The sequence below is a fragment of the Streptomyces musisoli genome (assembly GCF_016741855.1).
GTDB lineage: Bacteria > Actinomycetota > Actinomycetes > Streptomycetales > Streptomycetaceae > Streptomyces > Streptomyces musisoli.
The window spans coordinates 115,344-172,753 of sequence record NZ_JAERRH010000001.1 but is presented as its reverse complement, the minus strand read 5'-3'; the positions used below and the strand labels follow the sequence as shown (position 1 = coordinate 172,753).

The following is a 57,410-nucleotide window of genomic DNA, read 5'->3' as shown; positions in this document are numbered from 1 at the left end:
GGTCGAGCATGCGCACGATCAGGGACGGCAGCGTGCTGGACGAGGTGGGGTGGCCGGTGACGGGCCCGGCCGCGTCGGCTGCGGTGGTGCCGTCGACTTGGGTGACCCAGGTGATGTCTTGGTAGACGAGCCCCAGCCACTTGCCGGGGTTGGTCTGGTCGCGGTGCACGGGGGTCCACTGGCGGCCGTCGAACTGGAACAGGCCATCACGGATGAACAGTTCGCGGGGCACCGTTTCGAGGGCGGTACGCCATGCCGGGTCGACCGCGGGAACAGCGGCGGCGAGTTGGCGGCGCAGGGCGCTGGGATCGGTCATGCGGGGGCTCCGTGCTGTAGGTGGTCGGCGATGACGCGGGTGATCGGGGTGGTGATGTGATCGGGGAACCAGGCCCATTGACCGTTGGGGTTGCACTCGTACCACTGCCAGGCCCCGCCATGGTCTAGGCCGAAGTCGAAGGCGCCGAAGACAAGGCCGAAGGCGTCCAGGTAGGCGCGCACGCCCTTGGCTACCTCCGGGGGACGGGCACGGACGTGTAGGTGAGCCGGTCGTAGTGGCGGCGCCAGTCCACGCCGGGTGAGCCGTCGATGCGGACGGCGGTGAGGTGGTCGCCGACGGCGGTGAGGCGGATGTCGGCGGTCTTCGCGACGCGCTGTTGGAAGAGATGCGCGGTGTGGCGTATCTGCCGGTCGATCTGGTCGGGGGTGACGTCTTCGATCCACACCGTCAGGGCGCGGCCGGTGTCGTCGGTGTACTCGGTCTCCCTGAGCGGCTTGTAGATGACCGGGCCGTGCTCGTCGGTGAAGGCGCGAACGCGGCCGGGGTCGTTCGTGATGAGCGTGGGTGGCACGGTGAAGCCGCAGGCGGCGGCCGTGGCCAGTTGCGCCGGCTTGTACTCGGCATCCCGGTTGCGCCAGGGATGGTTCAGGTAGCGGGCGCCGGGGAGGGCGGCGAGGATGCCGCCGAGCCCGTAGCGGGCTTCTTCGACGGCCCATCGGCCGGTCTGCTCGTCCATGGCGCGGTCGGCGGTGTAGGGGGTGGGCCGCCGCCAGTACACCGACCGGACGTTCCACAGGTCGACGGTCCGGGATCCGGTGGCGAGGGCGCCGCCGGGTCCGATGCTGTCGAAGGTGCCGGACAAGGTCACCTCGCGGGGGAAGTCGCCGGGGTCCAGGCGGACCACTGGCACGCGACGCCGGTTCAGTTCGGTGATCACTTCGTCCGCGGTCGCGTCGTCCAAGCGCGTGACGACGAGGACGGGCGGCCCACCCACAGCCATCAGTCAGAGTCCCCGTTCTGGTCGCTGCCCTGGTCCGGGGTGCCGTCCAGGCTGGTCTTCGTGCTCGTCTCCTGCGACGTCTCCGACCGCTTGTGCTTGGCCTCCACCGTCAGCGGTGCGCCGTCGCGGCCGACCCATGCGGGGACCTGCGTGTCCGGGTCCAGGACGGGCCGGGCGGCGGGGAGGACGGCCGCAGTCGGGTAGGGCCGCATGCGTCCGAGTCCCCAGGGGGCGACCTGATCCAGTGGCGCTAAGGGCTGCTGCATGAGTCTCCTTCGTCTCTCAGGTGATCCAACGGTGTCACTCGCCGTCTGGTGATTCCAGATGGCGAACAGGGCCCGGCCGAGGCGGCAGGTGTGAACGAGCGAGCCCCGGCCGAGGGCTCAGAGGCCGCCCGCCCCAGAGGAATTGGGCAGGCGGCCGGACGGTCCCCGACGGGGGCGGGGACCAGGCCCGCGCGGGTGCGGCGGGTGCACTGCGCGGGCCTGGTCCCCGCCCCGGTGGCCGGGTGCGGGGGCGTGGCGGCCGTGCAGGCGACCGGCCCCGGGGCGGGGATCACGGGGTGGCCCGTGGGCCGCAGCGGCAGGCGTGCTGTGCGTCCAGGTGGGCGGCGGTAAGGACGGTTGCCGACGGCTCGGCGTCGGGTGCGGAGTATGCGGCGGTGGCTGGGGCGGTCCGGGTCTCGCTGGTCACGATCGACGCCACCAGGCCGAGACCGACGACGCCAGCGCCCAGCAGGCTCGCCCCGGCGGTCACCCCGTCCGGTTCGGGCATGCGGTGGCGGCCGGTCACGGGCTGTCCGCCTTGATCAGAATCTCAGCCCAGACCTTCTTCCCCCAAGGAAGGAGGTCGGTTCCCCAGCGGTCGGAAAGCAGGTCGACCAGGAGCAGGCCCCGGCCGCCGAAGGCGTCCGGCCCGGGATGGTGCAGCTCGGGCATGCAGTGGCGGGACTTGTCGACCACAGCGACGCGGAGCCGGTCAGGCGCCGGCTGTTCCGCGATCACCCGGACGCTATGGGAGTGGCCGTGCCGGATCGCGTTCGTGACCAGCTCGGACATGAGGAGCGCGCCGGTCTCGGCGGCCCCCTGGTCCGGGCCCCATTCCGTGCACGCCTCGCGGAGTATCTGACGTGCTGTCGGAACGCTGGCGGCCTCGCTCGCGAGGGTGATGCTCTGGCGCGGGTGCTGCCGGCCTGGTCTCACCTGATCGTCGGTCATGGTCATCGTCACGCCTTGGTCGGGGCGGTTGGGGGGAGGCCCCGCCCGCGTGCCTCGGGGGAGAAACCTGCGGGCGGGGCACCGCCGGGGCGCGTTCACGGGTGCACTCCCCGGCGGCTGATAGGTAGTCAACGCCCGCGGAAGGGGACGGGGAGACTCCAGAAGGTGACTCCAACATGGAGTCAGGGCACGGGCGTTGGCCTTAGCATCGGTTCCATTCGCTACTCGGGGGAGTTGTAGATGTACCGTCTGTCACCGGACCCGCGTGAGGTCGTCGCCGGTCTCCTCGGGGATGAACGCCTGATCAGGGCGTGCGCCGAGAGGGACATGGGCGCGGTGTTCCGGATGTTCAATGCGCGCGGTATCAGTACGCGGCGGATCGCTGCGGCCGTCGACATCACGCAGGGGCGTCTGTACGACTACATGAACGGCAAGAGCCGGGTAGAGAAACTGACCCTGTTCGAGCAGATCGCCGACGCCTTCCACATCCCCGGTCATCTTTTGGGGCTGGCCCGCCGGTCGTGGGAGCCCGCGCCGGGAACCGCGGAGCATCAGCGGGCGGACCATCCGCCGCCGGACGGGGATGACCTGGTGGCCATGGACCACTTCCGCAGCGCTGACCGGCAGACCGGCGGCGGCCGGCTGTACGGGGCCGTCGTCCGGCACCTGTCGGACCGGGTGGCTCCCCGGCTGGTCGACCTCGGTAGCGGCCCGCAGGTGTTCGCCGCAGCAGCCGCGCTGACCGAGATGGCCGGATGGATGGCCCACGACTCCGGGCACGACCACCGTGCCGCGCAGCACTTCGCCCGCGCGCTCCCCCTCGCCCGAACCTCCGGTGACATGCCGTTGGCCGCCCACGTCGCCGCGAGCAGCAGCCACCTTGCCCGGGAGACCGGGGACGCGGCCGGGGCCGTGGGATGGGCGCGGACCGGGCTCGACCTGGCGGCGCAGGGCCCCCGGATTCCGGCGCTGACGGCACGGCTGCACACGATGCAGGCGCGGGCCCTGGCGGGCGCAGCCCAGCGCACCCCGGCGGCCCGCGCTCTGGAGGCCGCACACGGCGATCTCGACGCGGCAGCGGCTGCTGATCATCCGTGGCTGAGCCCGTTCGACGCCGCCGCCATGGCCGGTGAGGCGGCACTGATCATGCGCGACCTGGAACAGTACGACCAAGCCCTCACGCACGCCGAACAGGCCGTCGCCCTGCGGGAGGCGGGGCGGGCGCGGTCGCTGGCCCTCAGCCGGATCACCCTGGTCGACATCCACGTGCGCCGGGGCGACCTCGACGCCGCGGTGCACGTCGGACACGACCTGCTCAGCACCAGCCCGACCCTGGGTTCGGTCCGTGTCGTGCTGCAGCTCGACGGGTTGCGCCGGCTGCTGGAGCCGCACCGGGGGTACGCGCTTGTGAGGGAGTACCTGGCGCGGTTCGATGATGCACGCCGCGCCAGAATGCTCCTGCTGGCCGATCTGATCCCGCCGCACCCGGGAGGCACCACCGCATGAGGCGCACTGCACCCGACCCCGCCGACACCGACGCCTGGAACGCCTACCTTGCGGAGGGCAACGCCAGGCAGGCCCGCAAGCGCGTGGCGGCCGATGTGCTGCTGAGGGACCCGGACGGGCGGCTGCTGCTGGTGAACCCCACCTACAAACCCGGCTGGGACCTCCCCGGCGGGATGGCGGAAGCCAACGAGCCGCCGGAGGACGCGGTACGACGGGAGCTGATCGAGGAACTCGGCCTGCACGTCACCCTGCTCGGGCTGCTGGTCGTGGACTGGGTCGCCCCACACGGCCCCTGGGACGACCAGATCGCATTCATCTTCGACGGCGGCACGCTCGACCAGGACCAGGCCGACCGGCTGCGTCCACGCGACGAAGAGCTATCGGAGGCCGCCTTCGTCAAGCCGGCCGACGCCGCCGACCGACTCCGGGACCGGATGCGACGTCGGTTCGAGCAGGCCCTGAAGGCACTGGAAGCGGGACGTCCGCTGTACCTCCGAGACGGCGCCCCCGTCATGTGACCGGCGCGCGGCATCCCCCGCACCCATCGCCCCGGGTGCGGCCGTCGCGCTCTTCATGCGCGGCCCGATGGGTGTAGACCCCTCCCGGGACAGCTGTGGGTTGCTGTAGATGATCCCGACCGAGAAAGATCAGCCGTAGAACGGATGCCCGTGCCGCTGGCGGTTGTGAACCGAGAGGTGAAGGCCCCCGGCCGTCGACGGACAAGCGGAACGGTCCTCGGTGGCAACCCTCCCGAGGGACGAGAGAGGGGCGGCAGCATGGCGTCCCGCGCGCCACAGAACCTCTGGCGGCCCGGCCTTCTCGCCCCTGGCGCGGATCAGGGGCACCCACCGACGTGCAGGTGTGCACGACCGAGAGCGGTCAGGCGGCGGACCGTCGCCAGGACTGCGCTAGGCCATCGGCTAGGGAACGCGCTAGGAGCGGCCGAGGGCGTACGGATCCGGACGGCGCCAGGACGGGGACGGACGTAGACGCACCGTTCCGGGGGAATCCGTCCGGTTCCGGACCGGCGGCGGGTGACTGGGGGTCAAGGGGGCGCGGGTTCGAATCCTGTCGTCCCGACTCGGCGGACAACGCGGGTCGGAGGCCGTGTCGGAGTGATCCGGCACGGCCTTTCGCGCGCGATCCGCTCATCGCGCGGGCCGCGGCCGGCAGTGGGGGCAACGGCCGCTGACCGGAAGCTGTCCCTTTTGTTTCCCGGTGCGTACACTCCACTGCGAAGTGTGATCTTCGCGGGTCGGAGGACGCGGCATGGGTGTACCTGGGACTCCCCGACGTGAAGTGGTCACGGGGGCTCCCCGCGCGCCCCACGGGCCCGCCCGCCCCGCCCGGGTGTACGCGGCGGAGCCCGTCGACTCCCTCGCCCTCCGCTCACTGATGCGCCGTCAGCTCCGGCTCGGCACGACCGTGTTCGCCCTGCTCGTGGGGGTGCTCGGACTGCTCCCCCTCGCCTTCACCGCTCTGCCGGACCCACGGGTCCGGCCGGGCAGTGCCCTGATCGTCTGGGCCGTTCTCGGTGTCGCCGTCTACCCCGCACTGGTCGTCCTCGGCCGGTGGTACGTCGTAGGCGCCGAACGCAATGAACGGGACACCGTGGACCTCGAAAGGCCCTGACGGTGAACGGTGTTCGACCGCCCGGACCCGGCCGCGGACCGGGGGCCGCCGGGTGAACCAGACCTACGGCATCGTGGCCGTGTCGGCGGCGATCGTCGCCACCTTGGTGATCGGCTCGACGGGGCTGCGCATCTCCCGCACCACGTCCGACTTCTACGTCGCCTCCCGTACCGTCCCGCCGTACCTCAACGCCATGGCCGTCAGCGGCGAGTACCTCTCGGCCGCCTCCTTCCTCGGCATCGCCGGACTCGTCGCCGCACAGGGCGTCGAGATGCTCTGGTTCCCCGTCGGCTACGCCGCCGGCTATCTCGTCCTGCTCGTGTTCGTCGCCGCCCCGCTGCGCCGTTCCGGGGCCTACACCCTGCCCGACTTCGCCGAGTCCCGGCTGGAGTCCAAGGCCGCCCGGCGCGTCGCCGGCGTGCTCGTCGTCGGTGTCGGATGGCTCTACCTGCTGCCCCAGCTCCAGGGCGCGGGACTCACCCTCGGACTGGTCACCGGGGCACCGCGCTGGCTCGGCGGCGTACTCGTCGCCGCGGTCGTCACCCTGGCCGTGGCCGCCGGCGGCATGCGCAGCATCACCTTCGTCCAGGCGTTCCAGTACTGCCTGAAGCTCACCGCGCTCCTCGTGCCCGCGGTCTTCCTGGTCATCGCCTGGCACGGCGACCCGCACCCCGCCCGGGCCGTGGACGAGCCGCCGGCCTTCCGCCGGCACACGCAGGTCACCGTCGAGAGCACCGTGCGCGTCAGGCTGGACGCGCCGCTGCGGACCGTGGTGACCGGCGCCGTGGACGGCAGGGCCCACAACGGCGGCCCCCTGGTGCTGCAACCCGGAGTGCACGAGATCCGGGCCGGGACGACGTTCCGGTTCCCGCCCGGGGCCCCGGTGCCCGAACGCGAGAGCGGCGACGGCCGGCGCGGCGGCGCCTCCAGCTGGGCGGCACCGCTGTCCGGAGGCAAGGACGATCACCCGCTGTACACGACGTACGGGCTGATATGCGCCACCTTCCTCGGCACCATGGGGCTGCCCCACGTCCTCGTCCGCTTCTACACCAACCCCGACGGCCGCGCCGCCCGGCGCACCACCGTGATCGTGCTCGCCCTGGTCGGCGGCTTCTACCTGCTGCCGCCCCTCTACGGTCTCCTCGGCCGGCTCTACGCGCCCGACCTGCTGCTCACCGGCAACACGGACGCCGCCGTCCTCGTGCTGCCGGAACGTCTCGTCGGAGGCGTCGGCGGCGACCTCCTCGGCGCGCTGATCGCCGCCGGCGCCTGTGCCGCCTTCCTGTCCACCGCCTCCGGGCTCACCCTCTCCGTGGCGGGCGTGCTCAGCCAGGACGTGCTGCCCTCGCTCGGCGTCCGCCACTTCCGGCCGGCGACGCTGCCGGCGGTCGCCGTGCCCGTCACGGTGAGCCTGGCCGCCGGCAACCTCCCCGTCGCCAACGCGGTGGGGCTCGCCTTCGCGGTGGCCGCCTCGTCCTTCTGCCCGCTGCTCGTGCTCGGCATCTGGTGGCGCGGGCTCACGGCACCCGGCGCGGTCGCGGGACTCCTCGCCGGCGGGGGCAGCGCCCTCACCGCGGTCGCCCTGACCATCGCCGGACCCCTGGCCGACGGCTGGGCGCACACCCTGCTGGCCTGGCCGGCCGTGTGGTCGGTACCGCTCGGTTTCCTGACCATGATCCTGGTGTCCCTGGCCACCCGCGACCGGATACCGGCCGGCACCGAGGCGGTCATGGCCCGCCTCCACCTGCCCGAACGCCCGGCGGGCCGGGGTGCGCCCGCCACGCCGAGGAGTGACGAGCGCATGACGGACCGCCGGCCCGCGGCCCACCGGAGCCGCCCGTGAACGGCCTCGCCCTCGTCGCCGCCGGCGCGCCCCTGCTGTTCGCCGCCGGGCTCGCCACGGGACGCCTGCTGGCCCGTCGGTCCGGCCGGGACGGCACGGAGCCGGGCACCCCCGTGGAACGCGCCACCTTCCGCACGCTGCACACCGCCTCCCTGGCGGCGCCCCCGCTGCGCGCCGGACTGACCGGCGACGCGGCCCGCAAGGCGGTACGACGGCTCCGGCCGCTGTTCGGCACGGCCGCGCTCGGGCTCACCGCCGGGGACCGGCTGCTGGCCTGGGACGGGCCGGGCCGGCACCACGAGGAGCCGGCCCTCGACCGGGTCCGCCAGGTGCTGGCCACCGGCCGCACACAGACGTTCGCCGTAGGCTGCCCGGACCCGGGGTGTCCCGTGCGCTGGGGCACCGCCGCCCCGCTCACCGTCGACCAGCGCGTGCTCGGTGCCCTCGTCGTCCTCGGTGCCGGGGAGCCGGCGCCCGCGGTCCGGGCCGCCGAGGAGGTCGCCCGCTGGGTCTCCGTCCAGCTGGAACTCGCCGATCTCGACCGGACCCGCACGGGACTGGTCGAGGCGGAGATCCGGGCGCTGCGCGCGCAGATCTCCCCCCACTTCGTCTACAACTCCCTCGCGGCGATCGCCTCGTTCGTCCGCACCGACCCCGAGCGGGCCCGGGAGCTCCTGCTGGAGTTCGCCGACTTCGCCCGCTACTCGTTCCGCCGCCACGGCGAGTTCACCACCCTGGCCGAGGAGCTGCGCTCGATCGAGCAGTTCCTGGAGCTGGTGCGCGCGCGGTTCGGACAGCGGCTGGAGGTGACCCTGCGGATCGCCCCCGAGGTGCTGCCCGTGGCAGTTCCCTTCCTGTGCCTTCAGCCCCTGGTGGAGAACGCGGTCAAACACGGTCTCGAGGAGAGCGTCGAGCGCAGCCGGATCACCATCGCCGCACAGGACGAGGGGGCGACGGCCCGCATCGTCATCGAGGACAACGGAGTCGGCATGGAGCCGGAACGGCTCCGCCGGATCCTGAACGGCGAAGGCGGCTCCACGGCGGGTATCGGGCTGCGCAACGTGGACGAGCGGCTGCGGCAGGTCTACGGGGACGACCACGGGCTGGTGATCGAGACCGGCGTCGGAGCCGGGATGAAGATCACCATCCGGGTCCCCAAGTACCGCACCGGAGTGCACAGCGGGCCCCCGCGCACCGCGGCGCGGGGGCCCGACGAGCCATGGCGTCCCGACGACCGGTGACGGCTCGGTCCGCCGGGCTGCTGAGTCCCGCCGGTGACGACTCGGTCACCGGGCGGCTGAGTCCCCCCGTGACGGCCGCGGACGCCGGGTTTATCGCGCCTCGACCGGTGACGGCTGTGTGCGCTGCCGTCGCGCCGCCATCACCGCGTAGACGAGGATCCCGACGAACAGGAACAGCACGCCCTGGTAGACCGCCGCGTAGCCGGCGCCCGCCATCAGCCAGACCGAGAAGGCGGCGGCCACCGCGGTGATCACGCCGTCGCGCACCAGCCGCCCCCGGTCGACCGCCTCGGACCGGCCCGCCACGAGGTGGAAGATCTGCGCGGCGGTGGCCAGCAGGTACGGCACGGTCGCGGTGAACGTGGTGACCAGGACCAGGACCTCGAAGACCCTGCCCGAGCCGGACAGGTAGTTGTACACGGTGAGCAGCGAGGCGAGCACGACCGTCACGCCGACCCCGACCGTGGGCACACCCCGCCGGCGGCGCGTGAAGGCGCTCGGGAAGAGACCGTCACGGGCCGCCGCGTACGGCGTCTGGGCGCTGAGCAGGGTCCAGCCGTTGAGGCAGCCGGTCATCGACACCAGAGCGGCGAGCGCCACCGCCGTACCGCCCCAGCTGCCGCCGAACATCGTGTTCACGGCGTCCGAGAACGGCGCGGTGGAGGTCACCAGGCGGTCGTGCGCGACCGTGCCGAACACGGACAGCGTGCCCAGCAGGTACACCAGCGCGGCGCCCGCGGTGCCGATGACGGTGGCGCGGCCCACGTTGCGCCGGGCGTTCTCGACCTCGCCCGCGCTGACGGCGGCGGACTCCACCCCGAGGTAGGAGAAGAGCAGCAGGGCGGCCGACGCGGACACCGCGCCGACCGCGCCGTGACCACTGGTGTTGAACGGCCCGAGCCGGTCCGGGTCGAAGAAGAACAGGCCGCCGACCGCGACGAGCAGCAGCGGCACGAACTTCAGCACCGTGGAGACCAGCTGGACGGCGCCCACGTAACGGGTGCCGGCGAAGTTGGCGAGCGCGGGCAGCCACTGGAGGGCCAGCGCGGCCAGGCAGGCGGTCCAGCGGTGACCGTTCACCGGGATCAGCACGTCGAGGTAGCCGACCGCGGCGACGGCGAGCGCGGCGTTCGACACCCAGGTGGTGATCCAGTACGACCAGGCCGCCAGGAAGCCCGCGAAGTCGCCGAACGCCTCGCGGGCGTAGACGTAGGGACCGCCGGTACGGGGGTCGCGGGCGGCGAGCCGGCCGAAGACCAGGGCCAGCGCGATGGCGCCGACGGTCAGCACCCCGAACGCGACCAGACTGACGGTGCCGTAGGGGGCGATGGAGGCGGGCAGCAGGAAGATGCCGCCGCCGATGATGTTGCCCATGACCAGCGCGGTGGCGACGGGCAGGCCGAACCGGCGGGCATGCCGGCCGGCGTTGCCGTCCGGGTCCTCGACGGGAGCCGTGGGGGTCTCCGCGGAGATCTCCGCGGGGGCCGGAGCCGGCTGCGGGACGGTCCCGGTGCTGTGCATGGGTGGTGCGCCTCTCATGGAACTGACGTGCCCGGGATCGCCGGGACGGCCCCATGGTCGGGGATGCGTCGATCTGACACAAAATCGCCGCTCGTTGTTTCGTACGGGACGCCCGAGCGTGCAAAAAACGTCGCGGCACGGCCTTCGTACCGCCAGATGTCCGGCGCTGTCCTCCGGGGGGCGCCGGGGCGCGGGAGCCGGTCAGTCCGCCGCCCACAGGCTGCGCACATGCCCCAGATGCCGGGTCATGATCTCGTGCACGGCCTTCTCGTCGCGCTCCAGCAGGGCGTCCAGCAGCTCCAGGTGCTCCTCGGCGGACGCGAGCAGCCGGCCCGCCTCCACCAGCGCGGTGAGCCCGTACAGACGGGAGCGCCCCCGCAGGTCGGCCACGACCTCGACCAGGTGGGTGTTGCCCGCCAGGGCGAGCAGGCCGAGGTGGAAGCGGGTGTCGGCCTCCACGTAGGCGATCAGGTCGCCCGCCGCCGCGGCGGTGACGATCTCCCGGGCCGCCGGGCGCAGCGCCTCCAGCGAGACACGGTCGGCCGTGCGGGCCAGGGCCACCACGGTGGGGATCTCGACGAGCGCCCGGATGTGCGTGTACTCGTCCAGCTGCCGGTCGGAGACGGCGGTGACCCGGAAGCCCTTGTTGGGCACGGTGTCGACCAGCCCCTCCTTGGCGAGGTCGAGCATCGCCTCGCGCACCGGCGTCGCCGAGACGCCGAACCGGGTGGCCAGCGAGGGCGCCGAGTACACCTCGCCCGGCCGCAGCTCGCCGGCGATCAGTGCGGCGCGCAGGGCGTCGGCCACCCGCTCGCGGTAGCTGCTCCGCCGGCCGCCGAGCCGGGGGAGTGCGGGCGTCTCCGCCCCGGGCGTGTTCTGTGCCATGTCACGCATCACCGGGGTGAGTCTAGAGGACGAACCCTTCCGGGAACGGATCGGCCGGGTCCAGCAGATACTGCGCGGTCCCGGTGATCCACGCCCGGCCGGTGAAACTGGGCAGCACGGCCGGCACCCCCGCGACCTCCGTCGTCCCCAGCAGCCGCCCGGTGAAGCGGGTGCCGATGAAGGACTCGTTCACGAACTCGGTGTGCAACGGGAGTTCGCCGCGCGCGTGCAGTTGCGCCATGCGCGCGCTGGTACCCGTGCCGCACGGGGAGCGGTCGAACCAGCCCGGGTGGATGACCATCGCGTGGCGGGAGTGCCGGGCCGTCGCGCCGGGCGCGTGGAGGTGGACGTGGTGGCAGCCGCGGATCGACGGGTCCTCCGGATGCACCGGCTCCTCCTGCTCGTTGATCGCGCGCATCAGTGACAGGCCCGCCGCCAGGATGTCGTCCTTGCGGGCGCGGTCGAAGGGCAGCCCGAAGGCGTCGAGCGGGAGGATCGCGTAGAAGTTGCCGCCGTAGGCGAGGTCGTAGGTGACCGTGCGGCCGTCGGGCAGGGCGAGCTTGCGGTCCAGGGCGACGGCGAACGAGGGGACGTTCCTCAGCGTCACGTTCCGTGCGGCGCCGTTCTCCACCGCCACCTCGGCGACCACCACGCCCGCCGGGGTGTCGAGCCGGATGGCGGTCACCGGCTCCACCACCTCCACCATCCCGGTCTCGACCAGCACCGTCGCCACCCCGATGGTGCCGTGCCCGCACATCGGCAGACAGCCGGAGACCTCGATGTAGACGACACCCCAGTCGCAGTCCGGGCGGGTCGGCGGCTGGAGGATCGCGCCGCTCATGGCGGCGTGGCCGCGCGGCTCGTTCATCAGCAGGCGCTTGATGTGGTCGCGGTGGTCCCGGAAGTGCAGCCGGCGCTCGTTCATCGTCGCGCCGGGGAGGGTGCCGATCCCGCCGGTGACCACGCGGGTCGGCATGCCCTCGGTGTGCGAGTCGACGGCGTGCAGGACGAGCTTGCTGCGCATGGTCCGGCTCCTTACGCGAGACCCGCGGCGACGGCCTTCTCGGTGGCCGCGCGGACCGCGGCCGCCTGCTCGGGCAGCAACGGTACGCGGGGCGGGCGCACCGGGCCGCCGTACCGCCCGACGACGTCCATGGAGAGCTTGATCGCCTGGACGAACTCCACCTTCGAGTCCCAGCGCAGCAGCGGGTGCAGCCGCCGGTACAGGGGGAGCGCGGTGCCGAGGTCGCCGGCGGTCGCGGCCCGGTACAGCTCTGCCGAGGCGCGGGGCAGCGCGTTGGGGTAGCCGGCCACCCAGCCCTTGGCGCCGGCCGCCGCCAGCTCCAGCAGTACGTCGTCGGCCCCGATCAACAGGTCCAGCTCCGGGGCGAGTTCGGCGATGCGGTAGGCGCGGCGGACGTCGCCGGAGAACTCCTTGACGGCCTGCACGAGGCCCTCGCCGTGCAGCCGGGCGAGGAGTTCGGGGACCAGGTCGACCTTGGTGTCGATCGGGTTGTTGTACGCGACGACCGGCAGGCCCGCCTTCGCGACCTCGGTGTAGTGGGCGAGGACGGACCGCTCGTCGGCGCGGTAGGCGTTGGGCGGCAGCAGCATCACCGACGCGCAGCCGGCCTCGGCCGCCTGCTCGGCCCAGCGGCGGGCCTCGGCGGACCCGTACGCGGCGACGCCCGGCATCACCCGCTCACCCCCGACCGCGGCCACGGCGGTCTCCACCACCCGGGCGCGCTCCTCGGGGGTGAGCACCTGGTACTCGCCGAGGGAGCCGTTCGGTACGACGCCGTCGCAGCCGTTCGTGACGAGCCAGGCGCAGTGCTCGGCGTAGCGGTCGTGGTCGACGGAGAGGTCTTCGCGGAGCGGGAGGGCGGTGGCGACGAGGATGCCACGCCAGGGACGGTTCTCGGGGTGCGTCATGGGCGATCCCTCATTCAGTGGGGTGTGACATATTACTGAGTTGAGTGCAGATGGGGAGGGTGGAAGGGGCGGCGGGACTCAGTCCGTTTCCGGCGGCACGGGATCCGCTCCCGGCCGCTTCGTGTCCGGGCCCAGCCGGTCCCCGTCCGTGTCCGGCCGGTCCACTCCGGTTTCCGGCGGGCCGGCGTCCGCCGACGGCAGGCCGGTGTCCGTCACCGGATGACCGGCGTCCGCCATCGCACGGCCGGTGTCCGTCACCGGCAGGCCGGGGTCCGTGTCCGGCAGGCCGGGGTCCGTGTCCGGGAGGCCGGCGTTCGTGTCCGGCAGGCCGGCCAGGACGCCGAGCGGTACCGGGCGGGCGAGCGGTCTGCGGCCGGCGGTGAGCGGGCAGCCGGTCAGGCCCGCGACCGCCGGCGCGCACATCCGGCCCTGGCACCAGCCCATCCCGGCCCGGGAGAGCAGTTTCACGGTGCGCAGGTCGCCGGCGCCGAGCAGCTCCACGGCGCCGCGCACCTCCCCGGCGGTGACCTCCTCGCAGCGGCACACCACCGTGTCGTCCGGGACCCGGTCCGCCCAGCCGGCCGGCGGCGCGTACACCGCGTCGAGGGCGGTGGCGAACTCGCGCAGCCGGGTCCTGGCCCGGGCGGCGGCGGCCCAGCGGCGCGGGTCGGTGGCGGTGCCGTGCAGCCGGGCCGCGGCCGAGCCACCGGCGATGTGCCCCTCGGCGAGTGCGAGCGCCGCGCCGCCGACACCGGTGGCCTCGCCGGCGGCCCAGACCCCCGGCACGTCGGTGCGCTGCTCGGCGTCGACCCGTACGGAGGTGCCGGACAGGGTGCAGCCGAGGGTCTCGGCGAGGTCGGTGTGCGGCAGCATGCCGTGGCCCACGGCGAGGGTGTCGCAGCGGATCCGGCGGGTGCCGCCGGGCCGGAGGGTGCCGTCCCGGTCGAGCGCGGCCACCGTGACCGCGTCCAGCCGGCCGGTGCCGTGCGCCGCCACGACCGCGGACCGGGGCAGGACGCGTACCCCGTGCCGCAGCAACCGGGCCGCGTACCCGGCGCCCTCGGCGAGTTTGCCCGGCTGGGCCGCCAGGGCGGGTGCCCGGCGCAGCAGCGCCGCGGGACCGGCGGACTCGACGAGCGCGGCGACCCGGGCGCCCGCCGCGGCGAGCCCGGTGGCCACCGGCAGCAGCAGCGGACCGGTCCCGGCGACCACGGCCGTCCGTCCGGGCAGCACCAGGCCGCCCTTGAGCATGGCCTGCGCGCCGCCCGCCGTGACGACGCCGGGCAGGGTCCAGCCCGGGAAGGGCAGCACACGCTCGTACCCGCCGGTGGCGAGCAGCACGGCGTCGGCCCGGACGACGGTGCCCTCGTCCTGCGCCGGTCCGCGCAGGGCGTGCACACCGAACGCCCCGGAGGCCGGATCCCGTGCCACGCACCACACATGATGGTCGGTCAGCGCGGTGATCCGGCCGGCCTCGCGGTGCCGTTCGAGGCCGGCCCGCAGCCGTTCCCAGGTGCGCCACTGGTGGTGCAGCGCCCGGGGCCGGCGGGCGCCGAGGGCGGCGGCGGGCTGCCGGTAGAACTGTCCGCCGGCCTGGTCGGCGGCGTCGACGAGGACGACCTGGACGCCCCGTGCGGCCGCCGTCAGGGCCGCGGCGAGGCCGGCCGGGCCCGCCCCGACGACGGCGAGACGCGGTCGCTCAGCCATCGTCCCGGCCCGTCCCCCGCTGGCTGCGGATCACATCGCCGGGGTGCACCGGCACCAGGCAGGCTCGTTGATTGGGGCGGTCGTTGACGGTCACCAGGCAGTCGAAGCACACCCCGATCCCGCAGAACACCCCGCGGGGGCGGCCGGTGTCCCGCGTGCTGCGCCAGGACGTCACGCCCGCCGCCCACAGCGCCGCCGCGACGGTCTGGCCCGGCAGCGCTTCGAGGGGCCGTCCGTCGAAGGTGACGGTGCGGGCCGGGCCCGGCCGGGCCCGGGTCAACTCCAGGGGATTCACCGGGCGTCGCCTCCATCGGTGTCGAACCGCTCCGGCCGGAACGGCACGGGATCCAGCTCCGGCGCCCCGCCGGTGAGGGCCTGCGCGATCAACCGGCCGGTTCCGGGGGCGAGTCCGATGCCGGCACCCTCGTGCCCGCAGGCGTGGAACAGGCCGGGCGCCCGCGGGTCGGGGCCGATCGCCGGCAGGTGGTCGGGGAGATACGGCCGGAAGCCCGCGTACGTGCGCAGCGCGCGGATCCGCTCCAGGAACGGGAACAGTGCGATCGCCCCGGCGGCGAGCGCCCGTACGGCGGGCAGGGACAGCGAGCGGTCGAAGCCCACCCGTTCCCGGGTGGCGCCGATGAGCACCGGTCCCGCGGCCGTGCCCTCCACGACCGGCGAGGTGCGCAGGGCGGCCGAGTCGCTGGCGACGTCGGCCACATAGTCGGCGGCGTACACCTTGTGCCGGATCATCCGCGGCAACGGCTCGGTGACCAGCACGAAGCCGCGCCGGGGGAGCACCGGCAGCCGGACGCCGGCCAGCGCCGCGAGTTCGCCGCCCCAGGTGCCGGCCGCGTTCACCACCGCCGGTGCGTGGATGTCGCCCCGGTCGGTGCGCACGCCGTACACCGTGCCGTCCGCCGTGCGCAGCACGCCGGTCACGGTGTGGCCCAGGTGCGTCCGGGCGCCGGAGGCCCGGAGCAGCCGGGCGGCGGCGAGCGCGGGCATCACCTGGGCGTCCTGCGGGTAGTGCACACCGCCCGCCATGCCGGGCGCCAAGTGCGGTTCCAGTTCCCGCAGCCGGTCCGCCCCGACCGGTACGGCGGTGACACCGGCCGTGCGCTGGCCCGCGGTGAAGTCCCGCAGCGCGGCCAAGGCGCCGGGGGTCGAGGCGACCACGAGGCCGCCCTTGGGTTCGTACTCCATCGCGGTGCCCGGTTCCTCGGCCAGTTCGGCCCACAACCGAGCCGACAGCAGGGCCAGTTCCAGTTCCGGGCCCGGTTCCTTGTCGGAGACGAGCAGGTTGCCCTCGCCCGCACCGGTGGTGCCGCCGGCCACCGGACCCCGGTCCACCACCCTCACGTCGAGACCGGCCCGGGCGGCGTACAGCGCACAGGCCGCGCCCACCATCCCGGCTCCGACGACCACGGCATCGCAGGTCAGTCGCTTCGCCACGCCAGTACTATGTCACATGTTGCTCTCGCTGAGGAGACCCCACGCGGCACCCCGAGAGCCCCGTCGCGCGCCCCCTCGCTCCCCTCGGCCGCCCCCGCCGCCGCGCCCGGAGTCCCAGGCGTGGACGCCCCCTTGACGTCACACGGAGCCGGATCGACACTCCAGGGAGGGAACCCTAGTGAACAGGTAGGGAATCATGACGCGCCACGAGACGGGCACCGGCCGAACGCGCCGGACGCCGTTGCGCGCCCCCCTGCTCACCTCCCGCCGCCACATCGACCTCCAGCGCGTCAGCAGCGCGATCAGCCGCCACCGCTGAACCGGGGCCCTCGCCCCCGCCGGCCGGCCGCGCCCACGCCGCATCACCCTTCGCACGCCCACGACCCGGGGAGACGCATGTCCATCACTCCGCTCGCCGCCGTCCCGTCCGCCCGTCGTCCCGCACCCCTCTTCCGGGGCCGGATCGGCCGGGACGCGCGCAGCGGCCACTACGCCGTGCCGCACCGCTACCGGCTCCACCTGTCGACCGCGTCCCCCGACGGCCTGCGCCTCGCCGTCGGCCACAGCCTGCTGGGCCTCGGCGGCAGTTGTCCGGTCACCCTCCTGCCCCCCGTCCCGGACCGTCCCGGCGGCGGCCACTCGGCGCTGCGTCCGCTGTACGAGGCGAGCGCCCACCACTACACCGGGCCGGCGCTCGCGCCCGTCCTCGGCGACGACTGGTCCGGACGCATCGTCAGCACCCACACCCCCGGCATCCTGCGCGACCTGGACCGGTTGCGGCACGACGGCCGCGCCCGCCTGTATCCCGCCGGCCTGGAGTCCGTGATCGAGGCGGTCGAGCGGATGTGCGCCGAGGGCATCGAGGAGGCCGCCCAGCGCGCCGGCCGTGCCGGTGCCGACCCGGACGAGCGGGCCGGCGCGCTCGATGTGCTGCTGGACACCCTGGGCCGGCTGGAGCGGCGGCTGAGCGAGGAGGAGTACCTCGCCGACGGCCGGCTCACCGCCGCCGACATCGAGCTGTGGGTGTCCCTGGTGCAGCTGGACACCGTCCACCGCTGCCACCTCGACGCCTCCGCCGTCCACCGCATCGCCGGCCACCGCGCGCTGTGGGCCTACGCCCGCCGCCTGGCCGCGCACCCCGCCTTCGGCCGCCATCTCGACCTCGACGGCATCGCCCGCCGCCACCACGGCCGTTGCCAGGGCCTCGAGGCCGCCGGAGCAGCGGTCCAGATCCTGGACTGGGCGAGCCACGCCGCGGGCTCCCCGGACACTTCCCGCCGGTGAGAGCGGGCCACTGATGTCCACCGGGCGGACGGCCGTTGACATTCGAACGGCCGACTGCCTTACTTACGGCTCTAGAACGGTCATGAGCGTCAGCGCCAAGCCCTGGCTCGCTGACCGGCAACCCTCGCGGCGCGGTGGGGTGCCCCAGGTGACGACCGGACCGGACGGCGATTTCGGTAAGCGCGAGGCCCCACGGGGCCGGAACAGTGACAGGTGACGCCATGCACGCAGCTCCCAGGACGGCCTCGGGCCGCCTCCAGGGCCGCGTACCGTCGTCCGCCGGTCCGCTCGTCGCCGACCGCGCCGTCGATCTGCTCCGCGTGAACAGCGCACTGTGTACCGCACCGGGCTCTGCCCGCCGCCAGGGCTGACCTCTCCTTACGGTCCCCGCGTTCCCGCCGCGCACCTTCCACCCGGTGTGCCGTTGTCCGCCCAGCCCCCGGTGTCCGCGCCGGCCCGTGCGCCGCCTCGTGCCGTAGTGCCGACGCGGCCCGCGCCCGCCCGTCCGCGGCCCCGGGGTGTCCGACTCCGCCGGAGCTCCTCATGAGTGAACCCCCAGGCGCCGCCGTCTCCCTCGCCGCGGCGCCCATCCCGACCGACGCACCCTCACAGCAGCCGAACGCACAGCGGGTTCAGCCCTTGCGCCGGCCCGGACGGTGGATCGTCACCGCCGTCGTCCTCGTGGTCGTCGCGCAGATCCTGCACGGACTGGTCACGAACCCCTTCTACCAGTGGGACCGCTTCCGCTACTGGTTCCTGCGCCCGGCCGTCCTCGACGGCCTCCTCGTCACGCTCGAAGTCGCCGCGCTCAGCGCCGTGCTGGGCCTCGCCGGCGGCATCCTGCTCGCCCTCGGCAGGCTCTCCGCAAGCCCGGTCTTGCGCGCGGTCAGCTGGACCTACACCTGGCTGTTCCGCTCCGTCCCGCTGATCGTGGTGCTGATCTTCCTGTACAACTTCAGTGCCCTGTACCAGACGTTGAGCCTCGGCGTACCGTTCGGCCCGGCCTTCGTCACCTTCGACGAGTCGAAGGTGGCCACGGACCTGACCATCGCCGTCGTCGGCCTCAGCCTCAACGAGGCGGCCTACGCGGCGGAGGTGGTCCGCGGCGGCGTCCTCTCCGTCGACCAGGGCCAGCACGAGGCGGCCGCCGCGCTCGGCCTGCCCCGGGGCTACCAGTTCCGCAGGATCGTCTTCCCGCAAGCCCTGAGGTCGATCACGCCGAACTACGTCAACCAGCTGATCGGCCTGGTCAAGAGCACGTCCCTGGTGTTCTACGTGTCGCTGCTCGACCTGTTCGGCACGGTGCAGTCGATGGGCAACACCTATCCCGGCGACGTCGTGCCGCTGCTGCTGGTCGCCACCGTCTGGTACCTGATCCTGACCAGCGCCGTGTCCGTCGTCCAGTTCTACGTCGAGCGGTACTACGCCCGGGGCGCCACCCGGGCCCTGCCGCCGACCCCGCTGCGGAAGGCCCGGACCGGCCTCACCGAGCTGCGGGCCAGGCTGCGCGGGGAGGCCGCCGTATGACCACCGCACACCCCCGCGGGCAGGCCGCGCCCGCCGCGCTCGAAGTGCACAACGTCCACAAGTGGTACGGCGCCCACCGCGTCCTCGACGGCATCGACCTGACCGTCCGCCCCGGCGAGGTCACGGTGATCATCGGCCCCTCCGGCTCCGGCAAGTCGACGCTGCTCAGGGTCGTCAACCACCTGGAGAAGCCCGAGGTCGGCCACGTCAGCGTGGGCGGCGAGCCGATCGGGGTGAAGCGGCACGGAGGGCGGCTGAGGGAACTCGGCGAGCGCGCCATCCTCGCCCAGCGCAGCCGGATCGGCTTCGTCTTCCAGAACTTCAACCTCTTCCCGCACCTGACCGTCCTCGACAACGTCGCCGCCGCCCCCGTCGCCACGGGCAGGCTGACCGGTCCGGCGGCCCGGGACCTCGCCCGTGAGCTGCTCGGACGCGTCGGCCTCGGCGACAAGGCCGCCGCCTACCCACGGCAGTTGTCCGGCGGTCAGCAGCAGCGCGTCGCCATCGCCCGCGCCCTCGCCCTGCGGCCCGGGATCATTCTCTTCGACGAGCCGACCTCGGCGCTCGACCCCGAACTCGTCGGCGAGGTGCTCGCCGTCATCAAGGACCTGGCGAGCAGCGGCACCACCCTCGTCATCGTCACCCACGAGATCGGCTTCGCCCGCGAGGTCGCCGACCGGGTCGTCTTCATCGACGGCGGCCGGATCGTCGAACAGGGCCCGCCCGGTCAGGTGCTGGACAGCCCCCGGCACGAGCGGACCCGGGACTTCCTCGGCAAGGTCCTCTGACCGCACACAAGGCGCCCCGGCCGCACACCGGCAGGGCGCCCCGACCACACGCCGACGAAGTGCCCCGGCCGCTCGCCGGCAAGGAGCCCCGGCCGCCGCACACCGGCGAAGTGCCCCGACCACACCCTCGTCGACCCGTTCCCGGCGCGACACCCGAACGACAAGGACAGCCATGCCCAGCCAGTTCTCCCGACGCAGCCTGATCCGCGGCCTCACCGCGGCGACCGTGGCCCTCTCCCTCGCCGGCGGACTCGCCGGCTGCGGAGGAGACGGCGAAGCCGCCGCCACCACCGGCCCGGCCGGCACGGTGACCGTGGGCCGGCTGTCCGGCGGAGCCGCGAAGGAGACCGAGCTGAAGGTCTCCGAAGTGAAGTCCATCAGAGCCGAACTGCCCGCCTCCGTCCGCAGGAGCGGCAAGCTCGTCATCGGTGTCGGCGCCCTGCCCTCGGGATCCGCGCCGCTGAACTACGTGGGCAGCGACCAGAGGACCCTCACCGGCTCCGAGCCCGACCTCGGCCGCCTGGTGGCCGCCGTCCTCGGCCTGCAGCCCGAGATCAAGAACTCCACCTGGGAGAACCTCTTCGTCGGACTCGACAGCGGCAGGGTGGACGTGGCCTTCTCCAACGTCACCGACACCGAGGAACGCAAGAAGAAGTACGAGTTCGCCTCCTACCGCAAGGACGACCTGGCCTTCGAGGTGCTGAAGAAGAGCACCTGGAACTTCGACGGCGACTACGAGAACCTCGCCAGCCGGACGGTCTCTGTCGGCTCCGGCACCAACCAGGAGAAGATCCTCCTGGAGTGGAAGGCGAAACTGGCCGCGGAGGGCAAGAGGCTCACCGTCAAGTACTTCCCGGACCAGAACGCCGTCAACCTGGCGCTGAGCAGCGGCAGGATCGACGCCTTCTTCGGCCCCAACCCCGGTGTCGCCTACCGTGCCCGGCAGACCGCGAACACGCCCCACCCGACCCGCAGCGCGGGCAGCTTCTCCGGCGCCGGCGCGACGCTCCAGGGCCTGATCGCCGCCACCGCCCGCAAGGACAGCGGACTCGCCAAGCCGCTCGCCGACGCACTCAACCACCTGATCGAGCACGGGCAGTACGCCAAGTGGCTCGCCGCCTACAACCTCTCCGGCGAGGCCGTGGCGAAGTCGGAGATCGACCCGCCAGGGCTGCCGCTGGACAACACCTGACCGGCCCCGTCAAGGAAGGCACCGACGTGTCACCGACTCCTCCCGCACACCTGCACCTGGCCGTCGCCCTGGACGGCACCGGCTGGCATCCCGCGTCCTGGCGCGAGCCGGTCGCCCGCCCCCGGGACCTGCTGACCGCCGGCTACTGGGCCGACCTGATCGCCGAGGCCGAACGCGGCCTGCTCGACTTCGTCACCCTCGAGGACGGCCTCGGCCCGCAGTCCTCCCGCGCCCTGGCACCCGACGAGCGCACCGACCAGGTCCGCGGCCGGCTCGACGCGGTCCTCATCGCCTCCCGCGTCGCCCCGCTCACCCGGCACATAGGCCTGGTCCCGACCGTGGTGACCACGCACACCGAGCCGTTCCACATCTCCAAGGCGATCGCCACCCTCGACTACGTCAGCACCGGACGCGCCGGCGTGCGCGTCCGGGTCTCCGCCCGCCCCGACGAGGCCGCGCACTTCGGCCGCCGCACCATCGGCCGGATCGACTCCTTCGACGGCCCGGCCGCGCGGGAGCTGCTCACCGAGCTGTTCGACGAGGCCGCCGACCACGTGGAAGTCGTACGCCGCCTCTGGGACAGCTGGGAGGACGACGCCGAGATCCGGGACGCGGCGACCGGCCGCTTCATCGACCGGCACAAGCTGCACCACATCGACTTCGAGGGCCGCTTCTTCAGCGTCAAGGGCCCCTCCATCACCCCCCGGCCGCCGCAGGGGCAGCCCCTGGTCACCGCCCTCGCCCACGACACCGTCCCGTACCGCCTGGTGGCCCGCCAGGCCGACATCGGCTACGTGACCCCGCACGACGCGGCGCAGGCCCGCGCGATCGTCGCCGAGATCCGTGCCGAACAGGAGACGGCGGGCCGGTCCGGGGAGCCACTGCACGTCTTCGGGGACCTCGTCGTCCTCCTCGACGACAGCGAGGCCCGGGCCGCGGCCCGCCTCGACCGCCTCGACACGCTCGCGGGCGAGCCGTACACCAGCGACGCCCGCATCTTCACCGGCACCGCCGCCCGACTCGCCGATCTGCTGGAGGAGCTGGCGGCCGGCGGGCTGACCGGCTTCCGGCTGCGGCCCGCGGTCGCCGGCCACGACCTGCCCCGGATCACCCGGGAACTGGTGCCCGAGCTGCCGCGCCGCCACCGCTTCCGGGACGCCTACGAGGCCGGCACCCTGCGCGGCCTCCTCGGCCTCCCTCGCCCCGCCAACCGCTACTCCGCAGCCGCCGTCTGAGCCGGGAGGACCGCACCACCATGAGCAAGCCGCCGAAGCAGATCCATCTGGCCGCGCACTTCCCCGGGGTGAACAACACCACCGTCTGGAGCGACCCGGCCGCCGGCAGCCACATCGAGTTCGACTCCTTCGCGCACTTCGCGCGGACCGCCGAACGCGCCAGGTTCGACTTCCTGTTCCTCGCCGAGGGACTCCGGCTGCGCGAACAGGGCGGCACCCTCTACGACCTGGACGTGGTCGGCCGCCCCGACACCTTCACCGTGCTGGCCGCGCTGGCCGCCGTCACCGACCGGCTCGGCCTGACGGGCACCATCAACTCCACGTTCAACGAGCCGTACGAGGTGGCCCGCCAGTTCGCGAGCCTCGACCACCTCTCCGGCGGCCGGACCGCGTGGAACGTGGTCACCTCCTGGGACGCCTTCACCGGCGAGAACTTCCGGCGCGGCGGCTTCCTGCCGCAGGAGGAACGCTACTCGCGCGCCAAGGAGTTCCTCACCACCGCGCACGAGCTGTTCGACTCCTGGCGCGGCGACGAGATCCTCGCAGACCAGGCCACCGGCACCTTCCTCCGCGACGCCCGGGCCGGCGCCTTCGTCCACCGGGGCCGGCACTTCGACATCCACGGCCGGTTCGACGTCCCGCGCTCCCCGCAGGGCCGCCCCGTCGTCTTCCAGGCGGGCGACTCCGACGAGGGCCGCGAGTTCGCCGCCGCCGACGCCGACGCCGTCTTCAGCCGGTACTCCACCCTGAAGGAGGGCCAGGCCTTCTACACGGACGTCAAGTCCCGCCTCGCCCGGTACGGGCGCCGCCCCGACCAGCTGCTCATCCTGCCCGCCGCGACGTTCGTCCTCGGCGACACCGACCAGGAGGCCGCGGAACTCGCCCACCAGGTCCGCCGGCAGCAGGTCAGCGGCGCCACCGCCATCAAGCACCTCGAATTCGTCTGGAACCGGGACCTGTCGGCGTACGACCCGGAGGGCCCGCTGCCCGAAGTCGACCCGGTGGTCGGCGAGGAGCACATCTCCCGGGGTCGCGCCCAGGTGCGGATGTACCGGGACCCGCTCGCCGTCGCCCGCGAGTGGCGGCAGCTCGCCGAGGCCAACAAGTGGTCCATCCGCGACCTGGTCATCCACACCGGCAACCGGCAGTCCTTCGTCGGCTCCCCGGCCACCGTCGCCCGGACCATCGACGACTTCGTGCAGGCGGACGCCGCCGACGGCTTCATCCTCGTCCCGCACATCACGCCCGGCGGGCTCGACGCCTTCGCCGACCAGGTGGTTCCGCTCCTCCAGGAACGGGGCGTCTTCCGCACCGAGTACGAGGGCACGACCCTGCGCGACCACCTGGGTCTCGCCCACCCCGACGCGGTCACCCCGGCCGGGCGCGCCGCGTCCTGAGGCGTCTCGCGACCACCTGCGCGTGCCTGGCGGACGGCGGCGTGGCCGCGGCCCGCGTGCGCGGACGGCGGCGTGGCCGCGGGCGTCACCTCCCCCGTGGGTGACGCCCGCGGCCGTTCCCCCGGCGCCGGACCGTGGCCCCCTGCCGTCCGTGTGCCGTCACCAGCACATGACCGCCGTCTCTCCCGACCCCCATGTGGAGTACAGGCGGACCCGGACGACATAGCGGCGGCCCTTGACGAGCCGCACCCGGACGGCGGCGTTGTCCGGCGTGCCGCCGTCATCGTGTCCCGCGAGGAAACGCGGCTCCCCGTCCCGCTCCTCGAAGACGACCAGCACGGTGTCCGCGTCGCCGAAGGTGCCCACCGTGTACTCGCGGGTCTCCGGCGGCTCCACGGTGAAGTCCGCCTGTCCGCCCGCCCCGAGACCGAGCGGCGCTGACCGGAACGGCAGCAGCGCGGCCGGACCGGACGGCCCCGTGGGCGGATACCAGCGGAGCACGAACTCCTTGTCGGCCGGGGACGGTGTGCCGGGCGGACGCAGCCCCACGCGGTACTGCTCCGGCTCCAGCACCAGCCCCGGCCCGAACGGCAGCGTCATGACCGACTGCGGGTCCCACACCGAACCGCTTGCCTCGCCGGCGTCCAGCTGGCGCAGCACGTTCGCGAACGTCGTCTCCCGGTTCCAGAAGTTCGGCGGCCCCGCCAGCTCGGCGTAGACCGCCTCGTCGTCCCAGTGCAGCCCGGCGAACGGGCTCTGGTGCTCGTGCACCATGCCGAGCGCGTGCCCGATCTGGTGCAGGACCACCCCCCGCTCCCCGGGCGCGGTCACGTCCCAGCCGAGGTTCATGGTGCGCTCACCCCGGCCGGCCGACAGCGCGTCCCGGCCGATCGCCGACCAGGACCCGGCACCCGTCTGGAACCCGATCCGCAGCTCCGCCTCGTGGCGGTCGCCGACCTCGGCGAAGGTGATGCCGACGCCCAGGTCCTGCCACTCGCCGAAGCACCCGCGCACCACGTCCCGCTGCTCCTCGCCGCCGGCCCACGGCACCCTGCGCAGTTCCCCCGTACCGGGGACCGGGATGACCGAGGCGTCGGAGCGGGTGTCCAGGAAGCAGTAGTGCAGCACCGTGCCGTTGACCCACATCCGCCGCCCGGCGAGCAGCGCGCCCAGCCGCTCGGCGGTCAGCCCGGCAGCCAGGGCCGGGGCCGGCTGCCGCGGAAGCGAGCAGAGGCGTCGGGTCATGCGGCCATCGTGCTCGCCCGCCACGGCCGGACGCCTGAGTCGGGGGCTACTCAAGTCGCCCTGTATCAGAACCGAGTACCCGCGCTCTGGATGATGTGAGGACTTACGAACCGGACGCGAAAACCCTGGAGCTGCCCTGGCCGTTCACCGGCCGGGCGGACGAACTGGAGCTGGTGCGCGACGCGCTGACCGCGGGCCGGCCGGGCATCGTGGTGACCGGCCCGGCGGGCCACGGCAAGACGCGGCTGATCACGGAGGCGGTCCGGGGCACGGACCACGCCCGGGTGACCGGCACGCCCGAGGCCCGGGACCTGCCCCTCGCGGCCTTCGCGCACCTGCTCCCCGACGCCGTCCCGCTGCCCCGCGCGGTCCGCATGCTGTCCGGCGTACGGGTCCTCGTCGTGGATGACGCACAGCTGCTGGACGAGACCTCCGCCGCCCTCGTGCACCAGCTGGCCGTGCACGGGCGTACCCGGCTGATCGTGGCCGCCACGGAAGGCGTGCCCGCCCCCGCCGCCGTGTCCCGGCTGTGGACCGGGGAACTGCTGCCCCGGCTGGCCCTCGACCCGCTGTCCCGCGACGACACCGGCCGGCTGCTCGCCGGCGCCGGCCTGGATGCGCTCACCGTGCGCCGGCTGCACCGGGTGTGCCGGGGCGATCTGCGGCTGCTGCGCGACCTGGTCACCGCGCTCGCCGGGGCCGGCCGGCTGACACCCGTCCCGGGCACCGGCGAACGGGCCTGGCGGGGCGCGCTGCCGATCACCTCGGCCGTCCGCGAGCGGCTCGCCCCCGCCCTGGAGCGGTCCGCCCCCCGCGAACGCGACACCCTCGAACGCCTCGCCTTCGCCGAGCCCCTGCCCGTGCCGCTGGACGAGCTGGAACCGGACGTCCTCGAAACCCTCGAGGCGGACGGCCTCGTCCACGCCGACGACCAGGGCGGAGTCACCCTCGCCCACCCCCTCCACGGCGCCGCGCTGCGCGCCACCACCGGCCGGCTGCGCGCCCGCCGCCTCGCCCGCCCCGCCGGCGCGCACGGTCCCGCGCTCGCCGCCGAACAGCACACCCTGGTCCGGCGGATGGCACAGTTGGACGTCCGGTCGGTGCCGACGCCGGTGGGGGAGTGGCTGGTGGCGGAGGGCGCAACCTTGCCGGCCGGGTACGCCGAGATCCGCGCCCGGTTCGCGCGGCTGCGGGGCGAGCTGCGGGAGGCGGCGGCGTGGGCCCGCGAAGGACTGCGGGACACTCCGGCGGACGCCGGGTGCCGGGCCGAACTCCGGCTGTCCGAAGGCCAGCCGGCCGAGGGGCGGCCGGACCGGGGCCGGCCGGCGGAAGGCGGCGACCCGGACGACGTCCACTCGGTCTACGCGGCCGTACGCCTCGGTGCGCCCGAGCGGGCGGCGGGACGGCTGCCGGCCGGCAGCGTGCTGGCCCGGCACGCGGAGGCGCTGGCCCGCGGGGACGGGACCGCGCTGGACCGGGCCGCGGAGGCGCTGGCCGAGCGGGGATTCCTGCTGTACGCGGCGGAGGCGCGCGCGCAGGCCGTGCGCGCTCACCGGGACCCGCGTGCCGCACGGCTGTCCCGGACCCGGGCCGTGGCCCTGGCCCGCCGCTGCCAAGGGGCCCGCACGCCGGCGCTGACCGGGCTCGTCCTCGGGGAACTCACCGCCCGGCAGCGGCAGATCGTCGCGCTCGCGGCCGCGGGGCTGAGCAATCGGGAGATCGCCGAGAAGCTGACGCTGTCCGTGCGGACCGTCGGGAACCACCTGTACAGCGCCTACACACGGCTCGGCACGGGGGACCGGGGAGCACTGCCCTGGCTGGTGGACGGGCCGGGGCGGGAGACGGCGTAGCCGGGGCGGGCCGGTCGCCGGGTGCGGGTACGCGGGTGCCTGCGGAACGGTTCCCCGCGTCCCTTCGCCCGGGTGCCGCCGGCCGTGCGGGTGCCGTCCTCACGCCGCCCCGAACGCCGCGAAGGCCCAGCCCGTCGCCTGGTGGACCGCGTCGCCGGGCAGGGCCGCACGGGCGTCACGGAGGGCCTCGGCCAGGGAGAGGCCCGCGTCGAGCCCCTTGTGCAGGGCGAGCATCAGCGGCACCACGGCCGCGTCGTTGACCGGTGCGCTGCTCGCCACCACCCCGGCCGTGCCCAGCGGCAGCAACGCCGTGACCAGCCCGAGGAGTTCGTCCGCGCCGACCGAGGCGAGACGGGCGGTGTCGCAGCTCGACAGGATGATCCGGTACGGGCTGCGGGCCAGCCGCTCGAAGTCGTGCACGATCAGCGGACCGTCGGCCATCCGCAGGGCGGAGAACAGGGGGCTGTCCGCGCGGAACGTCCCGTGCGCCGCGAGGTGGGCGAGACCCGCACCGTCGAGTTCCGCCAGCACCCGGGGCACCTGGGCGTCGTCGCCCTCCAGGACCGTCGCCGTGCCGTACCGGTCGGCCAGTTCGGGGACCTCCGCGCCGCCCGTCGCGAGGCCGGGACCGCGCACCAGGACCGGCCGGCCGCCCGGCGGCGGTGCCGTCTCCAGGGCGCGCAGCCAGCTGCCCGCCGACGGCGACACGCTGAGCACCCGCTCCCGCAGGGCGGGCAGCAGCGCCCACGGCACCCGGTGCAGCGCCCCCGGCGGCACGATCACCACCGGGCCCGGCCCGAGATGCGGCACCGCCCCGCCCAGCAGCAGCTCCTGCAGTCGCCGGCCCGCCGCCTCCACCAGCGGCAGCCGGGCCTCGGCCCCCGGGTGGGCGAGCCGGCGCAGCCCGGCCTGCACATGCCCGGCCTCGGCCACCGCCTCCGCGAGCGAACCGCCGGCGAACCGCCGTACCTTGCCCTGCCCGCACAGCAGGACGTGCACCCGGCCGTCCACCACGGCCAGTTCGACCAGCCGCACCTCACCGAGCCGGTCCAGCAGCCGGCCCACGTCGAAGCGGTCCCCGGCGTCCGCGGCGGCCCCGCCCATGTGGCGGGTGCGGGAGCGGATCTCCCGTTCCAGGCGCCGCTGTTCGCGCTCCAGCGCCGGCACCGGGCGGCCGTCCATCCGGGCGGCCTCGGCGCGGGCCGCGATCTCCCGGTAGGCGGTCAGCCCGCTCAGCAGCGCCGGATCGTCGGGCGGCCGGGTCGGCGGTGCGGACAGCACGGTCGCCCGCCACCGCTCGCTCCACCCCAGCAGCCGGCGCGGACCGCCCTGGTCGAGACTCACCTCCTGGGCGAGAGCGGCCAGTTCGGCGCCCTGCGCGCTCGTGTGGGCGCGCAGCTCCGAGGCGCCCAGCGTCATCCGGTGGTCGTCCAGCACGTCCAGGCCGCGCCGGCACGCCTCCAGCACACCGCGCCGGGAACCGGCGGCCCGCGCCCGCAGCGCCTGTGCCGCCCAGCCGGTCACCCGGGCCGGCGCGGGCCCGCAGTGCCGGCTGCGGGCGGCCACCGCCAAGTGCCGTTCCGCGTCCGCCGTCCAGCCCAGCGCCAGCGCGATCCGCCCGGCGAGCAGGGAGGCCTCCGGCGCGGCCGGCGAGCCGAAGGCGGCCAGCCGCTCGGCGACCGCCGCCGCGTCCGCCACCATCCGACCCGAGCGGCGCCCGGCCGCCATCCGCGCCTCGATCAGCTCCAGCCGGGCGTGCGTCTCCCACCACGTCCGGCGCTGCGCCGCGAACAGCCGTACGGCGACGGCGGCGCGGGCGATGGCGGTGTGCGCGTCCCCCGCCGCGCGGGCGGCCCACGAGGCGGCGAGCAGCAGCTCGGCCTTGCGGGTGGACTGCCCGCCGATCCGGTCCAGCAGCGCGATCGCCGCGTCCGCCTCGGCCAGCGCCTCCGGTGCGAGCCCCGCCGCCATCAGCACCTCGCAGCGCCGGATCGACAGGTTGTAGGTGGGGGTGCCCAGCTTGGCGTAGCGCTCCTCGGCCTCGTCCAGCAGCCGCAGCGCGGCCGGTACGTCCCCGGACCGGAACGCGGCGAGGCCCCGGCTCTCCACCGCGTCGGCCTTGTCGTGCTCCTGGCCGGTGGTGTCCCACAGCCGTTCCGCCGCCGTGAAGTCCGCGACCGCCCGGTCCACCGCGCCGAGTGCCAGGTGCACGGTGGCCCGCAGGGTCAGCGCCCGCGCGGTCCAGATGTCGTCGGCCGCCTGACGCAGCACCGGCAGCGCCCGCCGCACGTCCTCCAGCGCCTCCCGGTGACGCCCCAGCACCCACCACACATAGGCCCGCCGGTACAGCACCCGGGCGCGGGTGTGTCCGCTGCCCCGGGCGACCCCTCGTTCGAAGGAGGCGAGCCCCTGCCGTGTGCGCCCCGCGTGCACCAGTGCGACCCCCAGCGTCGCGAGCACATCGGCCTCCCGGTCGGCCGAGTCGGCCCGCGCGGCAAGATCCCGGGCCCGCCGCAGGTGCCGGAGCGCGATGCGCAGGTCGCCGAAGTCCCGCTGCCAGATGCCGAGTACCTGGTGGGCGACGCTGGCGGGCAGCGGGGACGGGCCGGTACGCAGGACGTGTTCCGCGCGTGCCCTGGCCTCGCCCGGATCGGCGAACACCATGGGCAGCAGTTCGAGAACCGGCTCGCTTCCCGCTGTCACGTCTCGCATGGTAGTGGCCTGCTGTATCAGACGGCGGCCCCGCGGCTCTCACTGTCGCACACCGTCTCCAGGGGGAGGACACACATGGCACCACAGCGATTCCATGAGCAGTTCCACCACATCCAGCGGTCCCTGCCGGACGTCCCGCTGACCATGGGGCCGGACGAGACCGCGGGGTTCCTCTACGAGAAGGGTGTCGTCCTCGTCCGGGACGGCGAGGAGGCCCGGTTCGTCGAGGACGCCGTGCGCAGCCACTTCACCGAGACGGCGGGTCTTGTCCCCGACCATGTGCGCCGTGTGGGCCCGCGGGCCGGCCGCACCGGCGTGACCCGGATCCGGGTCGGCGACCCGGCGGAGGGCGAGGACTCGGTGCCGCACGCCCTGCGCGCGGTACGGGAGGCCGAGGGCCGCCAGGGGCGCCGGCTGGTGGGACGCAACCACGTGGTGCACATCGCGGTCAACGCCTGCCCGGGCGACGAGCCGGTGCCCGTCCCGCGCGCCGAACCCGCCAATCCGGCCGCCGCCGACGGAAGTTACGACCCCACGACGGCGGTCGGCGTCCTCGTGGTCGACACCGGCCTGGTGCACGACCACCGTTCCTATCCGCTGCTCGCGCACACCACGGGCGACGCCCAGCTGGCCGAGACCGACGGCGAGGGCGTGCTCCACCAGTACGTCGGCCACGGCACGTTCATCGCCGGGCTGCTCGCGGCCGTCGCGCCCAACACCGACATCACCGTCCGGGGCACCCTCAACGACGCCGGTGCCGTCCTGGAGTCCGAGTTCGGCGCCCTGCTCTTCGAAGCGGTCGACCGGGACGGCTGGCCGGACATCATCAGCCTCTCCGCGGGGAGCCCCAGCGCGGACACCGACGGTCTGATCGGCCTGGACGCGTTCATGCGGGAACTGCGCGAGCGGCGCACCCTGCTGGTGGCCGCCGCCGGCAACAACGGCAGCGACACCCCCTTCTGGCCCGCCGCCTACGCCGGTCTGCCCGAGTACGCCGACAGCGTGCTGTCGGTGGGCGCCCTGCGCGCGGACGGCGAGGGCGCGGCCTGCTTCACCAACCACGGCCCCTGGGTGCGCGTCCACGCCCCGGGCGAGCGCCTCACCAGCGCCCTCACCGGGTTCACCACGCCCGTGCCGTACGTCTACCAGCACTCCACCTACGACGCCTGCCGGTTCGGCGCCGACTACTCCTGCACCTGCCAGTACCCGCGCCACACCGGCGTGTTGAGCGAGGGCCGGGAGAACACCGGCGCCAAGCCGGACCAGGTGATGTTCGACGGGCTCGCGCAGTGGAGCGGCACCTCGTTCGCCACCCCGGTGGCCGCGGGACTCGTCGCGGCCCGGATGACGGCGTACCGGGAGCGCGACCCGCGGGTGGCGGGCGCCGGGCTGCTGGCGGCCACCACGGACCGGGCCGAGGTGCGCGGGGCGCACGTACCGGTGCTCCGCCCGCCCACCTGGCGCCCCACCCCGGCCGTGGTCGCGGCTCTGCCCGCATGAGGTCCGGAACGCTCCACTCCACGGCGTACGATGACGTGCCGTACACGAGGGGTGGAGCCGTGGACCGAACAGAGGTCGGCGCGTTGGTCCAGTCCGCCGTCGACGGGGACGCCGCGGCCTGGAAGGCGCTGGTGGAAGGGATGAGTCCCCTGGTGTGGTCGGTGGTGCGCGCACACCGGCTCTCGGACGCCGACGGGCACGAGGTCTTCCAGACCGTCTGGTTCCGCTTCGCCCAGCACCTGGGCCGGATAAGGGAGCCCGACAAGACCGGTGCGTGGCTGGCGAGCACGGCCCGCCACGAGTGCCTGAAGGTGCTCAGGGGCCTGGCCCGACTGACCCTGACGGACGATCCGCGGGTGCTGGACCGGGCCAGTGAGGACCGGACGCCGGAGGAGACCCTGATCGATTCGGAGGAGGCGGCGGACCGGGCCGAGCGGGTCCGCCGGCTGTGGCAGGAGCTGGACGGACTGGGCGAGCGCTGCCGGCAGTTGCTGCGCGTGCTGATGGCCTCGCCGCCGCCCAGCTACGGGGAGATCTCGGCCGCGCTCGGCATCGCGGTCGGCAGCATCGGCCCGCTGCGCCAGCGCTGTCTGCGCCGGCTGCGGGCCCGGATGAATGCCCGGGGTGCGGTGTGAACGGCGACGACGGGAACCGGAGGACCGGGGAACGGGGCCCGGACGAGGACGCGTTCGCGGACGCGCTGCTGGAGGAGGAGCTGCGCCAGGTCGCCGCCGTTCTGGACCCGGTCCCGGCCGAGCTGGTGCAGACGGCGCTGGAGGCCTTCGCGCTGCACGACCTGGACACCCGGCTCGCCGAGCTGACCTTCGACTCGCTGGTGGACGCGCTGCCCGTCAGAGGGGTCGTGGACGCGCCGCGCATGCTGACCTTCCGCTCCGGCGAGGTGACCGTCGACGTGGAGGTCACCGGGGAGGGGCTGATCGGCCAGGTGCTGCCGCCGCAGTCGGTGCGGATCGAGGTGCTCGGCGGTCCGGCCGCCGTCCGCCCGGTCACCGCCGACACCCTGGGCCGGTTCACCAGTGACACCCCGCCGGCCGGCCCGTTCGCCCTGCGGCTGCGGACCGGCGCGGAGGTGATCGTCACCGAATGGCTGCGAGCCTGAGCGGCCGGCCGGGCCCCGGGCCGGCGGTCCGGACCAGGGCATGCGACACCGGACCAGCGCATGCGACACCGGGCCGCGGGCTGCGAGTGCGTGCCGCGGGCTGCGAGTGCGTGCCGCGGGCTGGGGGTTCGGGCCACGGGCTGTGGCACCGGGCCATGGCCCGCCGGTCCGGGGCACGGGTCGGGGCTCCGGTCACCGGCTCGGGCTCGGGGGCACGGCTCGGTCGCCCGGGGCCGTGGTCGGGACGGCGTCGACGAGCGCGGCCAGCGCGGTGGCGAGCCGTTCCAGTCCGGCTCCGGCGGGCCCGCCGGGCTCGGTCATGTAGGTGTCCCGCCGGATCTCCACCATCAGCGCGCTGACCCGGGCGTCCGTCCCGTAGAAGTCCAGCGGCACGTACGTGCCGGCGAACGGGCTGTCCAGGCCGGTCTCCCCGCACCCGGCGAACGCCTTGCGGGCGGCCTCGGTCAGCTCCGGCGGGGTGTGGAAGGCGTCCGTGCCCAGGCACACCGGCGGGCGCGGCCCGGTCCCGTGCAGCTCGTAGGGCAGCGGCTCGGACGGATACGAGTGCACGTCGATGACGACGGCGCGCCCCGTCGCCGCCAGCCGGCCGGCCACCGCCTCCGTCATGGCCCGGGCATAGGGCCGGAACCAGCGGGCGACCAGCGGCTCCGGGTCGGTGCCGGCGGGCCGCAGCTCACCCCGGTGCGTGGTGCGCGTGTACACCGCGCCCATGCCGACGGCCGCCATCTCCTCCCGCTCGTCCGGGAACCGCTCCGGGTCCACGACCAGCCGGGAGAGCCGGTTCTCGAACCGCCAGGGCGTGATCCCGGCCAGCGCGGCGGCCCGCTCGGCGATCTCGGCGGTGTGCGCGTCCGTGATGTGGTCCAGCTCCCGCTCCAGCGCGGCGTCGTCCAGCACGATGCCGTCGCGTACGTCCGCGGGTATCGCCCGTGCCGAGTGCGGCACGTGCAGCAGCACCGGTGACTCGGCGGCGCCGGGGAGAAGGGCGAACGAAGGGGCGGACTCGGTCACGGGCTGCTCCGGGGATGTGGTCGGTGACGGTGTGCACGATCAAGGTGCCACACGGCACTGACAACGCGGACGCGTGCCCGGCCGAACGGCTACCGCACGGGCAAGACGGGCGGGAGCCGGGGCGAACGGCTACCGCACGGGCAAGACGGGCGGGAGCCGGGGCGAACGGCTACCGCACGGGCAAGGCGGGCGGGAGCCGGGGCGAACGGCTCCGCCCCGGCCGGGCGGAGCCGACCGGGGCGGGAGCCGTCAGGAAGCCGTCGGTCCTCGGGGAGGACCGTCAGGCCGCGGACGTCAGCTCAGGGACGCCAGGACCTCGTTCCAGGTGGCCGACGGGCGCATGACCGCGTCCGCCTTGGCCTTCTCGACCTGGTAGTAGCCGCCGATGTCGGCCGGCTTGCCCTGGACCGCGATCAGCTCGTCCACGATCTTCTGCTCGTTGGCGGAGAGCGTCTCGGCGAGCGGCGCGAACGCCTTCGCGAGGCCGGCGTCGTCGGTCTGCTCGGCCAGCTCCTGCGCCCAGTACAGGGACAGGTAGAAGTGGCTGCCGCGGTTGTCGATGCCGCCGACGCGACGGGTCGGGGACTTGTCCTGGTCGAGGAAGGTCGCCGTGGCACGGTCGAGGGTGTCGGCGAGGACCTTGGCGCGGGTGTTGCCGGTGGCCGCCGCGTACTGCTCGAAGGACGGGACGAGCGCGAAGAACTCACCGAGGGAGTCCCAGCGCAGGTAGTTCTCCTTGACCAGCTGCTGGACGTGCTTCGGCGCGGAGCCGCCGGCGCCCGTCTCGAACAGGCCGCCGCCGGCCATCAGCGGGACGACCGACAGCATCTTGGCGCTGGTGCCCAGCTCCAGGATCGGGAACAGGTCGGTCAGGTAGTCACGCAGCACGTTGCCGGTCACCGAGATGGTGTTCTCGCCGCGGCGGATGCGCTCCACCGACAGCTTGGTGGCCTCGACGGGGGACAGGATCTTGATGTCCAGGCCCTCGGTGTCGTGCTCCGTCAGGTACTGGCGGACCTTGGTGATCAGGTTGGCGTCGTGGGCGCGGCCCTCGTCCAGCCAGAACACGGCCGGGTCGCCGGTGGCGCGGGCGCGGGTGACGGCCAGCTTGACCCAGTCGCGGATCGGGGCGTCCTTGGTCTGGCAGGCGCGGAAGATGTCGCCCTGCGCGACCGGCTGCTCGATCAGGACGTTGCCGGCCTGGTCGACCACGCGGACGGTGCCGGCGGTGGGCAGCTCGAAGGTCTTGTCGTGGGAGCCGTACTCCTCGGCCTTCTGCGCCATCAGGCCGACGTTCGGCACCGAGCCCATGGCGGAGGGGTCGTAGGCGCCGTTGGCCCGGCAGTCGTCGATGACGGCCTGGTACACACCGGCGTAGGAGGAGTCCGGGATGACGGCGAGGGTGTCGGCCTCCTGGCCGTCCGGGCCCCACATGTGGCCGGAGGTGCGGATCATCGCCGGCATCGAGGCGTCGATGATGACGTCCGACGGGACGTGCAGGTTGGTGATGCCCTTGTCGGAGTCGACCATCGCCAGGGCCGGGCCCTCGGCGATCTCCGCGTCGAAGGAGGCCTTGATCTCGGCGCCCTCGGGCAGGTTCTCCAGGCCCTTGAGGATGCCGCCGAGGCCGTCGTTCGGGGTGAGGCCGGCGGCCTTGAGGGTCTGTCCGTACTTCGCGAACGTCTTCGGGAAGAAGGCGCGCACCACGTGGCCGAAGATGATCGGGTCGGAGACCTTCATCATCGTGGCCTTCAGGTGCACGGAGAACAGGACGCCCTCCTGCTTGGCCCGGGCGACCTGCGCGGCGAGGAACTGCTCCAGCTCGGCGACGTGCATGACCGAGGCGTCGACGACCTCGTCCTTGAGGACCTTCACCGAGTCCTTCAGGACCGTGGTGGTGCCGTCCTCGCCGACCAGCTCGATGCGCAGCGCGCCGTCCTCGGCGATGATCACGGACTTCTCGGTGGAGCGGAAGTCGTTCTCGCCCATCGTCGCCACATCGGTCTTGGACTCGGAGGTCCAGGCGCCCATGCGGTGCGGGTGGGTCTTGGCGTAGTTCTTCACCGACGCCGGGGCGCGGCGGTCGGAGTTGCCCTCGCGCAGCACCGGGTTGACGGCGGAGCCCTTGACCTTGTCGTAGCGGGCGCGGATGTCGCGCTCCTCGTCGGTCTTCGGGTCGTCCGGGTAGTCCGGCAGGGCGTAGCCCTTGCCCTGGAGCTCGGCGACGGCGGCCTTCAGCTGCGGGATGGACGCCGAGATGTTCGGCAGCTTGATGATGTTGGCCGCGGGGGTCTTGGCCAGCTCGCCCAGCTCGGTCAGCGCGTCGGGGATGCGCTGGTCCTCGTTCAGGTACTCCGGGAAGACGGCGATGAGTCGTCCGGCCAGCGAGATGTCACGCGTCTCCACGGGCACACCGGCCTGCGAGGCGTACGCCTGGATCACCGGCAGGAACGAATGCGTCGCCAGGGCCGGGGCCTCGTCTGTGTAGGTGTAGATGATGGTCGAGTCAGTCACCGGGTGCTCCGCTCCACGTCTGCAACATTGCTCGACATCAAGATATCTCGTGATCGGGGTCGGCTCGACAGGGGTCCTGGCCGGAAAATGTCCCGGCCGTCATCTCTCGCGCGATCCAGCGGCAGATCACGTCCACCACGTACACGTGTTCGGCACGGGTCAGCTGCCGCCCCTTCGGGATGCCGTGCCAGCGCTCCAGGCAGCGCCGGCAGCAGGTGGCGGTCGCGTGCTGGGCCACGAACACGGGGTGGCCGCGGTACGGCGTCTGCTTGCCGTCCTTGTACGGCTCGGCCGGCGCCAGCCGCTTGGCGATCAGGTCGTACGCGTGCCACCGGACGGTCGCCGGGCCCTTCAGCTCGGCGGTCGCCCGGTCCCGCCCGCGCAGGTGGAACCTCGCCCGGAACGGCTGCCGGGCGATCGCGTCGAGCCGCTGGTCGAGGTGGCGTGCCGACGACGGGAGTGGCGGTTGCGGGCTGGAGGTCATGCTCCTTCCAGCGTAGCGGGCAGGAGCACGGCGGCGGGGCTGCTACTGAAGTACCTGGGACGTGACCGGTCCCCGGCCGGCCTTCCTGAGCCGGTCGAGCACGTCGCGTTCCGCGGGCCACAGGGGAGGCTCGGCCGTCCGCGGGAGGAGGGGTCCTGTCACGGCGGCCATGAGGGCCTTGGGGTGCAGCACCCGCGTCGGGGGAGCCGTGAGGCTGGTGACTTCCCACAGCGCCGCCGCCGCGTCGTAGGACCCGGTCGCGGCTCTGGTCAGCCGGCGTGCGTAACGGGCGGCGACCCGGTCGGCGAACGTCGGCTCGCCGCCGTGGACCCCCGGGTACAGGACGTCCATGCCGACGGCGGTGGCCCACGCCGTGTCGACGTGCCGGGCCGCACCGCGCAGGACGCGGCGGGACAGGCCGGGGCCGGCGAGGCCGCTTCGCCGCAGCTCCCGGGCCAGCACCAGCGCGCCGAGCGCCGCCACCGACATGCCCTGCCCGTAGGCGGGATTGAAGGTCGCCAGCGCGTCGCCGAGCACGATGAACCGCTCGGGCCACCGCGCGGACTTCTCGAAGAACCGGCGGGCGTTGCTGGTGCTGCGGCCGCGCGTGACCACCACGTCGGTGAGGGCCTCCGCCCCCGAGACGAGCTGGCCGACGATCGGGTGCGGCAGGCCGAGGATGTAGTCGAGGAAGCCCTGCGCGTCCTGGGGAGGCTCTCCGCCACGGGTGCCGCCCGCGCTCACCATCCACCGGTTTCCCTCGATCGGCAGCACCATGGCGCTCCGGCCGGGCCGGCCGTTGTAGGGGTTCGCCTGCACCACCGTCAGCGGGAACGACTCGGCGCCCGCTGGCGTGCGGTAGATCCGTGTGGCGTTGGTGAGGCCGGAGTCGATCCTCCTCTCCTCGACCCCCCTGATGCCGATGCCGTCGAGCCATTTCAGGCTGCCCGAACCGCGGCCGCTCGCGTCGACGACGAGGTCCGCCTCCAGCTCCGGGCCCAGACCGGGTCCGGCTCCGCTGATCCGGACACCCCGCACGCGCCCGGCGTCGCCCAGGAGCCCTTCCACGGTCGCCCGGTGGATCGAGACGTGGGGACCGGTGTCCAGCAGGGCCTGCCGGAGGACCCAGTCCAGCAGCGCGCGCGTGCAGGTGATCATGTGGGGCCCGTCCCACCTCCAGCGGGGGAACCACCCACTGTCCGGGGTGAGGGCCAGCATGCCGTTGCCGAGGGAGATCCGGTGCGCACCCGCGTCCAGGAGACGGTCACGCACGCTCACCGGGAAGAGGGCCTCCATGGCCGACAGCCCGCCGGCCATGAGCAGATGGGCGTGCCGGCCCTGGGGGACACCGCGCCGGTTCTCGGGACCCTGCGGAAGCTCGTCCCGGTCGAGAAGAAGGATCTCCAGCGCGGGTTCGGCGCGTGACAGCGCCGCGGCGGTCATGAGTCCGGCCGTGCCGGCTCCGATCACGACAGCTTTCTGCGACAACGGGTTCTCCCTGTAGCGTTCATGAGGCGACGTCACTGCGTTCTCACCTGCTCCGGTGCCGCCTCGCGGAGGCGGTGCACAGCGTTCGCCAGCTCGACCAGATCAATGGTGACGCGGAACTTCTCGGGTGGGTCGGCGGGGCCGTCGCCCCTGCCCGACGCACGGCGCAGACCGTCGATGATCATCGCCTGCTCGGAGGCCATGCGCGCCCTTTCCCGTCGCTCGCCACGGTCCACGGCGGCCGCGTACGCCGTGTGGCCGACCTGCTGGTCGAAGTGGGCGGTCAGTTGCAGCAGGGCGTCGCGGATGTTGGCCTCGAGCAGATAGAGACGGCTGCTCGGCAGCTGGTACCAGGTCGGTCCCGCGACCTGGGGGGCCGTCGCCACGTCCTTCACCGCCGACCACAGGGGCCTCAGCGCGCGGTAGGTGGCCAGGCTCTGCTTCTCCGTGGCGGCGGCGGACGCCAGGCGCGGGAGGACGAATCCGGCGGAGTAGATCAGCGCGCCGAGCGCGGCGGCCGGCGGGGCGACGGTGGTGGACAGGACGTCCAGGTCGTATCCCAGCCAGCGGGCGACGACCGCGGTGACCTTGGCGAGGGTGAACCCCAGGGCGTCGAGCAGCAGGCCGGCGAGGATCAGCCGGAGGCCGATGCGCAGAAGGCCCGTGACCTCGTCGCGTGCCCACTTCAGGCAGACGGCGCTCAGGACGATGGTGCTCGCCAGATGGCCCATCAGGTAGAGAACGATCATCTCCCGCATGTACGGGGTGTTCGCGTAGTACGTGTCCAGATCGGTGAGGCGTTCCGTGTGCGCGTCGGCGAGGCTGAAGAGTACGACGATGGCGATGACGAGCGCGCCGTAGACGGCCACCGTCATCCGGGTCATCCGCCGTATCTGCTCGTGCGGACCGCCCTTCCAGTGGATCAGCAGGATGATCAGGGAGCAGCTCAGGGCGGAGATCGAGGCGTAGGTCAGCGGGGCGCCCACGTTGGGGATGCCGGTGGCGTGGTTGACCGCGGCGAGCGTGACCGGAGCGGACCAGAAGAAGCACACGGCGGCGATGAACGCGGTGGCCCGTGTGGCGATGGACAGCGGGGAGCGGGGAGTCCTGCGCGGTCGGCGGAGCAGTATGGCGGCCAGGGCCAGCAGCAGGGACGCCATATACACGACAAGACTCATCTTTCGGGGACTCCGTTCGTGTCCGCGGGCTGTGGGGGGGATTCGTGCGGTTCCGGATCCGCGGTCACACCGACCGGGCCGCGGCGGGGCTCGGCTCGGCGGCCCGTGTCTCCCGCTCGGACCTCTTCACGGCGTCGGCGATCAGAACCAGGGACACGGCATCGCGCGGGTGGGAGAGGCGCGCGGGGACGCCGGCGGGCTTGGGCGCGGGACGGGTGCTGCGCTGGACGGCCGCGGCGATGGTCGCGGCCCACGCCGCGGAAGCGGCCCTCTGCCAGTCGCCCGTCTTCTCCAGCTCCGCGTCGAACCTCGCGTTGTAGAGCCCCTCGTCGTACAGCGTCTCGATCGCGAGGAGGCCGTTGTGGACGGTGCTCCAGCGCCAGGTGCCCCACAGGAACGGGGAGCGGGGCCGTTCGACACGCAGGGCGCGGTCCGTGAGAACCGGATCCAGCACCGCATCGAGGGGCGCCAGCCGGAAGAAGTCGCGGCAGGCCGACAGATGGTGGCCGGCGATGGGGAGGAGGACGCCCGCCACGGTGAGCAGCGCCCCCAGGCCGGCGCACACGGGCGGCACGGACGTCCCCAGGACCGCCCAGTCCCGGCCGGTCCACCGGGCGCCGACAGCGACCAGCTTGGAGACGCTGTACGCGGCGCTGAGGACCGTACCGGCCCCGATCGTCAGCAGGCTGGCCCGCAGCCAGGGCCGCTTGCGCACCTCGGCCTCGAAGCCCCAGCGCAGCGACCAGACGGCGCTCACCGTCGTGGCCGTCAGATGGGCCAGCAGATAGAGGACGACCATCTCGGAGATCCAGGGCGTCGTCGCGTAGTAGGTGTCGAAGTCGCTGCGCCGTTCGACGCCGGCGTCGCCCAGGACGAACAGGACCGCGACACCGACGAGGACCGTCGCGTACCCGTAGATCCAGTTCCGTGTCGTCCGGCGCATGGAGGGGCCGCCGCGCCAGCAGGCGATCAGGATCAGCAGTGCGGCGCTGTACGCGGTGATCGAGGCGTAGGTCAGGGGGGCGGCCAGATTGGACACGCCGCTGACCCGGTTGATCACTCTCACCGAACTCGGTGCCCCGAAGAGGAAGCACAGCGACGCGAACGCCAGCACCCCGTTGATGGCACGGAGCGAGGGATCGGCCCAGTTCCGGATCAGGTCCGGCAGCTTCATCAGGAGCCCGATCCACAGCAGTCCGCAGCTTATGTAGTTGATCGACCCACTCATCTGCGGTTCCCCCGGTAGTTGAGAGCGTCTGCGATGCGGCGGGCCGTCTCGCCGGTGATGACGTCCCGCTCCATCAGCGCCCGCATCTCCTGCCCCACCCGGATCCCGAAGAGTTCCGCTTCCTTCTCGGGATCCTCGTCGAAGCGCGAACGCGCCGCGGCCGGCCGGTCGCCGTGCACATGCCCCGACTCCAGCGCCTCCCAGGCGCCGCTCGCCAGTTGCTCGGGTGTGAAGCCGTCCTTCTGCCGCATGTGCCACAGTTCGTGGCCGAAGATCTGCGCCTGATGCCAGACCTCCGCGTCCTGCTCGATGATGACGTCGTCGCGGTCCGCTCGTTCCAGCCACATCCCCGTGGCCTTGAACTCGCGCGGGATGTGCACCTTGTGCACCTCGAGCCTGCGCTCGCCGCGCCACTGCCGGGCGGACTCGACCAGCGCCGCGAACAGGGCCTCGGGATCCGTGAGAGCCGCCAGGTCGTCGTCCGCCCCGGCCCCGCTCAGCCTCTCGCGAACCGGGGCGATGAGCGTCTCGGCGAACTGACGCATCTCCTTGTCGCGCCTCCGTAACCGCTGCCATTGGCGGAGCCGGATCAGAGCGGTCATCGCCCACCTCGGCGGTCGCGCGAAGCGGAGGAACCCCAAAGGACGCCCGCCGGGTGGACGGTGCACGGCGCGAGGAGCCGCGGACGGCGTGGCGACGGGCGGGTTCCGGCGGTCACCACGTACGCCCCTGCCGCGCCGGGCGGGCGCCGGCCTGCCGGCCGGGACCGTCGCCGTACTCCCGGCCCTGTCCGCCGCTGCCGGCGACGGGCGGGGCGCTGCGGGTGACGGCCTCCGCCCACTGCGCCATCGCCTGCACGCCGGACGGCGACAGAAGGCCGCGCGCGGCCAGCCGGAGGATCTCGGGGGTACGGAGCCCGGCGAGGGGGTCCGATCTCGACTCGTACGCCTGGAGATGCCGCTGCAGCGCCTCGTCGAGTGCCTCCGGTTCGTCGGCGAAGAAGAACCCGGGCGGCAGGGCGAAGAAGCGCCGGAGCCGGTCAGCCGACTCCAGGCCGGGTATGCCCTTCCTGCGCCACTCGCTCATCGTCTGACGGGTCACGCCCGCGGCCGCGGCGATCTCTTCGAGGGTGTACCGCTTTCCGTCGCCGCGCCGACGGGTCTCCCGGAGGAAGTCGAGCCGCTGCCGCACGCGTTGTGCGACGGACGTCTCCTCGGCCCGCCCGCCCGCCAGCAGGTTCACCACGACCGGCTCGGGGATCCCCGTCTCGTACGACAGGTCCTCGGTGCTGAGCGCCCGGGCCAACTCGGTGTGCCCGGAAGCGCACTGGATGCGCTCCAGGGTTCCGGCCAGTCGTGCGTAGGCGTCGTCTGCTGCCACCGGGCATTCTCCTGGGCGCGTTGCTGATCAGGGGCGGGACCTACGCGAGGGTATCCGCATCACCTCTACCGGTCGACAGTGTCGGGAAAAACTGCCCGTGCGGGCAGGCTCGGCCGACATCGCCTGGTGAGGCGGGCCCCGGGACGGTCGTGGGGCCCGCCTCGGTTCTCTAGTCGGCCAGGGGTGCCCCGCCGACGACGTCCTCCCCGCTCCGCTGCTGCGGAATCACCACCGACCCCGGCTGGAACGCCACGGTACGGGTGGGGGCGGGGATGCGGATGCCCTCCGCGCGGTAGCGGCGGTGCAGGCGCTTGATGAACTCGTGCTTGATCCGGTACTGGTCGCTGAACTCGCCCACGCCGAGGATCACCGTGAACCCGATCCGTGAGTCGCCGAAGGTGTGGAAGCGGATGGCGGCCTCGTGGTCGGGGACCGCGCCGGTGACGTCCGTCATCACCTCCGTGACCACCTCCGAGGTCACCCGCTCGACGTGCTCCAGGTCGGAGTCGTAGCTCACGCCCACCTGCACCAGGACGGTCAGTTCCTGCTCGGGGCGCGTGTAGTTGGTCATGTTGGCCTTGGCGAGCTGGCCGTTGGGGATGACCACGAGGTTGTTGGAGAGCTGGCGGACGGTCGTCTGGCGCCAGTTGATGTCCACGACGTAGCCCTCCTCGCCGCTGCTGAGCCGGATGTAGTCACCGGGCTGGACGGTCTTGGAGGCGAGGATGTGGACGCCCGCGAAGAGGTTGGCGAGCGTGTCCTGAAGGGCCAGCGCCACCGCGAGACCGCCGACGCCCAGGGCTGTGAGCAGGGGCGCTATCGAGATCCCGAGGGTCTGCAGGACGACCAGGAAGCCGATCGCCAGGACCAGGACGCGGGTGATGTTGACGAAGATGGTCGCCGAGCCCGCCACCCCCGAGCGGGACTGGGTGACCGAGCGGACCAGGCCCGCGATCACCCGGGCCGCGGAGAAGGTCACCACGACGATCAGCCAGACCTCCAGCACCTGGTTGACGTGGTGCTGTACGGACCGGGTCAGCGGCAGCACCGCCGCCGCGGCGGACGCGCCGCCCGCGATCGCCGCCCAGGGGACGACCGAGCGCAGCGCGTCCACGATGACGTCGTCGCCGCTCCAGCGGGTCCGCTTGGCGTGCCCCGCGAGCCAGCGCAGCAGGGTGCGCGACATGAAGGCGAGCACCAGGCCCGCCCCCAGGGCGATGCCGGCGAGGACGAGGTCGTCCAGGGTCAGCGAGCGGTTCACCGGTCACCTCCGGAGTGCGCAGCCACTGCGGGAGGCCGGTTGTGAAGTCTCGTCACGTTGTCACCTGCTCGATGTCCGGGATGTGCGACCGCGCCGGCCCGGGAACTCCGGTGACCGGCGCGCTCGTTCATCCTGCCGTATCCGGCACTCCGGTTCGTACCGGGAGCGGTGGCCGCGGACGGCGGCTCAGACGATGCCCTCCGCGAGTTCCGCCTGGTCACGGTCGCTGCCGTACGCGGCGGTGGTGGGCGTTCCGTACGACCGTCGGGCGACGTACCACCAGACGCTGGCGAGGACGAGGACCACGGCGAGGGCGATGGAGGCGTAGTTCATCGTGTCGACCGTGACCGGCGACGCCTGCGGCAGGCAGAACAGTACCGTCACGCACGCCACCCAGCCGACCGCGATCCAGCCGATCGGCCTGCTCCAGCGGCCCAGGTGCCACGGTCCCGGCCGGAAACGGTCGCCCGCGCGCAGCCGGAGGAAGACGGGGATCGCGTAGGCCGGGGTGATGCCGATGACGTTGATGGCGGTCACCGCGTTGTACGCCGTCGCCGAGTAGAGCGACGGCAGGGCGAGGACGCCGGCCACGACGACGGACAGCCAGACGGCGGCGACCGGGGTCTGCGTACGGCCGCTCACCTTGCGCCACAGGTGCGAGCCGGGCAGTGCCCCGTCCCGGCTGAACGCGAACACCATCCGGCTGGCCGCGGCGACCTCGGCGTTGCCGCAGAACAGCTGGGCGATGATGACCACGAGGAGCAGCGCGCTGGCGCCGTTGGTGCCGAGGCCGTCGAGCATGATCTGGGCGGGCGGCACACCGGTGTCCGTGGTGCGCGTGGCGTCGTAGTCCTGGATGGCGAAGGTGAGTCCGGCCAGCAGCACGAACCCCGCGATCCAGGACACCCAGATGGCCCGGACGATGCCGCGCGACGCCGCCACCGAGGCGTGCGAGGTCTCCTCCGACAGGTGCGCGGAGGCGTCGTAGCCGGAGAACGTGTACTGCGCGAGGAGCAGGCCGACCGCGGCCACGTACAGCGGGTTGTCCCAGCCGGTCCCGTTGACGAACTCGGTGAACACGAAGGACGGTGACCGGTGGTGGTCGGGGACGATCGCCAGCACGCCGACGATCAGCGCGACGCCCGCCAGGTGCCACCACACGCTGACCGAGTTGAGCAGGCTCACCAGGCGCACGCCGAACAGGTTCAGCACCGCGTGCAGCAGCAGGATGGCGCAGAAGATCAGCATGGTCTTGCCGGGCGTCGGTTCGAAGCCCCACCGGATGCTGGCGAACGCGCCGGTGAACAGGGCCGCGCCGTAGTCGATGCCGGCGATCGCGCCGAGCAGACCGAGCAGGTTCAGCCAGCCCGTGTACCAGCCCCAGCGGCGGCCGCCGAGCCGGTCGGCCATGTAGTACAGGGCGCCGGAGGTCGGATAGGCGCTGGTGACCTCGGCGAGCGCGAGGCCGACGCACAGCACGAACAGGCCGACGCCGGCCCAGCCCCACAGCATCACGGCGGGGCCGCCGGTGCCCAGACCGAAGCCGTACAGGGTCATGCAGCCGGACAGGATCGAGATCACCGAGAAGCTGATGGCGAAGTTGCCGAAGCCGCCCATGCGGCGGGCCAGCACGGGCCGGTAGCCCAGTTCGCGCAGGCGCTGCTCCTCGTCCTGCTGCGGCAGGCCGGGAGAGGGGGCGGGCGAGGGATCGGGGGTGGGGGACACGCGGAGACCTCCGGGATCGGACAGTTGTCGAGACAGTTGTCGAACGGGGACCTTGCGGGGTGGTGCGGAGGGCGGTACCTGGGGTGCCTGGGCCGTATTGCGTGGTGCCTGGGCCGTACCGGGTGGAGCGGTGGAGCGTTCCGGGTGGAGCGGGCGAGCGGTGGAGCGATCCGGGGCGGAGCGGTCAAGCGTTCGGGGGCGCGGAAGGTGGTTCAGGGACGAACTTCCGGGAGGAGCTTCCGGAGGTATTTCCGGGGGGAGAACATCCGGGGAACACAGGGTCTTTCACGGGTGACGGCGTCAGTTCCCGTCTCCAGGCGGCAGGTTCAGGGGCGTGAGCCGTCCGCGGCGGCCCCGCAACGGTCCCGGGCCTGGACGAAGACCTCCACGGCCCGGTCCCGGTCCCGGGTGCGGTACATCCAGGGCGGGGGCGTGAAATAGGGGCCGATCGCCTCGAACACGCGGGCCGCGTCCGGGAACTGGAGGGAGCCCCACAGCGCGTGGGCCAGGTGGTTGAGGTCCGGCAGCGCGCGTTCGGCGGGCTCGGTCCGCTCGAACCACTCGTGCAGTGCGCGCCGCGCCTCGCGGGCCGCCTCCTCCACGATCCAGTGCAGGTCCAGCGCCGCGTCGTGCCCGCTGTCGCGCCGGTAGCGCTCGACGCGGACGTACAGCGGCAGCAGGTGCAGCGCGGAACCGGGCGGGGCCTGGCCGGCGGCCCACTGTGCGTACCCGGCGGCCTCCGCGAGCCGGCCCGAACCGCCGCGCGCGTACAGGAACTGGAGCATCCGGTGGTGGGCCTCGCGATTGAAGGGGTCGCGCCTGCCGGCCTCGGCCAGCAGCCCCCAGGGACCCGGTGGCAGCATCGGCTCCGGCGGGGCGGCCCGGTGCTCCTCCCAGCGCTGCTCGGGATCGAGCTGGGCCAGCGCCAGCAGGCAGACCCAGGGCACGGGGTCCTTCGGCGCGGCCACCGTGGCCGACTGGGCGGCGTCCCATGCCTCGATCCACAACTCGTGGGTGCGGCGGTGCTGTTCGCGCCGGGCCCGCAGCGCCCGCTCCACCCCGACCCGGGCGTGCATGACCGCCGCGTGCACGCTGTCCGGCTCCTCGGCGAGCCACGCCCGGACCACGTCGGTGCCGGCCGCGGCCGCCGCCAGCACCTGGGTGCGCTGGGTCCACTGCCACCGGTGGGCGGTCTCCGCGAGCAGGGTGCGCATGGCCATCCAGCGGCCGGTGCGCAGGTCCTGGAGTGCGGTGCGCAGGGCGTGGTCGGGGCCGGCGGGATCGTAGGAGGGGCGGACTCCGTCTCTGGCCATCAGCCGCCGGCCCCGGGCCACTGGCGCACGGGCGAGGTGGCGGGGTGACGTTGCAACAGCCCTCCCCTGGGCGGTGGTGGAGCGGTCTTCGTGTGGTCGGCGGTCACTATAGAGGCGGAGGTTCCGGCGTACCATTGTTGCCAAGTCAACTATCCAGCCAGGTGAGTTGACCGCGAGGCGGAACACCTTGACGCCGGGACCGGTACGGCGGCAGGCTGGCGCGGTGATCTTCAGGACCGGAGCGAAGGGCGCGCGATGACGGGGCCGGTGCTCGCCGTCGACCAGGGCACGTCCGGTACCAAGGCGCTGGTGGTCTGCCCGGAACGCGGTGTCCTCGGCAGCGGTTTCGCCGAGGTGCGCCCCCGGTATCTGCCCGGCGGCCTGGCCGAGGTGGATCCGTCCCGGCTGTACGACTCGGTGGTCGAAGCCGGCCGGCGGGCACTCGCCGAGGCCGGTGAGGACGTCGTCGCGCTCGGCCTCGCCAACCAGGGCGAGACCGTCCTCGCCTGGGACCCGGTCACCGGCCGGCCGCTCACCGACGCCCTGGTCTGGCAGGACCGGCGCGCCGAGACCGTCTGCGAGGAACTGGGCGAGCACGCCGAGGAGTTGCGCCGGCTGACCGGTCTGCCCCTCGATCCGTACTTCGCCGCGCCCAAGATGGCCTGGATCCGCCGCCACCTCACCCGCGAGGGCGTCGTCACCACCTCCGACGCCTGGCTGGTCCACCGCCTCACCGGCGCCTACGTCACCGACGCCGCGACCGCCGGCCGCACGCAGCTCCTGGACCTGGACCGCGCCGAGTGGTCCCCGCGCGCCCTGGACCTCTACGGCCTGGCCGGCGAGCGCCTGCCCGAGGTCACCGACGCGGCCCGGCCGGTGGGGACGACCACGGCGTTCGGTCCCGAGATCCCGCTCACCGGGCTGATCGTCGACCAGCAGGCCGCCCTGCTCGCCCAGCGTGTCACCGTCCCCGGCGCCGCCAAGTGCACGTACGGCACCGGCGCGTTCCTGCTCGCGCACACCGGCGACCGCCCCCGGCGCGGCGACTCCGGCCTGGTCAGCTGCGTGGCCTGGCGGCTCGCCGGACACACCAGCTACTGCCTGGACGGCCAGGTCTACACCGCCGCCTCCGCCGTCCGCTGGCTCACCGACCTCGGCGTCATCTCCTCCGCCGCCGACCTCGACCCGGTCGGCGGCGCCGTCCCGGACAGCGGCGGCGTCACCTTCGTCCCGGCCCTCGCCGGACTCGCCGCCCCCTGGTGGCGCGGCGACCTGCGCGGCTCCCTCACCGGACTCGGTCTCGACACCACGCCCGGGCACCTGGTGCGGGCCCTGTGCGAGGGCATCGCAGCCCAGGTCGCCGAACTCGCCGAGGCCGCCGCCGGCGACCTGGGCGCGCCCCTGGACACGCTCCGCGTCGACGGCGGACTCACCCGCTCGGCGCTGCTCATGCAGACCCAGGCGGACCTGCTGCAACGCCCCGTCGAGGTGTCCGCGCTGCCCGACGCCACCGCGCTCGGCGCCGCCGCCCTCGCCCGCCTCGGCGCCGACCCCGCGCTCGGCGTCGAGGACGCCCTGCCCGTCTGGAAGCCCGCCGCGGTGTACGAGCCCCGCATCCCGGCGGGGCCGGCCGCCGAACGCCGGGCCGGCTTCCGTACCGCCGTAGCGGCCCTGCTCGGCCCGTGACGGTCACCGCGGACGGCCCGCTGCCGTCGACGCCGTACGACGTCGCGATCGTCGGCGCGGGGGTCGTCGGCTGCGCCATCGCCCGCGCACTCGCCCACCACCCCCGGCTCCGCGTCGCCCTGGTGGAGGCCCAGGACGACGTCGGCCAGGGCACCTCCAAGGCCAACACCGCCATCCTGCACACCGGTTTCGACGCGGCGCCCGGCACCCTTGAGGCCCGGCTGGTCCGTGAGGGGCACCGGCTGCTCGGTGCCTACGCGGCCGAGTCCGGCATCCCCGTCGAGCGGACCGGCGCCCTGCTCGTCGCCTGGGACGAGGAGCAGCTCGCCGCCCTGCCCCGGCTGGCCGAGAAGGCCGGGCGCAACTCCCGCACCGACACGCGCCTGCTGGGCCCCGGGGAGCTGTACGCCCGGGAACCCCACCTCGGCCCCGGCGCGCTGGGCGCCCTGCACGTCCCCGGCGAGAGCATCATCTGTCCCTGGACGACGACCCTGGCGTACGCCACCCAGGCGGTGCGGGCCGGGACCGACCTGCACCTCGGCACGGACGTACGGGAGGTGGAGCGGACGCCCGACGGCCACCGCCTGACCACCAGCCGCGGCACCCTGCGCACCCGGTACCTGGTCAACGCGGCCGGCCTGCACGCCGACACCCTCGACCGCCGCCTCGGTCACGAGGACTTCACCGTCACCCCGCGCCGGGGCCAGCTCCTCGTCTACGACACGTTCGCCCGCCCGTTGGTCCGGCACATCCTGCTGCCCGTCCCGACGGCCCTCGGCAAGGGCGTCCTCGTCGCCCCCACGGTCCACGGCAACGTCCTGCTCGGTCCCACCGCCGAGGACCTGCCCGACAAGGGGGCCACCGAGTCCACCGCCGACGGCCTCGCCCTGCTCCGGGAGAAGGGCCGCCGTATCCTGCCCGCCCTGCTCGACGAGGAGGTCACCGCCGTCTACGCAGGGCTGCGCGCGGCCACCGGGGACGAGGACTACCGGATCGCCGCGCACCCCGGACAGGCGTACGTCACCGTCGGCGGCATCCGCTCCACCGGCCTGACCGCGTCCCTGGCCATCGCCGCCCACGTCACCGGCCTGCTGGCCGCCACCGGACTCGACCTCGGCCCCGCACGCGCCCCGGAGCCGGTCACCATGCCGGACCTGGGCCGGGCCTCCCCGCGCCCCTGCCAGGAACCCGAACGCGTCGCCGCCGACCCCGAGTACGGCACCCTGGTCTGCCACTGCGAACGCGTCTCCCGCGGCGAGATCCGCGACGCCCTGGCCGCGACGATCCCACCCCGCACCCTGGAGGGCCTGCGCCGCCGCACCCGGGCACGGGCGGGCCGCTGCCAGGGGTTCTACTGCGGGGCGGCGGTGCGGGAGCTGTTCGAGCGGGGGACGGGACGGTCGGCGGCCGGGGCGCGGCATGACGAGCGATGACGTGCGGGGAGTGCCGAGCGGTGACGTGCGGGCGGTGGTGAGCGATGACGTCTGGGCGGTGGCGGGCGATGACGTGCGGGCCGGGGCGAGCCATGACGTGGCGGCGACCATGAACGGAACCCGGACCCGAACCGGGACCATCCCCTCCGTGGGGACCGTGCGCCGCGTCGACGTCCTCGTCGTCGGTGCGGGTCCCGCCGGACTCGCCGCCGCCGCCCGGCTGGCCGCCGCCGGTGCCGGGCGGGTGGAGGTGCTGGAGCGGGAGACACGGCCCGGGGGAGTGCCCCGGCACTGCGCCCACGGCGGCTTCGGCACCTGGGGCCGCCCCCTGACCGGCCCCCGGTACGCCCGGCTGCTGGCGGAGGCGGCCGAGCGGGCCGGCGCCACCGTCCGGACCGGGGTGTCGGCGCTGGACTGGGGTCCCGAGGGACCGGTCCTGCACACCACAGGGCCTCGCGGACCGGAGACGATCGAGGCACGGGCGGTGATCCTGGCCACCGGCGCCCGCGAGCGCCCCCGCGCGGCCCGGCTGGTACCCGGCACCCGGCCCGCCGGCGTCTGGACCACCGGCGAACTCCAGCAGGCCGTCCACCTGTTCGGGCAGCACATCGGCACCCGCGCGGTCGTGGTGGGTGCCGAGGACGTGTCCTACGCGGCCGTAGGCGCCGTCCGCGCGGCCGGCGCTGAGGTCGTCGCCCTGGTCACGGAACATCCGCGTGCGCAGACGAGCCGTAGCCGTGCCTGGTCGGCCCGTGTGCGCGGGGGTGTCCCGCTGCTGACGGAGACGACCGTCGCCGAACTCCTCGGCAGGGGCCGCCTGTCCGGCGTGCGCGTCCGCCACCGTGACGGCCGTACCGCCGAACTGTCCTGCGACACCGTCGTGTTCACCGGCGACTTCGTCCCCGAGCACGAACTCGCCCGCCGGGGCGGCCTCGCACTCGACCCCGGCACCCGCGGCCCGGCCGTCGGCGGCCGCCTGCACACCTCGCGCCCCGGTGTCCTCGCCGCCGGCAACGTCCTGCACGCCGCGGAACGTGCCGGAACGGCCGCCCGCGAGGGCGCGCTCGCGGCCGGGGCCGTGCTGGACTTCCTGGCGGGAACCCCCTGGCCGGACCGCGGGGTCCCGCTCACCGTCGAGGCGCCGCTGCGCTGGATCACCCCGAACCGCCTCGACCCGGCCGCCCGGCCCGCCCGCTACGTCCTGCGCACCACCACCCCGCTGACCCGGCCCGTGCTCCACGTCCACCAGGACGGACGCCTTCTGCACCGCGAACGACCCACCCCCGGCACCGCCCTGCCGCACCGCCCCCTGACCCTGACCACCCGCTGGCACGACCGTGCCGACCCCGACGGCGGCCCGGTACGGATCACCACGGGCTGATCGGGCCCACGAGGACCAGGGCATGAGGGCGGTGCTCCGGACCGACGAGTAGCCGGCGGCGGTCCGGCCCCGTGAGCCGAGGTGAGCCGAGTCGTCGGCCGGAGGGGTCGTGGCTCACATGGCGGTCCGGCCCCGTGAGCCGAGGCGCGCCGAGTCGTCGGCCGGGGGCCGTGGCTCACATGGCGGGCCGGCCCCGTGAGTCGAGGCGAGCCCGGCCGTCGCCGCAGGAGCCGCGGCTCACAGCTCGGTGAACGAGCCGTGCCGGCCGGCGCCCGAGGCGAAGCGGGCCGCGCCCTCCGCGCTCCGGGCCAGTACGCCCATGCCGTGGCCGAGTTCCCCGCGCAGCGCCTCCTCCTCCGTCAGCCCCTCCTGCTCCAGGACCGACGCACGGTCGCTGCGCAGGCAGGGCTGCGGGAAGCGGGCGATCTCCGCCGCGAGCGCCTCGGCCTCGGCACGTGCCCGGCCGGGCGGCACCAGCCGGTTGACGAGACCCGTCTCGTACGCCTCGCGGGCCGGCACCGGCCTGCCGGTCAGGATCATGTCCATGGCCCGGCCGGTGCCGATCAGCCGGGGCAGCCGTACCGTGCCGCCGTCGATCAGGGGCACGCCCCAGCGGCGGCAGAACACCCCGAACACCGCGTCCTCCTCCGCGACCCGCAGATCGCACCACAGGGCGAGTTCCAGACCGCCCGCGACCGCGTGCCCGGCCACCGCCGCGATCACCGGCTTGGACAGCCGCATCCGGGTCGGCCCCATCGGGCCGTAGCCGTCCTCCGCCACCCGGTTGCCGCGCTCCGTGCCGATCGCCTTCAGGTCCGCGCCCGCGCAGAAGGTGCCGCCCTCGCCCCACAGCACCGCCACCCGGGCCTCGTCGTCCGCCTCGAACGCCCGGAAGGCGCCGGCGAGTTCCGCCGCCGTCGGGCCGTCCACCGCGTTGCGGGCCTCCGGCCGGGAGAGGACGACCGTGGTGACGTACTCCTGCCGTTCGATCCGCACCGGCATACGGCAACCTCCTTGGACGGGCCCGGGATCCGGAAGCGGACCACGGGCGCTGGTGACTGCCGGTAGCTTCCCAGCAAGTGCCGTCCGCCGGGAACGTCAGATGACCTTCAGCCGTACCAGCGCCCCCAGCGTCAGGGCCCCCGGCACCAGCGGCACCCACACCGTGATGATCCGGTAGGCCAGCACCACCGCCGTGGCCACCGCAGCCGGGCCGCCCACCGCGACCAGCGCCACGATCAGCGCCGCCTCGACGGAACCGAGCCCGCCCGGCGTCGGCACCAGGGCCACCGCGACCGTCGCGGCGAGGTAGGCGAGCGCCATGTGGGCGGCCGGCACCGGCAGGCGCAGCGCCTGCCCGACGGCGGCGAGCCCGGCCGCCTGGAGGGCCGGGAAGGCCAGCGAGCCGCCCCACAGCGCCAGCACGCGGGCCGGCCGGGTGTGTACCGACCGCGCCTCGCCCAGGGCGTCCCGCACGAACGCGGACACACGCGTGCGCAGCGGCCGGACCAGCATCAGCCCGGCCCCCGCGAGGACCGACAGGCCGGCCGCGCCCAGCACTAGCGGGAGCGCCGAGCCGTCCGGCAGCAGGGCGCCGAGCCGCAGCGTGTCCGGGAAGGCGATGAGCAGCGCGGCCAGCAGACCGAGCCGGCCCACGCACTCCGCGAGCAGGTACAGGGCGAGCGCGGCCGAGGAACGGGCCGGCGGCACCCCGCACACGCTCATGAAGCGCAGGTTCACGGCACCGGCGCCGAGCCCGGTGGGCAGCAGGTGGTTGGCCGAGGCCGCCGCGAACTGGGTGGCCAGCAGTCGCCCCTTGGGCAGCGGCTGGACCACCGCACCCTGCCGGGTGACGGCCGCGGCCACCCAGGTCAGACAGGTGGCGCCGGCCGCGGCGAGCAGCCACGGCCAGGAGGCGGTGCGCAGCTGGGCGAGGCCCTCGGCGAGCATCGAGCGGTGCCGGACGGCGGCCACGGCGACGAGCACGAGCGGTACCAGGCACAGCACCTGGCGGACGGGGACGCGACGGGGGAGTCGTCGGGGGAATCGTCCCCGGGGGAGCGGAGGGAGCGGCGGGATCTCGGGGAGCGGGACGGCAGTCACATCGGCACAGGTTCTCCGTGCCGCCCCAACTGCGGGTGGCGGAACCGGGGACGGCGGCTTACAGGGTGGGGTCATCGGGGCCTTCGGGCTGGGGGATGCCGGTGCGGGTGAAAAAGCGCGGGCCTTGACCTCGACGAAGCTTGAGGTTTTACGTTCTCCAGCATGAGCATGGAGACCACCGCCTGGACGCAGCTGCACAGCGTGATGAACGCGCAGTCCGAGCGTCGCCCCTTCGCCCGCGCCACGCTGCGCCGGATCGCCGCCTTCGCCCGCCCGCACCGCGCCGGAATCGTCCGCTTCGTACTGCTCGGGGTGGTGACCGCACTGCTCGCGGTCGCGACCCCCGTGCTCGCCGGCCGTGTCGTCGACGCGATCGTGGCGGGGCACGACTCCGGCACCGTGGTACGGCTGTCCCTGCTCATCGCGTTCGTGGCGCTCGCGGAGGCGGGGCTCGGCATCGTCGGCCGGCGCCTGTCGGCGACGCTCGGGGAGGGCCTCATCCTCGACCTGCGCACGGCTGTGTTCGATCATGTGCAGCGCATGCCCGTCGCGTTCTTCACACGTACCCGTACGGGCGCGCTGGTCAGCCGTCTCAACAACGACGTGATCGGCGCCCAGCGGGCCTTCGCCAACACCCTCTCCGGAGTCGTCAGCAACCTGGTGACCCTGGTGCTCACGCTCGCGGTGATGCTCACGCTGTCCTGGCAGATCACCCTGCTCGCGCTGGTGCTGCTGCCGGTGTTCGTGCTGCCCGCCCGCCGCATGGGCGGCCGGATGGCCCGCATGCAGCGGGAGGCGGCGGCGCTGAACGCGGCCATGGGCACCCGGATGACCGAGCGGTTCTCCGCCCCCGGCGCCACCCTGGTCAAGCTCTTCGGCCGCCCGGAGGAGGAGTCGGCGGAGTTCGCGGAGCGTGCCGCCCGGGTGCGGGACATCGGGGTGCGCACGGCGACCGCCCAGTCCGTCTTCATCACCTCCCTCACCCTGGTCTCCGCGCTCGCCCTGGCCCTCGTCTACGGCCTCGGCGGCTGGTTCGCGCTGCGCGGCACCCTGGAGCCGGGCGCGGTGGTCGCCCTCGCCCTGCTGCTGACCCGCCTGTACGCCCCGCTGACCTCGCTCGCCGGGGCCCGGGTGGAGGTGATGAGCGCGATCGTCAGCTTCGAGCGGGTCTTCGAGGTGCTCGACCTGCGACCGCTCATCGAGGAGAAGTCCGACGCCCGCGAGGTCCCCGACGGCCCGGTCGCCGTCGAGTTCGAGGACGTCCGGTTCGCCTACCCTGCCGCCGACCAGGTCTCCCTCGCCTCCCTGGAGGAGGTCGCCGCCCTCGACACCCGCGGCGGCTCCGAAGTCCTGCACGGCATCTCCTTCCGCGCCGAACCCGGCGAGACCATCGCCCTGGTCGGCTCCTCCGGCGCCGGCAAGTCGACCATCGCCCAGCTCCTGCCGCGCCTGTACGACGTCGACGCGGGCGCGGTCCGCATCGGCGGGACCGACGTCCGGGACCTGACCGCCGCGTCCCTGCGGGCCACGCTCGGCATGGTCACCCAGGACGGCCACCTCTTCCACGACACCGTCCGCGCCAACCTCCTGCTGGCCCGCCCCGACGCCCGCGACGACGAACTGTGGGACGTCCTGGGCCGCGCCCGCCTCGCCGACGTCGTACGGTCCCTGCCCGACGGTCTGGACACGGTCGTCGGTGAGCGCGGCTACCGGCTCTCCGGCGGCGAACGCCAGCGCATGACCATCGCCCGGCTGCTGCTGGCACGCCAGCGGGTGGTGATCCTGGACGAGGCCACCGCCCACCTGGACAACACCTCCGAGGCGGCCGTCCAGGAGGCGCTCACCGAGGCGCTGGAGGGCCGCACCGCCGTGGTCATCGCGCACCGCCTGTCCACGGTCCGGGCCGCCGACCAGATCCTGGTGGTGGAGTCCGGCCGGATCGTGGAGCGGGGCACCCACGAGGAACTCCTGGCGGCGGCCGGCCGCTACGCCGAGCTGTACCGCACCCAGTTCGCCCGGCGGGACGACGACGCGCCCGGGCCGATGCCGGCCGACGCGGGGGTCCCGACGGCAGGCTGACGACCGCCCACGGACCACCGACGGCGGAGTGACGGCCGTCAGCGCGCCACCGATGGCGTGGTGACGGCCGTTCGCGCGCCACCGGCGGCGTGGTGACGGCCGTCAGCGCGCCACCGGCGGCGGGACGGACGGCCGCCCGCGTGCTACCCGCGGCCGGATGACGGCCGTTCGCGTGGACCAGGTGGGGGAGCGGCGGCCGAACCACCCGGACGTGCGCTTCACCGGCATGGTGACCGTCTCCCTCGGCGGCACCGGCACCATCAGGCACGTCGTCGACAACACCGGAGGGCCGTCCGACGCCCGAAGCGACGTGGCCGACCTGAAGAGCCACCCGTGATCCGAACGGACGGCCCGCGCACGTGTGAGCCGGGCGGGACCTGGATACGCGGAAGGGACGGCAGCACCGACCGTCCGGAAGGTCATCCCCGCCATGACCAGTGCACCCCAGCCCGGCCACCACTCCGAGGTCACCCTCCGGGTCAACGGCAAACCCCACACCCTGCGCGTCGACCACCGGCGCGTCCTGCTCGACCTGCTCCGTGAGGAGCTGGACCTCACCGGCAGCAAGAAGGGCTGCGACCACGGCCAGTGCGGTGCCTGCACCGTACTGGTCGACGGGCGCCGCCTGAACAGCTGTCTGCTGCTCGCGGTCGCCCTCGACGGCAGCGAGATCACCACCGTCGAGGGCCTGGGCGGCGACGGCGACGAGCCGCATCCGCTCCAGCGGGCCTTCCTGGACCGCGACGCCTTCCAGTGCGGCTACTGCACCCCGGGCCAGCTCTGCTCCGCCCTGGGCATGCTCGCCGAGGCCGCGGCCGGCCACCCCTCCCACGTCACCGGCCCCACGGCCCCCTCCGGCCGGCCCGTGCCGCTGGACCGGTCCGAGATCCGCGAGCGGATGAGCGGCAACCTGTGCCGCTGCGGCGCCTACCCCCGCATCGTCGAGGCGATCGAGGACGTGATCCCGTGAACGGCTTCGGATACCTCAGGCCCGACAGCGTCCACGAGGCCGCCGAGGCGTACGCCGCCCACCCCGGCGCCCGCTTCCTCGCCGGCGGCACCAACCTCGTCGACCTGCTGAAACTCGGCGTCGAGCGGCCCAGCACGCTCATCGACATCGGGCGGCTGCCGCTGGACTCCGTCCAGGAGCTGTCCGACGGCGGCCTGCGCGTCGGTGCCACCGTCCGCAACAGCGACCTCGCCGCCGACCCGCGCGTCCGCGACCGCTACCCGGCCCTGTCCCAGGCGCTCCTCGCGGGCGCCTCCGCCCAGCTGCGCAACGCCGCCACCACCGGCGGCAACCTGCTCCAGCGCACCCGCTGCCCCTACTTCCAGGACCTGGACAAGCCCTGCAACAAACGGGAGCCGGGCAGCGGCTGCGGCGCCCGGGACGGCGTCCACCGCGACCACGCCGTCCTCGGCCACTCACCCCAGTGCATCGCCACCCACCCGTCCGACATGGCCGTCGCCCTGGCCGCGCTGGACGCCCAGGTCGAGCTGTACAGCACGGCCGGCACCCGGCGCCTCCCCGTGGCCGACTTCTACCGGCTGCCCGGAGAGCACCCCGAGCGGGACACCTGGATCCGCCCCGGCGAACTGATCACCGGCGTGCGGCTCCCCGCCGCCACGGCCGGTGCGCCCTCCGCCTACCGCAAGGCCCGGGACCGGGCGTCGTACGCCTTCGCGCTCGCCTCCGTCGCCGTCGTGCTGCGCATCCAGGACGGGGTCGTCGACCAGGTGGGCATCGCCTTCGGCGGGCTCGCCCACCGCCCCTGGCGGGCCCGGCACACCGAGCTGGCCCTGCTGGGCGCCCCCGCCACCCCCGCCGCCTTCGAAGGAGCGGTGGCCCTCGAACTCGCGCACGCCGAGCCGCTGCGCGACAACGCCTACAAGGTGCCCCTCGCCCGCAACCTCGCCCTGGACGTCCTGAACCGTCTCGCCCCGGCCCCGGCCCCGGCCTGAGCCGTCACAGGAGGACACCCATGACCGGCACGACCGGAACCGCGCCGTCCCAGGACCACGCCACCACGGGCCCGACCGGAACAGCGCTGGGCGGAACCGCGCTGGGCGCCCCCGTCGAGCGCCGGGAAGGGCGCCAGAAGGTCACCGGCGCCGCCCGGTACGCCGCCGAGTACGCACTGCCCGGCCGCGTCCACGCCTGGCCCGTGCCCGCCGCGGTCGCCCACGGCCGGGTCACCGGCATCGACACCTCGGCGGCCCTCGCCCTCCCCGGCGTCCTCGCCGTCCTCACCCCCGGTGACGCCGCCGGGCTCGCCGCACCCGAGGACGGCACGCTCGCCGTGCTGCGCGGCGCGGACGTGCCGCACCGGGGCTGGTGCGTGGCCCTGGCCGTCGCCGAGACCCCGGAGACCGCCCGCGCCGCGGCCCGGGCCGTCCGGGTCACCTACTGCACCGAGGCCCACCATGTCGACCTCACCGAGGACGCCTCCGGCGCCTACGAGCCGGACGAGGTGGCCGGCGGACCCGGCCGCGTCGAGCACGGCGACCCGGAGGCCGCCTTCACCGCCGCCGACGTACGCGTCGACGTCACCTACCGCGTGCCACCGCTGCACAACCACCCCATGGAGCCCCACGCGACCACCGCCCACTGGGAGGACGACCGGCTCACCGTCTACACCTCCAGCCAGGGCGGTACGACCGTCAGGTCCACGCTGGCCCAGCTGTTCCGGCTGCCCGAGGACCGGATCACCGTCGTGGCCGAGCACGTCGGCGGCGGCTTCGGCTCCAAGGGCACCCCACGCCCCGACGTCGTCCTCGCCGCGCTCGCCGCCCGGCACACCGGCCGGCCCGTCACCCTGGCCTACCCCCGCCGGTACCTGCCCACCACGGTCGGCCACCGCGCGCCCACCGTGCAGCGGCTGCGGCTCGGCGCCCACCCGGACGGCCGGCTCACCGCCCTGCTGCACGAGGTGACCACCCACACCTCCCGGGTGAAGGAGTTCGTGGAACACGCCGGTGTCGTCTCCCGGGTCATGTACGCCACCCCGAACCTGCGCAGCACCCACCTCGTGGTGCCGCTGGACGTGCCCAGCCCGTCCTGG

General features: G+C 73.9%; 52 protein-coding genes and 1 riboswitch (2 of these 53 cut by a window edge). Of the genes, 24 read left to right on the top strand and 28 right to left on the bottom strand.

Annotated elements, in window-relative coordinates; all coding sequences use genetic code 11:
- The 6 genes from tgmC to JK361_RS00555 form a co-directional block, all read right to left on the bottom strand.
- Positions 1–316, bottom strand: partial view of an ATP-grasp peptide maturase system methyltransferase gene (tgmC, locus tag JK361_RS00575; protein WP_201813591.1) — the 5' portion only. 809 nt of this gene lie to the left of the window's left edge; the window shows 316 of its 1,125 coding nt (coding positions 1–316); it begins with the start codon at positions 314–316; its stop codon lies off the left edge, out of view.
- Positions 313–498 carry a hypothetical protein gene (locus tag JK361_RS40880; RefSeq protein WP_236052295.1) on the bottom strand — a complete coding sequence of 62 codons (186 nt, stop codon included), beginning with the start codon at positions 496–498 and terminating at the stop codon, positions 313–315. Before JK361_RS40880 ends, tgmC begins: the two co-directional genes overlap by 4 nt.
- Before the next feature lie 8 nt (positions 499–506).
- Entirely contained in the window at positions 507–1,277 is a 771-nt protein-coding gene (locus JK361_RS00570; RefSeq protein ID WP_236052294.1) for an MvdC/MvdD family ATP grasp protein, read from the bottom strand.
- Positions 1,277–1,543: a putative ATP-grasp-modified RiPP gene (gene tgmA / locus JK361_RS00565; RefSeq protein WP_201813590.1), complete on the bottom strand. Its 267-nt coding sequence runs from the start codon at positions 1,541–1,543 to the stop codon at positions 1,277–1,279. The genes JK361_RS00570 and tgmA overlap by 1 nt, the downstream gene beginning before the upstream one ends.
- Before the next feature lie 289 nt (positions 1,544–1,832).
- Complete coding sequence (locus JK361_RS00560) at positions 1,833–2,069, bottom strand: hypothetical protein (protein WP_201813589.1); 237 nt, start codon at positions 2,067–2,069, stop codon at positions 1,833–1,835.
- Entirely contained in the window at positions 2,066–2,494 is a 429-nt protein-coding gene (locus JK361_RS00555; protein WP_236052293.1) for an ATP-binding protein, read from the bottom strand. Before JK361_RS00555 ends, JK361_RS00560 begins: the two co-directional genes overlap by 4 nt.
- Positions 2,495–2,734: 240 nt before the next feature.
- Here JK361_RS00555 and JK361_RS00550 point away from each other — a divergent pair, with 240 nt between their 5' ends.
- From JK361_RS00550 to JK361_RS00530, 5 genes are all read left to right on the top strand, one after another.
- Complete coding sequence (locus JK361_RS00550) at positions 2,735–4,000, top strand: helix-turn-helix domain-containing protein (RefSeq protein WP_201813587.1); 1,266 nt, start codon at positions 2,735–2,737, stop codon at positions 3,998–4,000.
- Positions 3,997–4,518 carry an NUDIX domain-containing protein gene (locus JK361_RS00545; RefSeq protein WP_201813586.1) on the top strand — a complete coding sequence of 174 codons (522 nt, stop codon included), beginning with the start codon at positions 3,997–3,999 and terminating at the stop codon, positions 4,516–4,518. Before JK361_RS00550 ends, JK361_RS00545 begins: the two co-directional genes overlap by 4 nt.
- Positions 4,519–5,269: 751 nt before the next feature.
- On the top strand, positions 5,270–5,632 hold the full coding sequence (locus tag JK361_RS40875) for a hypothetical protein (protein ID WP_236052292.1): 363 nt from the start codon (positions 5,270–5,272) through the stop codon (positions 5,630–5,632).
- A gap of 52 nt (positions 5,633–5,684) precedes the next feature.
- The gene (locus JK361_RS00535; RefSeq protein ID WP_307787100.1) at positions 5,685–7,475 is read left to right on the top strand and encodes a sodium/solute symporter; all 1,791 of its coding nucleotides are present in this window, start codon (positions 5,685–5,687) and stop codon (positions 7,473–7,475) included.
- Positions 7,472–8,716 carry a sensor histidine kinase gene (locus JK361_RS00530; protein ID WP_201813585.1) on the top strand — a complete coding sequence of 415 codons (1,245 nt, stop codon included), beginning with the start codon at positions 7,472–7,474 and terminating at the stop codon, positions 8,714–8,716. Before JK361_RS00535 ends, JK361_RS00530 begins: the two co-directional genes overlap by 4 nt.
- A 90-nt stretch (positions 8,717–8,806) precedes the next feature.
- Here JK361_RS00530 and JK361_RS00525 read toward each other — a convergent pair whose 3' ends face one another.
- The 7 genes from JK361_RS00525 to JK361_RS00495 all read right to left on the bottom strand — a co-directional run bounded on the left by JK361_RS00525 (position 8,807) and on the right by JK361_RS00495 (position 16,213).
- Complete coding sequence (locus JK361_RS00525) at positions 8,807–10,237, bottom strand: amino acid permease (protein WP_201813584.1); 1,431 nt, start codon at positions 10,235–10,237, stop codon at positions 8,807–8,809.
- Between the two features lie 201 nt (positions 10,238–10,438).
- Complete coding sequence (locus JK361_RS00520; RefSeq protein ID WP_201813583.1) at positions 10,439–11,131, bottom strand: GntR family transcriptional regulator; 693 nt, start codon at positions 11,129–11,131, stop codon at positions 10,439–10,441.
- A 13-nt stretch (positions 11,132–11,144) separates the two neighbouring features.
- Positions 11,145–12,146 (bottom strand): proline racemase family protein, encoded by a 1,002-nt coding sequence (locus JK361_RS00515; RefSeq protein WP_201813582.1) that lies wholly within the window; start codon positions 12,144–12,146, stop codon positions 11,145–11,147.
- 11 nt (positions 12,147–12,157) lie between these two features.
- A complete protein-coding gene (locus JK361_RS00510; RefSeq protein WP_201813581.1) occupies positions 12,158–13,054 on the bottom strand; it encodes a dihydrodipicolinate synthase family protein in 897 nt (298 codons plus the stop codon).
- Positions 13,055–13,132: 78 nt separating this feature from the next.
- Complete coding sequence (locus tag JK361_RS00505; protein WP_236052291.1) at positions 13,133–14,761, bottom strand: NAD(P)/FAD-dependent oxidoreductase; 1,629 nt, start codon at positions 14,759–14,761, stop codon at positions 13,133–13,135.
- Positions 14,754–15,056, bottom strand: a complete 303-nt coding sequence (locus tag JK361_RS00500; protein WP_201813580.1) for a (2Fe-2S)-binding protein — start codon at positions 15,054–15,056, stop codon at positions 14,754–14,756. The genes JK361_RS00505 and JK361_RS00500 overlap by 8 nt, the downstream gene beginning before the upstream one ends.
- Positions 15,053–16,213: an NAD(P)/FAD-dependent oxidoreductase gene (locus JK361_RS00495; RefSeq protein ID WP_201813579.1), complete on the bottom strand. Its 1,161-nt coding sequence runs from the start codon at positions 16,211–16,213 to the stop codon at positions 15,053–15,055. Before JK361_RS00495 ends, JK361_RS00500 begins: the two co-directional genes overlap by 4 nt.
- A 196-nt stretch (positions 16,214–16,409) precedes the next feature.
- Here JK361_RS00495 and JK361_RS41940 point away from each other — a divergent pair, with 196 nt between their 5' ends.
- The 7 genes from JK361_RS41940 (at position 16,410) to JK361_RS00465 (ending at position 23,636) form a co-directional block, all read left to right on the top strand.
- A complete protein-coding gene (locus tag JK361_RS41940; RefSeq protein WP_262418265.1) occupies positions 16,410–16,532 on the top strand; it encodes a putative leader peptide in 123 nt (40 codons plus the stop codon).
- A 77-nt stretch (positions 16,533–16,609) separates the two neighbouring features.
- Positions 16,610–17,497, top strand: coding sequence for a glutathione S-transferase C-terminal domain-containing protein (locus JK361_RS00490; protein WP_201813578.1), 888 nt, complete (start codon positions 16,610–16,612; stop codon positions 17,495–17,497).
- Between the two features lie 78 nt (positions 17,498–17,575).
- Positions 17,576–17,686, top strand: a riboswitch (SAM riboswitch).
- Between the two features lie 354 nt (positions 17,687–18,040).
- Entirely contained in the window at positions 18,041–19,024 is a 984-nt protein-coding gene (locus JK361_RS00485; protein ID WP_201813577.1) for an amino acid ABC transporter permease, read from the top strand.
- Entirely contained in the window at positions 19,021–19,812 is a 792-nt protein-coding gene (locus JK361_RS00480) for an amino acid ABC transporter ATP-binding protein (protein WP_201813576.1), read from the top strand. Before JK361_RS00485 ends, JK361_RS00480 begins: the two co-directional genes overlap by 4 nt.
- Positions 19,813–19,984: 172 nt before the next feature.
- Positions 19,985–21,004 (top strand): ABC transporter substrate-binding protein, encoded by a 1,020-nt coding sequence (locus JK361_RS00475; protein ID WP_201813575.1) that lies wholly within the window; start codon positions 19,985–19,987, stop codon positions 21,002–21,004.
- 26 nt (positions 21,005–21,030) lie between these two features.
- Entirely contained in the window at positions 21,031–22,239 is a 1,209-nt protein-coding gene (locus JK361_RS00470; RefSeq protein ID WP_201813574.1) for an LLM class flavin-dependent oxidoreductase, read from the top strand.
- A gap of 20 nt (positions 22,240–22,259) precedes the next feature.
- Entirely contained in the window at positions 22,260–23,636 is a 1,377-nt protein-coding gene (locus tag JK361_RS00465; protein ID WP_201813573.1) for an NtaA/DmoA family FMN-dependent monooxygenase, read from the top strand.
- Between the two features lie 159 nt (positions 23,637–23,795).
- On the opposite strand, the gene absR1 is transcribed toward JK361_RS00465, so the two are convergent.
- On the bottom strand, positions 23,796–24,881 hold the full coding sequence (gene absR1 / locus JK361_RS00460) for a beta-glucuronidase AbsR1 (RefSeq protein ID WP_201813572.1): 1,086 nt from the start codon (positions 24,879–24,881) through the stop codon (positions 23,796–23,798).
- A 95-nt stretch (positions 24,882–24,976) separates the two neighbouring features.
- Here absR1 and JK361_RS00455 point away from each other — a divergent pair, with 95 nt between their 5' ends.
- Positions 24,977–26,731, top strand: coding sequence for a LuxR family transcriptional regulator AbsR2 (locus tag JK361_RS00455; protein ID WP_201813571.1), 1,755 nt, complete (start codon positions 24,977–24,979; stop codon positions 26,729–26,731).
- Positions 26,732–26,830: 99 nt separating this feature from the next.
- On the opposite strand, the gene JK361_RS00450 is transcribed toward JK361_RS00455, so the two are convergent.
- On the bottom strand, positions 26,831–29,434 hold the full coding sequence (locus JK361_RS00450; protein WP_201813570.1) for a CHAT domain-containing tetratricopeptide repeat protein: 2,604 nt from the start codon (positions 29,432–29,434) through the stop codon (positions 26,831–26,833).
- A gap of 84 nt (positions 29,435–29,518) precedes the next feature.
- On the opposite strand from JK361_RS00450, the gene JK361_RS00445 reads away from it, so the two are divergent.
- Genes JK361_RS00445 through JK361_RS00435 form a run of 3 tightly spaced genes read left to right on the top strand, consistent with a single transcriptional unit; the run spans position 29,519 to position 32,063 of the window.
- Entirely contained in the window at positions 29,519–30,943 is a 1,425-nt protein-coding gene (locus tag JK361_RS00445; protein ID WP_201813569.1) for a S8/S53 family peptidase, read from the top strand.
- Entirely contained in the window at positions 30,940–31,578 is a 639-nt protein-coding gene (locus JK361_RS00440) for an RNA polymerase sigma factor (RefSeq protein ID WP_201813568.1), read from the top strand. The genes JK361_RS00445 and JK361_RS00440 overlap by 4 nt, the downstream gene beginning before the upstream one ends.
- Positions 31,575–32,063 (top strand): hypothetical protein, encoded by a 489-nt coding sequence (locus JK361_RS00435; protein WP_201813567.1) that lies wholly within the window; start codon positions 31,575–31,577, stop codon positions 32,061–32,063. The genes JK361_RS00440 and JK361_RS00435 overlap by 4 nt, the downstream gene beginning before the upstream one ends.
- 192 nt (positions 32,064–32,255) lie before the next feature.
- Here the strand turns inward: JK361_RS00435 and JK361_RS00430 are convergent, their stop codons facing one another.
- The 11 genes from JK361_RS00430 to JK361_RS00380 all read right to left on the bottom strand — a co-directional run bounded on the left by JK361_RS00430 (position 32,256) and on the right by JK361_RS00380 (position 45,666).
- Complete coding sequence (locus JK361_RS00430) at positions 32,256–33,095, bottom strand: N-formylglutamate amidohydrolase (RefSeq protein WP_201813566.1); 840 nt, start codon at positions 33,093–33,095, stop codon at positions 32,256–32,258.
- Between the two features lie 294 nt (positions 33,096–33,389).
- Positions 33,390–35,609 carry an NADP-dependent isocitrate dehydrogenase gene (locus JK361_RS00425; protein WP_201813565.1) on the bottom strand — a complete coding sequence of 740 codons (2,220 nt, stop codon included), beginning with the start codon at positions 35,607–35,609 and terminating at the stop codon, positions 33,390–33,392.
- A 37-nt stretch (positions 35,610–35,646) separates the two neighbouring features.
- Positions 35,647–36,093 (bottom strand): DUF4186 domain-containing protein, encoded by a 447-nt coding sequence (locus JK361_RS00420; RefSeq protein WP_201813564.1) that lies wholly within the window; start codon positions 36,091–36,093, stop codon positions 35,647–35,649.
- A gap of 42 nt (positions 36,094–36,135) precedes the next feature.
- Positions 36,136–37,581, bottom strand: a complete 1,446-nt coding sequence (locus JK361_RS00415; protein WP_236052289.1) for an FAD-dependent oxidoreductase — start codon at positions 37,579–37,581, stop codon at positions 36,136–36,138.
- A gap of 32 nt (positions 37,582–37,613) precedes the next feature.
- Complete coding sequence (locus JK361_RS00410) at positions 37,614–38,759, bottom strand: MAB_1171c family putative transporter (protein ID WP_201813563.1); 1,146 nt, start codon at positions 38,757–38,759, stop codon at positions 37,614–37,616.
- Positions 38,760–38,823: 64 nt separating this feature from the next.
- On the bottom strand, positions 38,824–39,987 hold the full coding sequence (locus JK361_RS00405) for a hypothetical protein (RefSeq protein ID WP_201813562.1): 1,164 nt from the start codon (positions 39,985–39,987) through the stop codon (positions 38,824–38,826).
- Positions 39,984–40,589: a toxin gene (locus JK361_RS00400; RefSeq protein ID WP_201813561.1), complete on the bottom strand. Its 606-nt coding sequence runs from the start codon at positions 40,587–40,589 to the stop codon at positions 39,984–39,986. The genes JK361_RS00405 and JK361_RS00400 overlap by 4 nt, the downstream gene beginning before the upstream one ends.
- A gap of 112 nt (positions 40,590–40,701) precedes the next feature.
- Positions 40,702–41,367 (bottom strand): helix-turn-helix transcriptional regulator, encoded by a 666-nt coding sequence (locus tag JK361_RS00395; protein ID WP_201813560.1) that lies wholly within the window; start codon positions 41,365–41,367, stop codon positions 40,702–40,704.
- A 169-nt stretch (positions 41,368–41,536) separates the two neighbouring features.
- Positions 41,537–42,628, bottom strand: a complete 1,092-nt coding sequence (locus tag JK361_RS00390) for a mechanosensitive ion channel family protein (RefSeq protein WP_201813559.1) — start codon at positions 42,626–42,628, stop codon at positions 41,537–41,539.
- A gap of 186 nt (positions 42,629–42,814) precedes the next feature.
- Positions 42,815–44,353 (bottom strand): amino acid permease, encoded by a 1,539-nt coding sequence (locus JK361_RS00385; RefSeq protein ID WP_201813558.1) that lies wholly within the window; start codon positions 44,351–44,353, stop codon positions 42,815–42,817.
- A gap of 326 nt (positions 44,354–44,679) precedes the next feature.
- Positions 44,680–45,666 carry a hypothetical protein gene (locus tag JK361_RS00380; RefSeq protein WP_201813557.1) on the bottom strand — a complete coding sequence of 329 codons (987 nt, stop codon included), beginning with the start codon at positions 45,664–45,666 and terminating at the stop codon, positions 44,680–44,682.
- A 255-nt stretch (positions 45,667–45,921) separates the two neighbouring features.
- Between JK361_RS00380 and JK361_RS00375 the strand changes: the two genes are divergently transcribed.
- From JK361_RS00375 to JK361_RS00365, 3 genes are all read left to right on the top strand, one after another.
- Positions 45,922–47,352, top strand: a complete 1,431-nt coding sequence (locus JK361_RS00375; RefSeq protein WP_201813556.1) for an FGGY family carbohydrate kinase — start codon at positions 45,922–45,924, stop codon at positions 47,350–47,352.
- On the top strand, positions 47,349–48,785 hold the full coding sequence (locus tag JK361_RS00370; protein ID WP_201813555.1) for an FAD-dependent oxidoreductase: 1,437 nt from the start codon (positions 47,349–47,351) through the stop codon (positions 48,783–48,785). The genes JK361_RS00375 and JK361_RS00370 overlap by 4 nt, the downstream gene beginning before the upstream one ends.
- 109 nt (positions 48,786–48,894) lie before the next feature.
- On the top strand, positions 48,895–50,166 hold the full coding sequence (locus JK361_RS00365) for an NAD(P)/FAD-dependent oxidoreductase (RefSeq protein ID WP_201814212.1): 1,272 nt from the start codon (positions 48,895–48,897) through the stop codon (positions 50,164–50,166).
- Between the two features lie 237 nt (positions 50,167–50,403).
- Here the strand turns inward: JK361_RS00365 and JK361_RS00360 are convergent, their stop codons facing one another.
- Both JK361_RS00360 and JK361_RS00355 read right to left on the bottom strand, forming a co-directional pair.
- Positions 50,404–51,168 (bottom strand): crotonase/enoyl-CoA hydratase family protein, encoded by a 765-nt coding sequence (locus tag JK361_RS00360; protein ID WP_201813554.1) that lies wholly within the window; start codon positions 51,166–51,168, stop codon positions 50,404–50,406.
- A 96-nt stretch (positions 51,169–51,264) separates the two neighbouring features.
- Positions 51,265–52,173: a lysylphosphatidylglycerol synthase transmembrane domain-containing protein gene (locus tag JK361_RS00355; protein WP_201813553.1), complete on the bottom strand. Its 909-nt coding sequence runs from the start codon at positions 52,171–52,173 to the stop codon at positions 51,265–51,267.
- 258 nt (positions 52,174–52,431) lie between these two features.
- On the opposite strand from JK361_RS00355, the gene JK361_RS00350 reads away from it, so the two are divergent.
- The 5 genes from JK361_RS00350 to JK361_RS00330 form a co-directional block, all read left to right on the top strand.
- Positions 52,432–54,348, top strand: a complete 1,917-nt coding sequence (locus JK361_RS00350; RefSeq protein WP_201813552.1) for an ABC transporter ATP-binding protein — start codon at positions 52,432–52,434, stop codon at positions 54,346–54,348.
- Between the two features lie 157 nt (positions 54,349–54,505).
- Positions 54,506–54,685: a hypothetical protein gene (locus JK361_RS00345; RefSeq protein ID WP_201814265.1), complete on the top strand. Its 180-nt coding sequence runs from the start codon at positions 54,506–54,508 to the stop codon at positions 54,683–54,685.
- A 93-nt stretch (positions 54,686–54,778) separates the two neighbouring features.
- Positions 54,779–55,318: a 2Fe-2S iron-sulfur cluster-binding protein gene (locus JK361_RS00340; RefSeq protein WP_201813551.1), complete on the top strand. Its 540-nt coding sequence runs from the start codon at positions 54,779–54,781 to the stop codon at positions 55,316–55,318.
- Positions 55,315–56,310, top strand: coding sequence for an FAD binding domain-containing protein (locus tag JK361_RS00335; RefSeq protein WP_201813550.1), 996 nt, complete (start codon positions 55,315–55,317; stop codon positions 56,308–56,310). The genes JK361_RS00340 and JK361_RS00335 overlap by 4 nt, the downstream gene beginning before the upstream one ends.
- 20 nt (positions 56,311–56,330) lie before the next feature.
- Positions 56,331–57,410 carry the 5' portion of a xanthine dehydrogenase family protein molybdopterin-binding subunit gene (locus JK361_RS00330; protein WP_201813549.1) on the top strand. The gene runs 1,059 nt beyond the window's last position, so the window shows 1,080 of its 2,139 coding nt (coding positions 1–1,080); the start codon lies at positions 56,331–56,333; the stop codon falls past the right edge of the window.

Bases quoted from the DNA above. Each gene is read 5' to 3' on its own strand.
- JK361_RS00400 (WP_201813561.1), bottom strand. From the start codon at position 40,589: ATGACCGCTCTGATCCGGCTCCGCCAATGGCAGCGGTTACGGAGGCGC.
- JK361_RS00520 (WP_201813583.1), bottom strand. From the start codon at position 11,131: ATGCGTGACATGGCACAGAACACGCCCGGGGCGGAGACGCCCGCACTC.
- JK361_RS00375 (WP_201813556.1), top strand. From the start codon at position 45,922: ATGACGGGGCCGGTGCTCGCCGTCGACCAGGGCACGTCCGGTACCAAG.
- JK361_RS00525 (WP_201813584.1), bottom strand. From the start codon at position 10,237: ATGCACAGCACCGGGACCGTCCCGCAGCCGGCTCCGGCCCCCGCGGAG.
- JK361_RS00345 (WP_201814265.1), top strand. From the start codon at position 54,506: ATGACGGCCGTTCGCGTGGACCAGGTGGGGGAGCGGCGGCCGAACCAC.
- JK361_RS41940 (WP_262418265.1), top strand. From the start codon at position 16,410: ATGACGCGCCACGAGACGGGCACCGGCCGAACGCGCCGGACGCCGTTG.
- JK361_RS00410 (WP_201813563.1), bottom strand. From the start codon at position 38,759: ATGAGTCTTGTCGTGTATATGGCGTCCCTGCTGCTGGCCCTGGCCGCC.
- JK361_RS00420 (WP_201813564.1), bottom strand. From the start codon at position 36,093: ATGACCTCCAGCCCGCAACCGCCACTCCCGTCGTCGGCACGCCACCTC.
- JK361_RS00405 (WP_201813562.1), bottom strand. From the start codon at position 39,987: ATGAGTGGGTCGATCAACTACATAAGCTGCGGACTGCTGTGGATCGGG.
- JK361_RS00445 (WP_201813569.1), top strand. From the start codon at position 29,519: ATGGCACCACAGCGATTCCATGAGCAGTTCCACCACATCCAGCGGTCC.
- JK361_RS00550 (WP_201813587.1), top strand. From the start codon at position 2,735: ATGTACCGTCTGTCACCGGACCCGCGTGAGGTCGTCGCCGGTCTCCTC.
- JK361_RS00570 (WP_236052294.1), bottom strand. From the start codon at position 1,277: ATGGCTGTGGGTGGGCCGCCCGTCCTCGTCGTCACGCGCTTGGACGAC.
- absR1 (WP_201813572.1), bottom strand. From the start codon at position 24,881: ATGACCCGACGCCTCTGCTCGCTTCCGCGGCAGCCGGCCCCGGCCCTG.
- JK361_RS40875 (WP_236052292.1), top strand. From the start codon at position 5,270: ATGGGTGTACCTGGGACTCCCCGACGTGAAGTGGTCACGGGGGCTCCC.
- JK361_RS00465 (WP_201813573.1), top strand. From the start codon at position 22,260: ATGAGCAAGCCGCCGAAGCAGATCCATCTGGCCGCGCACTTCCCCGGG.
- JK361_RS00555 (WP_236052293.1), bottom strand. From the start codon at position 2,494: ATGACCGACGATCAGGTGAGACCAGGCCGGCAGCACCCGCGCCAGAGC.
- JK361_RS00485 (WP_201813577.1), top strand. From the start codon at position 18,041: ATGAGTGAACCCCCAGGCGCCGCCGTCTCCCTCGCCGCGGCGCCCATC.
- JK361_RS00490 (WP_201813578.1), top strand. From the start codon at position 16,610: ATGTCCATCACTCCGCTCGCCGCCGTCCCGTCCGCCCGTCGTCCCGCA.
- JK361_RS00475 (WP_201813575.1), top strand. From the start codon at position 19,985: ATGCCCAGCCAGTTCTCCCGACGCAGCCTGATCCGCGGCCTCACCGCG.
- JK361_RS00545 (WP_201813586.1), top strand. From the start codon at position 3,997: ATGAGGCGCACTGCACCCGACCCCGCCGACACCGACGCCTGGAACGCC.
- JK361_RS00365 (WP_201814212.1), top strand. From the start codon at position 48,895: ATGAACGGAACCCGGACCCGAACCGGGACCATCCCCTCCGTGGGGACC.
- tgmA (WP_201813590.1), bottom strand. From the start codon at position 1,543: ATGCAGCAGCCCTTAGCGCCACTGGATCAGGTCGCCCCCTGGGGACTC.
- JK361_RS00480 (WP_201813576.1), top strand. From the start codon at position 19,021: ATGACCACCGCACACCCCCGCGGGCAGGCCGCGCCCGCCGCGCTCGAA.
- JK361_RS00505 (WP_236052291.1), bottom strand. From the start codon at position 14,761: ATGGCTGAGCGACCGCGTCTCGCCGTCGTCGGGGCGGGCCCGGCCGGC.
- JK361_RS00515 (WP_201813582.1), bottom strand. From the start codon at position 12,146: ATGCGCAGCAAGCTCGTCCTGCACGCCGTCGACTCGCACACCGAGGGC.
- JK361_RS00350 (WP_201813552.1), top strand. From the start codon at position 52,432: ATGAGCATGGAGACCACCGCCTGGACGCAGCTGCACAGCGTGATGAAC.
- JK361_RS00510 (WP_201813581.1), bottom strand. From the start codon at position 13,054: ATGACGCACCCCGAGAACCGTCCCTGGCGTGGCATCCTCGTCGCCACC.
- JK361_RS00360 (WP_201813554.1), bottom strand. From the start codon at position 51,168: ATGCCGGTGCGGATCGAACGGCAGGAGTACGTCACCACGGTCGTCCTC.
- JK361_RS00340 (WP_201813551.1), top strand. From the start codon at position 54,779: ATGACCAGTGCACCCCAGCCCGGCCACCACTCCGAGGTCACCCTCCGG.
- JK361_RS00380 (WP_201813557.1), bottom strand. From the start codon at position 45,666: ATGGCCAGAGACGGAGTCCGCCCCTCCTACGATCCCGCCGGCCCCGAC.
- JK361_RS00440 (WP_201813568.1), top strand. From the start codon at position 30,940: ATGAGGTCCGGAACGCTCCACTCCACGGCGTACGATGACGTGCCGTAC.